The sequence below is a fragment of the Streptomyces sp. NBC_01446 genome, assembly GCF_026340095.1.
Taxonomy (GTDB): Bacteria; Actinomycetota; Actinomycetes; order Streptomycetales; family Streptomycetaceae; genus Streptomyces; species Streptomyces aureus.
Genome location: NZ_JAPEPO010000001.1, coordinates 1 through 57671, shown reverse-complemented (window position 1 = coordinate 57671; position 57671 = coordinate 1). Strand labels below are relative to the sequence as shown.

Here is a 57671-nt window from a genome sequence, read left to right as displayed (position 1 = left end):
GCCCCCCGGCGCGTCCGCGTACCAGGAGATGACGATGCACTTCCTCGATGACTCCCTGCTGCCCGAGAACCAGCAGAAGCTGGTGATCCAGGTCGCTCCCTACGGCCCCGAGTGGCTCCCCGGCGACGCCGACGACCTCCCCCTCACCATGGACGAGCACGTCCAGGCCGCCGTGGACTGCTACAACGCCGGTGCCACCGTCCTCCACATCCACGTGCGTGAACTGGACGGGCACGGCTCCAAGCGCATGTCCAAGTTCAACGAGCTCATCGGCCGGCTGCGCGAGGCCGTACCGGACATGGTCCTGCAGATCGGCGGATCCATCTCGTTCGCCCCCGAGGACGAGGGCTCCGAGGCGAAGTGGCTCAGCTACGACACCCGCCACCTGCTGGCCGAACTCGACCCGCGGCCCGACCAGGTGACGATCGCCATCAACACCAGTCAGATGAACATCGTCGAGATCATGTCCGACGACGACCTCGCCGGGACCTCCATCGCCAAGCCCGACTACTACGCGGCGTACCGGGACATGGTCGTCGAGGCGGGCCCCGACTTCTACCTCGAACACCTCAAGCGCCTGCACGCGAACGGAATCCAGCCGCACTTCCAGCTCGCCACCCTGGCCCAGCTGGAGACCGTCGAGCGTCTCATCCGCAGCGGCGTCCACACCGGCCCCCTGGTCCTCAACTACGTGGCCATCGGCGGCGGGTTCTCCGGGCGCCACCCGGCCGACCTCATCGAGTTCGTCCGCCGCGTCCCCGACGGCGCCGTCCTCACCATCGAGTCCTCGATGCGCGCCGTCGCCCCCATGAACGCCATCGGCATCGCCCTCGGCGTCCACGTCCGCGTGGGCAACGAGGACAACCTGTGGGCCCGCAAGGGCGAGCGCATGAGCTCCGTGCAGCAGGTCGAGCAGATGGTCAGCATCGCCGACACCCTCGGCCGCGACATCGCGAACGGCGCGGAGGCCAAGGAGATCTACCACATCGGCGAGTACTACTCCGACACCGACCAGACCCTGGCCGCGCTCGGCATGGTGCCCAACCGGCGTCCCGGACAGCGCGGCTTCATGCTCGGCGGCACCGCCGGCTGACGTCGGCCCATCGTCGACGAACAAGCACAGCCGGCCGGACAAGCACAGCCCGCCCCCGAGCACAGCACGCCGAACAACCCGAACGAAGAGAGCATCGCCGTGGCATACGCCATCCGCTTCCACGAGACCGGCGGCCCCGAGGTCCTGCGCCGCGAACAGGTCACCGTCGGCGCCCCCGGCCCCGGCGAGGTCCGAGTCCGGCACGAGGCCGTCGGCCTCAACTTCGCCGACACCTATTTCCGCACCGGCCTGTACCCGGCACCGCTGCCCGCGGGAATCGGCGTCGAGGCCGCCGGTGTCGTCGAGGCCGTCGGCCAGGGCGTCACCCACGTCGCCGAGGGTGACCGTGTCACGTACACCGGCAGCCCGCTCGGCGCGTACAGCTCCGAGCGGGTCATGCCCGCCGGCTCCCTGATCCGGCTCCCCGACGGCATCGACTTCGAGACCGCGGCCGCCATGACCATGCGCGGCCTCACCGCCTCGTACCTGCTGCGCCGCATCCACCCGCTGAAGCCCGGCGACACGATCCTGCTGCACGCCGCCGCGGGCGGCGTCGGACTGATCGTCTCCCAGTGGGCGAAGCTGCTCGGCCTCACCGTCATCGGCACCGTCTCCACCGAGGAGAAGGCCGCACTCGCCCGAGCCCACGGCTGCGACCACACCATCCTGTACCGGCAGGAGAACGTCGCGGAGCGCGTGCGGCAGCTGACCGACGGCGCCGGTGTCCCGCTCGTCCTCGACAGCGTCGGCAAGGACACGGTCGCCGGGTCCATGGCCTCGCTGCGCCGCCGTGGCCTGCTGGTCTGCTTCGGCACCTCGTCCGGAGTGCCGCCGCTGGACGCGATGCAACTCGTCCAGCACGGCTCACTGTTCGTGACCCGTCCGGCGCTGGCCGACTACATCGCCGACCCCGCCGAGCGGGACGACCTCGCCGGGGAACTGTTCGGCCACGTCGCCGCCGGCCGCATCGGGATCCGCGTCGACCAGCGCTTCGCCCTCGAGGACGCCGTGACCGCGCACCGCACGCTGGAAGCGGGCAGTACGACGGGCTCGTCCATCCTCATCCCCTGACCCACCCGCCCCCCGTACCCCAGGAGAGCACCCATGCCCCGGACCGCTGCCCGCACCCGGATCCAGGTCGAACCGCTGACCTGCACCATCGGCGCCGAACTGCACGGCGTCCAGCTCAGCGACGCCGTCCATGACGACGCGCTCTTCGCCAAGATCAAGGAACTCCTGCTCCGACACAAGGTGCTGTTCCTGCGCGACCAGGACATGAGCCGCGCCGAGCACGTCGGGTTCGCCTCCCGCCTCGGCCCGCTGGAGGACCACCCGGTCCTCGGCAGCGACCCCGACCACCCCGGCCTCGTCCGCATCTACAAGGACCTGGACAGCAAGCCCGAGCACTACGAGAACGCCCTGCACTGCGACGCGACCTGGCGCGACCGCCCGCCCATGGGCGCCCTGCTCCGCTGCGTCGAGACGCCCGAGGTCGGCGGCGACACGATCTGGGTCAACATGGCCGAGGCGTACCGCAGGCTCCCCGAGCACATCCGCACCCAGATCGACGGGCTGCGCGCCCGGCACAGCATCGAGGCGAGCTTCGGCGCGGTCATGCCGACGGAACAGCGCCACCAGCTCAAGGCCCGCTACCCAGACGCCGAGCACCCGGTCGTGCGCACCCACCCCGAGACCGGCGAGAAGATCCTCTTCGTCAACTCCTTCACCACCCACTTCGTCAACTACCACACCCCCGAGAACGTGCGGTTCGGCCAGGACCACGCGCCCGGCGCGAGCCACCTGCTCAACTACCTCACGAGCCAGGCGGCCGTCCCCGAGTACCAGGTCCGCTGGCGCTGGACCCCGAACAGCGTCGCCCTCTGGGACAACCGCTCCACCCAGCACTACGCGGTCCAGGACTACTGGCCCGCCATCCGCAAGATGGAGCGCGCCGGGATCGCCGGTGACAGGCCCTGCTGAGCCGATGACGCGTCGCTACGCGTGGTTGGTGTTCGCCCTCAGCTTCGGGCTCCTGCTGTCCGACTACATGTCGCGGCAGGTCCTGAACGCGGTGTTCCCGCTGCTGAAGGCCGAATGGCTGCTCTCCGACACCAAGTTGGGAGCGCTGAGCGGCATTGTCGCCCTCATGGTCGGCGTGCTGACCTTTCCGCTGTCGTTGCTCGCGGACCGCTGGGGCCGGGTCAGGAGCCTGGTCCTCGCAGCGGTGGTGTGGAGCCTGGCCACCCTGGGCTGTGCCGTCTCCGCGAGCTACGGCCAGATGTTCCTGGGCCGTTTCATGGTGGGCGTCGGCGAGGCGGCATACGGGAGCGTCGGCATCGCGGTGGTGCTGAGCGTGTTCCCGGTGGGCCTGCGGGCCACGCTGTCGGGCGCCTTCATCGCGGGCGGCGCCTTCGGCTCCGTACTCGGTGTGTCGATCGGCGGTGTGGTGGCCCAACACCTCGGCTGGCGCTGGACGTTCGGCATCATGGGCCTGTTCGGGCTGGTCCTGGCCGCGGTCTACGGCGTCGTCGTGACGGAGCGAAGACTGGCGCCGGCCGGCTACGGCACCGGCCCCGCACCGGGTACGGGAGGCCCGGTACGAGCGCTGCTGCCCCGGCTGTTCTCGTCGGTGTCCGTGCTGTGCGCCTACGTCGGCAGCGGCCTGCAGATGTTCATCGCGATGGCACTGCTGGCCTGGATGCCCAGTTTCCTCGACCGCTACTACGGCCTGCCGCCCGGCAAGGCCGGACTCGCCGCCGGAGGATTCGCGCTGATCACCGGGATCGGTATGATCGGCGGCGGCATCGTCAGCGACCGGCTCGGCCGCAGCGACCCCCACCTCAAGTGGACCGTCGCCATCGTGTGCAGCTTCGGCTCGCTGGTCCTGCTCACCGGCGGGTTCCAACTCCCGCCCGGCGTACCGCAACTCCTCCTAGTGGGCGCCGGGACACTGCTTTCCAACGCCACGGCGGGACCCGCCACCGCCATGGTGGCGAGCCTGACACCGGCCGCCGTCGCGGCGACGGCCATGGCGACGCTCACCCTCGCCAACAGTCTGCTGGGCCTGGCGCCCGGCCCCGCGGTCACCGGCATGCTGGCCGACCGCATGGGCCTGGACGGCGCACTCCGCCTGGTCCCGCTCGTCGCCGTCGTGGCGGGCCTGGCCTTCGCCCTCGGCAGACACCACTACGACAAGGGCCTCATCTCGGCATCGGCCCCGGCCCCGGCCCTCGAAAAGACGGAGATCTCCAGATGAACCCCGTTCCCGCGCCCACGGTCGTGCTCGTGCCCGGCCTGCGCGACCACGTCCCCGACCACTGGCAGACGACCCTCGCAGCCCGCCTCCCCGGTTCCGTGACCGTGCCGCCCCTGACGGACCTCAGGCTGAGCCGCGACGCGCAGGTCACCGCTCTCAACGACGTGGTGTCCGGCATCGAGGGACCGGTCGTGCTCGTCGCGCACAGCGCCGGCGTGCACACCACCGTCCACTGGGCGGCCCGGCACACCCGCCCGGTGTGCGGCGCCCTCCTCGCGACGCCGCCCGACTTCGAGACCCCGCTGCCGGACGGCCGCCCCGCACCGCAGACGCTGCGTGACAACGGGTGGCTGCCGACGCCGAGCGCCACGCTGCCGTTCCCCAGCGTGGTCGCGGCGAGCACGAACGACCCCTTGGCCCGCTTCGACCGGGTCACCGCACTGGCCGACGCGTGGGGCAGCCGTCTGGTCGACGTCGGCCCCGTCGGACATCTCAACCCCGCCTCCGGCTACGGCGAGTGGCCCCGCGCGCTGGAAATCCTCCAGGCCTTCGGCTGCCGTACGACGCCGGACCCGAAGGTGTCGGCATGAGCACGCGGAACTCCGGCATCAGCGAGTTCCTGGCCTGGTTGGCGCAGGAGCGCGCACTGTCGTTCACCGACTACGCCGAGCTGTGGCGGTGGAGCACCGACGACCTGCCCGGCTTCTGGTCGGCGGTGTGGGAGTTCTACGGCCTGGACACGGTCAGCGACTACGACGAGGTGCTCGCCGACGCGAGGATGCCCGGCGCGACCTGGTTCACCGGAGCACGCCTCAACTTCGCGCAGCAGTGCCTCGCCCACGCCACCGACGAACGCCCCGCGCTCATCGCCGTGTCCGAGACCGGCGACCCCGTGGAGATCTCCTGGGACAGGCTCACCTGGGAAGTGGCCGGCACGGCCGCGGCCCTGCGAGAGATGGGCGTCGGCCCCGGTGACTGCGTCGCCGGGTACCTGCCGAACATCCCGCAGGCCGTGGTCGCCCTCCTGGCCACCGCCGCCGTCGGCGCGACCTGGACGGTCTGCGCACCTGAATTCGGCACGCCCAGCGTCCTCGCCAGGCTGCGCCAGGCCCGGCCGACGGTCCTGGTGGCCGCGGACGGCTACCGCCACGGCGGCAAGGAGCACGACCGGCGCCCGCACATCGCCGAGATCCTGGACGGTCTGCCCACGGTCCGCCACCTCGTCGCCGTCGACCGCCTGCACGCGTCCGCCGCCGGACCGGCATGGTCACAGCGGACGGACGTGACGCAGCACGACTGGTCCGACATGGCCGACCGCGAAGACCGACTCGACTACGCCGACGTCCCCTTCGAGCATCCGCTGTGGATCCTCTGGTCATCGGGCACCACCGGCGTCCCGAAGGGAATCGTTCACGGCCACGGCGGCATCGTCGTAGAGCTGCTCAAGGCGCTCGGCCTCGGCGTGGACCTGCGCGCCGACGACCGCTACCTCTTCCACACCTCCACCAGCTGGATGGTGTGGAACTTCATGGTCGCCGGTCTCCTGCACGGCAGCACGCTCGTCCTCTACGACGGCAGCCCCACCCACCCCGACGTCAACGGCCTCTGGCGGATCGCCGAACGCACCCGCGCCACGACGGTCGGCGTCGGCGCCGCCTACCTGATCGCCGCGGAGAAGGCCGGGGCCCACCCGGCCGCCACCACGGACCTCGGCGCGCTGCGGACTATCCTGCAGACCGGCTCGGCGATGCCCGACAGCACCTGGCGCTGGGTCCACGACCGGCTCGCCCCGAAGGCCCGGCTCCAGTCGATCTGCGGCGGCACCGACATCTGCTCGGTGCTCGCCGGCGACTCCCCGCTGCTGCCGGTGCGCACGGGCCGGATCTCCGGACCCTCCCTGGGTGTCGCCCTCGCCTCCTGGGACGCCACGGGGCAGCCGCTCGTGGGGGAGCAGGGCGAACTCGTGGTCACGGCACCTCTGCCGTCGATGCCGCTCCGATTCGTCGACGACCCCGACGACGAGCGGTACAGGAGCAGCTACTTTGACGTCTATCCGGGCGTGTGGCGGCACGGCGACTGGGTCACCATGGACTCCGATCTGTCCGTCGCCGTGGCCGGACGCTCCGACTCCACGCTCAACCGCATGGGCGTGCGCATGGGGTCCGCCGACCTCTACGCCGTCGTCGAACGGCTCCCCCGGATCGCGGACAGCCTCGTCATCGGTGCCGAACTGCCGGACGGCCGCTACTACATGCCGCTGTTCGTCGTGCCCGCCGACGGGGAGCGGTTCGACGACGCCCTGCGTGCCGAGATCGTGGGCGCGATCAGGCACAGCCTGTCGCCCCGGCACGTCCCCGACGCCGTCGTCCCCATCGAGGCCGTGCCCCGCACCCTCACGGGCAAGAAGCTGGAGGTCCCCGTCAAACGCATCCTCCAGGGCGCCCGCGTCACCGAGGTCAGCGCGGAGGGTGCCGTGACCCGGCCCGACATGCTGGCCTGGTTCGCGGAATTCGCGGCCGGGCTGGGACAGCACCGAGAAGCGGGGTGAGGCGCCTGATGGGCAGAACCCGGTCAGGCGCCTTTCCTCATAAGGAGAACTCCCGTACCACCGTGTTGCGGAACACCGCCGCACCACCACTGCTGAACAGCGCGAGTCCGGTGTCCACGAGATACGGGAACGCCTCCATCGAGTGCGTGTACCGGCCGTCGTCGAAGAACACCTCGACCGTCGTCCGGTCCACGAAGACCCGCATACGGACGGACTTCCGCGCCGCGTCGAACGGCGTCCTGCTCTCCTGATACCTGCCGGAGGCGTCGGGGTTCGCCGCGCCCCGCCGGTTCACGAAGGCGTAGTCGCCCCAGACACCGGCGTCGATGTGCCGCGCACCGTCGGTCGAGCGCCTCAACTGCACGCCCACACCGTTCAGTTGATCCCATGTCACCTCGGTCGACAGCTCGTATGCCGTGCCCTGGTGGTCGAGGACGAGCTGCCCGTCGACCGTCAGGTCACCGAGGTCGACGGTGCGTGAGGCATGGGCGGTGAGGGAGTCTACGGGGCGGGACGCGAGATAGTACGGGCCCGATCCGTCCCGGCGCAGGGTGACCTCGCGGACCAGTGAGTCCGTGCCGTTGAAGCCGTCACTGTCGATCGTGGGCGTGGTGTTGGGGTAGTCCCAGTTGTTCAGCCAGCCGATCGCATACCGCGCCGACTCGTCCACGGTCCCGTCGGTTGCGCGCTTTTCGAAGGTGACGGCGCCGTACCAGTCGAAGCCGTGGTCGAGCCACTGCGGTGCCTCGGCGTCGGGGGTGAACGTGGTGCCGTCGAAGGAACCGGCCCAGTACGCGTACGTGTTGGGCAGGCCCGAGGCCTTGCCGTTGGCGCTCACGCCGAGGACCCACTTGACCGTCCCGTCCTCGGCCTCGATGCGGAACAGGTCCGGGCACTCAAGGACACCGATACCCTCCTTGACGAAGCCGCCGGCGTACGTCCACGTCTTGAGGTCGTCCGAGTGATAGATGCCGACCTTGGTGTTCTCGGCGAGGGCCATCACCCAACGGCCGCGCTCTTCGTCGCGGATCACCTTCGGGTCACGGAAGTCCCGCACCCCCGGATTGGGGACGACCGGGTCCGTGCCGTGCGGCCGGAAGGTGCGGCCGCCGTCCGTGGAGTACCAGAGGTACTGGGCCTGGGTGTCGGCGCCCTCGACCGGCTCCTGCGTGGCGAGGACGACGACCGCTCCGGCGCCGAAGCCCGCCGTGTTGCCCGAGTCGACCACCGCGCTGCCGGACCAGACGTCGCCGTTGGGCGTGGTGTCCTTCGGCACGGCGATGCCGCGGTCGCGGAAGGAGGCCAGGTCGGTGCTGGTCGCCAGGCGCCAGGCGGTTCCGGTGGTGGTGCCACCGGCGAGGTAGTCGGCGTTGTAGAGGTAGTAGTAGTGGTACTCGCCGTCGATCCAGACGGGCCGCTGTGGGTCGTTCTTCCACTGGCCGGGAACGGTGAAGTGGTACTCCGCGCGATAGCTCGCGCCGGTCTTCTTGCGGGGCCGGGGCAGCGGCTTCGCGGTGGCGGCCGGTGCGGGGGCCACGGACAGGAGGGGCAGTGCCGCTCCCAGTACCCCGGCCCGGATGAGTGCTCTCCTGGTCGTCCCGCGCATGTCTGGCATCGCTGATGCATCCCTCTCGTGCCGGCGGCTCAATGCCTTGAGGACTGTAGACCTAACTCGTTAAAGGTCAAGGGGGGACGGGGATTGGGTGGTGAAAACCTAACTCGTTACAGGCGGCCTTGCGAGAAGCCTTGACAGGGCCCCGCCGGATTTCCATCATCTGCTGCAACCCTTGAACTATCACGAGTTAGGCATCGGATGACCGACTCGAAGTTCCCCCGCCGCGCCCTGCTGCGCGGCGCCTCCTACGGAGCGGGAGCCGCCGCCCTGGCCGGCGTCGCCGCGTCCTGGGACCGGCTCACCGCCGCCGACGTGCACGGCCGGGACGACCACGCCCTGGTCGTCGCCACCCTCGGTTCCGCCGTCGACCCCGCCGCCCAACGCGCTCTCAGCGATGGCTTCCGCGCCCTCCATCCCGGCCTCGACGTCCGCCTGGTGCCGGTCCAGGCCACCGACTGGTCGGACTTCTTCGCCAAGATCCTCACGCAGATCGCCGCGGGCACCGCCCCCGACGTCGTCTACGTCGCGACCGAGGGCGTCCAGCTGTTCGCGCAGCGCCTGGGCGTGGCGCTCGATGACCGCGTCCGGCGCGACAAGGAGGAACTGCGCGAGTACTTCGCGGATGTCCATCCCTCACTGGTCGAGTCGATGATGTTCGAGGGGAGCCTGTACCAGCTCCCCGTCGAGTTCAACGCGGCCGACATCTATCTCAACCGCGCCGTACTGAAACGCTCACGCGTCGAGGTGCCGCCGCCCGACTGGGACCGCGACGACTTCACGGCCCTGCTGCGCACCATGAAGCGCGGCGGCGGCAGCGGCTTCACGCCGTACTTCTGGACGAACCGCCTGTGGGGCGGTGTGGTGCCCTGGCTCTTCGCCAACGGCACCAACGTCCTCGCCGAGTCGAAGGCCCCTGGCGGCGACTGGCTGTGGGACACCTTCTACCCGCCCCGGGACCGCCGCGGCAGGGGTGGCGGCTACCGCTGGGCCCGCCCGCAGGCCACCGCCGACCGGGTCGAGGAGGTCTACGAGTACCTCTCGTCGCTGATCCAGGACCGGCTCTGCTCGCGCCCCGAGGGCGGCAGCGGCACCAACCTGGTCGGCGTGTTCTCCACCGGGCGCGTCGGCGTCACCCCGGCCGGCGGCTTCTGGGCGGGCGGCCTCCACACCGCCGGGATGCGGCGGGACGCGTACGACGTGCAGTACTTCCCGCGCTGGCGCACCCAGCGCCACCAGTTCGGCGCCGCCGGCTACGCCCTGCTGAAGACGTCCAAGAAGCAGGACGAGGCCTGGGAGTTCATCAAGTACTCGGTCCGCAAGGACGTCCTGACGCAGCTGTTCCACGCGAACCAGACGACGCCGGCACGGCGTTCGATGGTGCACGCCGCGCGGTACGAGGAGACCGGCCCCAAGAACTGGCCCGTCTTCTACGACACCCTCGACCAATTCCCCGCCACCGGCCCGATCCCGGCCCCGCCCCAGGCTGCCGAGGTCGAGCAACTCCTCCTCAAGCACACCGGAACCGCCCTCGCGGACGCCCGCGGTGTCCGGCCCGCCCTGCGCCACCTGCAGAGCGACCTGGAGAAGGCCATGGAGCGTGCCACATGACCACCCCCGTGCTCGATCGGCGGCCCACGCCGACCTCCTCCGCGACCGCCCCGCGCCGCTCCCTCAAGGACCGCGGTACCCGCCTGCTGGCCGCTCTGTTCCTGGCGCCCACGCTCGTCGGGGTCCTGGTCTTCACCGTCGTACCGATCGTCGGGTCGGTCGTCCTCAGCTTCTTCCACTGGGACGTCATCGGCACGCCCCGCTTCGCGGGCACCGACAACTACACCCAGGTCTTCACGGACGACACGGTCCTCGTGTCCTTCACCAACACCCTGATCTTCATGGTGTTCGCGGTCGCGCTCCAGCTCCTGCTCGCCCTGGCTCTCGCGCTCACGCTGACCAACAGGATGCCGTCGTGGCTGCGCTCCACGTTCCGCTCGGCGTTCTTCTTCCCGCTGATCCTGTCCGCCGCGTCCATCTCGGTGGTCATGAAGTACCTGTTCAACCAGGACTTCGGAGTGGTGAACTGGCTGCTCGGGCACGTCGGGATCGCTCCGGTCCCCTGGCTGACCTCCGAGCACTCGGCGATGGCCGCGGTGATCCTGGTCTACGTCTGGCAGCAGTTCGGTTTCTCGTTCCTGCTGTTCGTCGGCGGCCTGAACACCATCCCCAAGGAGATCCACGAGGCCTCGTCCCTCGACGGGGCGTCCGGCCTGCGCAAGCACTTGTCGATCACGCTGCCCCTGCTCTCGCCGACCCTCCTGGTCGCCTCCGTCGTCGGGATCATCAACGCTCTGCAGGTGTTCGAGCAGCCCTACGTCCTCACCGACGGGGGACCGGGCGACGCCACCCGCACCGTCGTGATGGTCATCTACCAGAGCGCGTTCGAGCAGCTGCGGTTCGGCGAGGCCTCCGCGATCGGCGTCCTGCTCTTCGTCCTGATCATGGCCGTGACGGCACTCCAGTTCCGGCTCAGCCGGCGCTTCGTCCACTACCAGTAGCCGGGTGACCCCATGAACCGTATGAAGTACGTCCTCGCGTCCTGGACGCGCGTCGCGGGGCTCACGGCGGTGGCCCTGCTGACCCTCGGCCCGGTGATCTGGACGGTGTCCACCTCGTTCAGGGCGCCGGCGGAGTCGTTCGACCTGCCGCCGCGGATCATTCCGGGCCACGCCACCACCGAGGCCTACCACCAGGTCTTCGCGCAGATCGACGTGTGGCTGCTCGCCCTCAACTCGACCCTGGTGACCGCGCTCATCGCGGTCGGCCAGATGATCACCGCGGGGCTCGCCGGATACGCCTTCGCGCGCCTCGAATTCCGTTTCAAGAAGCCGCTGTTCGGCCTGGTCCTGGCGACCATGATGGTCCCTGTGCAGGTCACGATCGTGCCGGTGTTCCTGCTCCTGAAGCCGATGGGCCTGACCGACACCCTGCTCGGCCTGATCATCCCCGCCTGGCCGACCGCCTTCGGCACGTTCCTGATGCGGCAGTACTTCCTCGGCATGCCCAAGGACCTCGGCGAGGCGGCCCTGATCGACGGCGCCGGGCCGTGGCGGATCTTCCGCTCGGTGTACGCGCCGCTGGCCACGCCCGGCCTCGCGATCATCGGCGTCCTCGCCTTCAACTACCACTGGAACGAGTTCTTCCGGCCGCTGATCCTCGAGACCTCGACCCAGAACTTCACGCTGCCGCTCGGCCTGGTCTCCCTTCAGGGCAACCTCGGCACCGGCTCGATCTCCGTCGTCCTCGCCGGAGTCGTGCTCTCCATGATCCCCGCCATGGCGGTCTTCGTCATCGGCCAGCGCCCTCTGCGCGAGGGCATCACGTCCGCAGGAGTGAACCGATGAACGACGACCACCCGCACGGCGCATACGAAGGACACGGCGCATACGAAGTGCACGACGTCCACGCCCCGCGCGCCCGTGTCCGCCCACCCGTCAACTGGGCCAACGACCCCAACGGACCGTTCCGTTGGCGCGGCCGCCACCACCTCTTCTACCAGCACAACCCCGCCGCCCCCGTGCACACGAACATGCACTGGGGCCACGCCTCCAGCGCCGATCTGGCGCACTGGGAACACCATCCCATCGCGCTCACGCCGACCCCCGGCGGCCCGGACGAGGCGGGCTGCTGGTCCGGCTGCGTGGTCGACGACGCCGGCACACCCACCGCCGTCTACACCGGAATCGACCGTCATCACACCGGACTCGGCACCATCTGCCTCGCCCAGGCCGATCCGGACGACCCGCTTCTCCTGCGCTGGCGCCCCCTCCCGGCGCCGGTGGTCACGTGCCCGCCGCCGGGCCTGGACGTGGTGATGTTCCGCGACCCGTTCGTGTTCCGGCACGGCGGGCGGCGCTGGGCGCTCGTCGGCGCGGGGCACGCGGACGGGACACCGTCGGTACTCCTCTACGACTGCGACGACCTCAATGCGTGGCGCTTCGCGGGCGTCCTGCTCGACGGACGGGACCCGTCGACGGCCCGCCTGCTCGGCATGGAAGCGACCGGCTGGGAGTGCCCCCAGCTGTTCCGGACGGACACCGGCGACTGGGTCCTGGTCCTGTCGCTTTGGGGCGGCGACCCACACACCACGGCGTCGTTGACGGGGCATCTGGAAGTGCTGGCCGACGGCGAGTTGAGGTTTCAGGTGAAGTCCGGGGACCGCCCGGACCATGGCCGCGACTTCTATGCCCCGGCCGTTGCGCACGACCCGGACGACGGGCGCACCCTCCTGTGGGGCTGGTCCTGGGAGGCCCGCCCGCAGGCCGAGGTGGATCGAGCGGGCTGGTCCGGTGTCCTGACCGCACCCCGCGAGATGAGCACACATGCGGACGGATCACTGCGGGTCCGCCCCGCTCCCGAGCTCGAACTCCTACGCACCGCAGGGCCGTTCGTGGCCGGCGCGTCGTGCTCGGCGACACCGCTGCCGGTCTCGTACGACGTGGAGGTGGCCGCGCGCACGCCGGTGTCCGTGACCCTGTGCCGGGCCGCGTCGGGCCGGGAACTGACCGTCACCCTCGACCCGGCGGCCGGCACGGCGACCCTCGACCGGTCGGGCTGGCCGCGTCGCGACGCCGCCGGGCGGGAGACCGACTCGGCGCCCCTCGTCCTGCGGGTGTCGCCGACGGAGGAACTGGCCGCGCGGATTCTCGTGGACGGTTCGCTGCTCGAACTCTTCGCCGCCGAACGGGCCGTGGCGACCGAGCGTGTCTACCTGCGCCCGGACGACACCCCGGTCCTGACGGTGTCCGGAACACCTGCCCGGATCAGAGGCTGGGAGGTGGGCCCACAGAATCACGCCCGACCACAGGGCAGTTGAGCCGGATCACCTCGGCGGGCGGCGCAACCCCGTCCGCCAAGGCGTCGAGCAGCAGCTGCGCCGCTCGCTCGCCCATGGCCCGGTGCGGCAGCGCGACGGTGGTGAGCCGCGGTCTGAGGAACTGCGCCATGTGCTCCTGGTCGTCGTATCCGACCACCGAGAGGTCGCCGGGCACCTCGATCCCGAGCCGGGTCGCGGCGTGCAGCACGCCCGCCGCGACCCGGTCGTTGTAGCAGACGATCCCGGTCGGCCGCTCTGCCGCGGGCACACCGTCGAGGACACTCAGCGCACCCCGGTATCCGGCGGAGATCTCGCCCCCGCTCCGCACGATCCAGTCCTGTCGCGCCCGCATCTCCGCACCGCGCAGGGCGTCGCGGAAGCCGCGCAGTCGTTCCGCGGACGCGATGTCGTCGAGCCCGCCGACCAGGGCGATCCGGCGGTGCCCGGCCTCCAGGAGCAGCCGCGCCGCGGCCCGTCCGCCGGCTCGCTCGGCGGGAATGACGGACGCCCAATCACCTTCGGAAGGAAGGCAGTTGGCGAGCACGGCGACGGTGCGGTCGAGGCCCTTGGGCAGCGCGGCCCGGCGCAGGGTCATCGCGGCGTAGATGATGCCGTCGACGCGCCGGTCGAGCAGCTCGGTGACCGCGGCGCTCTCCTTGTCCGGGTCGCCGGTCGAGTCGACGGTCACGACGAGGTGCTCACGGTCCCAGGCGGTCTCCATGGCGCCGCGCAGCAGCGCTCCGGCGAAGGGGGAGGAGGCGATGTGGTCGGTGACGAGACCGATGACGGCGCTGCGCCGCCGACGCAGACCGCGCGCCATCGGGTTCGGCCGGTAGCCGAGCTGCCGTGCCGCCTCCCGGATCCGCTCCTGGGTGGCCGCCGACAGGTTCCCCTCGGCGCGCCCGTTGAACACGAACGACACCGCGGTGTGCGACACTCCCGCGAGCCGGGCGACATCCTTCGACGTGGGCCGCCGCTCGAGCCCGCCCGCATCCTTGTCCTGGCCCGTATCCATGCCCCTGACCGTTCCCCACTCCGCACACCCCGGCTCGACGTTCGCCACCCTAGCCGTGCCCCGGCTCATAGGAGTCCTCGACGTCTCTGCGGGTGGCGGGCACAACGTGGGTTTGTGTGATGCGTGGCGCGATGTGCTCAACGGAAAGGCGACCGCCGGACGGACAGGATCGCGACGTCGTCGTGCTGACCTCGCTCTCCGGCGAACGCGCTCGCGTCGTCGAAGAGGGCGTGCGGCAGGTCGGTGGCGGAGAGGGACATCCGCTCGGTGAGGCGTTCGGTGACGGGATAGAACGTGCCGTCGGCGCCGCGGGTTTCGGTGAGCCCGTCGGTGGTCAGCAGCAGCGTCGCCCCGGCCGGGAAGGTGAACCAGTCGACGGTCGCTGGTTCGGCGGCGAGTTCGGCGAGACCGAGGGGAACGCCGGAGTCGAGGACCGGCGTGCTGATGGTGGCGTTGTGCAGCACGTGGGGCGCGATGTGTCCGCAGTTGATGACTTGCACCTCGTCGTGCGCGTCGACGTTGAGGATGAGCGCGGTGACGAACCGCTCGTCGTCGCCGGTCTGCGCGGCGTAGGAGTTGTGCCGTACGACAGAGGTATCGAGTGCGTCGACGAGCCCGGTGAGGGTCGGCTCCCGGTGGGCCGCCTCACGGAACGCGCCGATGACCGCGAACGCGGCACCGACCGCGGGCAGGCCCTTGCCCTGGACATCGCCGATCAGAACGCGGGTGCCCCACGGAGACTCGACGACGTCGTAGATGTCGCCTCCGACGAGCCGGTCCTCCTGTACGGGCTCGTACGCGCCGTCGACCAGGACGTCGTCGGTGAGCAGAGGCAGCGGGCGCAGGATGTGGCGCTGCATCGCCGCAGCGGTGGAGCGCAGCCGCAGCATCGCGTCCTCGCGGCGGATACGACGGTGGCAGGCGTAGACGGAGGCCGCGCCCAGGGCGAGGGTGAGCAGCATCATGAGGCTCCTGTCGAGCCACGACCGCCCGTCACCGTGCCGGAGCAGCACGACGACGATGACCACCAGCACGATCCACGCGGCCACGAACTTCGTCTGCCGCACGGTGCACAGCGCGGACGCGGCCGCCGGCAGGAACACAAGGAGCCCGAGAAGCCACACCGGGGACTCGGACAGGGTGCCCAGGATCAGCACCAAGAGGGTTACCGACGCAACGCCGATCACCACCTCGGCATTGCGCGGTGGTTCGATGCCCTCGAACGCGAAACGCTTCGGATGCTTTTGCGGCACGGAACCTCCCGGGCAGGTGGTGTACTCCCCGTACGTTAGGCAGGCCAGGACGTGGGCGAGCCGCGCCCCGCCGGGCGATGCCCCCGTGCGGTGACCGGTGGGGATCCGGAGTCCGGGGTGCGGGTGAGCGGGCCAGGTGAGGCACACTCCTGGCCCAGGCGACTCGGATGCGTCCACAACAGGCGCCGGACAATGGTGACTTCCTGACAGTGGGATAATGTTCGATCGCGAAGAATCTGCTCGGTCCACCCGAGCCGCGCCACGGTCCGACACGGCGGCCGCCCGAGGGGGAGCTGGATGCTGCAGGCATTGGGATTGGGCCCGGCCGAAGAGGCCGTCTACACCGCACTGCTGGCTCACCCGACTGCCTCCGCGCGGGACCTCGCCCGGCAGACCGGACTCGAGAAGGCCGAGACCGCCCGCATCCTGCTCGACATGACGACACGTGGTCTGGTGACGGTCGCCACCGAGGCCAGGAGCGGGGCGCCTGACTCCGCTGACTGCGGGGACGCCCGCTACCGGCTCACACCACCCTCGGTGGCTCTGGCCCCGATTCTCGTCGAGCAGCGCAACGCACTGCACCGGGCCGAGACCGCGTTCTCGATGCTGACCGAGCAGTACCGCAGTACCGCCGCGCACCCTGCGGGCAGTGTCGTGGAGGTGGTCGTCGGCGTGGAGCAGGTGGCACACCGGTTCCACCAACTGCAGCGGGGCGCCCAGCGGGAGTTGCTCGTCTTCCTCGTCGGCGCGCCCATCGCGGTGCCGCGCGAGGACACCGACATGTCGGAGAGTTCCGCGCTGGACCGCGGTGTCGACTTCCGGGTCGTGGCTGACAGGAACTATCTCGACGGTCACGAGGTTGCGGGGGACATGAGGGCGGCCTTGAAGGCGGGTCTCGGACTTCGTCTGGCCGACTCGTTGCCACTGAAGATGGTCGTGTCGGACCGGGAGCGTGCCATGGTGCCACTCGACATGACGGACGCCGGCGGTGAGCCGAGCGCCATCGTGGTGCACCGCAGCGGTCTGCTGACGGCCCTGGTCCATCTCTTCGAGAAGGAATGGGCCGAGGCCCGGCCTCTGTACGCCACCACCTCGGGTGTGCGCGCGCAGCAGACAACCGATCAGCAGCCGACCGAGGGGGAACTGGAGGTCCTCGCCCTCCTGCTGGCAGGTGTCTCCGACCGGCGGGCAGCCTCCCAACTCGGCCTCTCCATACGCACAGTGGAGCGACGGACACGCCGTCTGATGGACCTTGCGGGAGCGGACTCGCGCCTGCAACTGGGGTGGCACGCGGCACGCGCGGGCTGGCTCTGACGTCCCGCCCGGGCCTGACGGTCAGCTTCCTCGACGTCCTCGACGAGACCTCGATCAGGCCGAGGCTGCAGGGTGCGGCCCGAGTTTCCACCGAGCTGAGTGACCCGTAGATGTGACCGCATGTCGGAAAACCGACATGCGGGAAACCCGTCACGCGCGGCATCCCTCGACGATCTGGATGTCTGCCAGGCTGCAGCGGCAGCACGGCATGTTCACGGTTTCGAGTGGGGAGATCCATGCGCTCCATAACGCGTATAGCCATGGGCGCGGCTACCGCCGCCGCCCTGGCCGTCACGGCGGTCACGCCTTCAGGGGCGGCTGATACGCCGCCTGACGGTGCCTCGGGGAAGAGACCCGTCATCGGCAGCGGGGCCAGGGCGACGGGCGGCAAGCAGACGACAGTCACGCTGGTCACCGGCGACAAGGTGGTGGTGTCCACCGACAGGTCGGGTCGCAGCTCCGCGGCCGTGCTGCCCCGCGAGGACGGCACGCAGCCGATGGTGCAGACCTACCAGAGGGGCAAGGACCTCTACGTCTACCCCGAGGGTGCCTCCGAGGCGATAGCCGAGGGCAAGGTCGACGAGCAACTGTTCAACGTCACCGGGCTCATCCGCCAGGGATACGACGACGCACACACCGATGCGCTGCCGCTCATCGCCACCTACCGCAACACTGTGGACGTCGCGAAGAGCGCGCCGGCGGCCCCTCGTGGTTCCGAGCGGGGCCTGAGCCTCCCGGCTGTGGACGGCGTCGCGCTCAAAGCGGGCAAGGACACCGCCGCCACGTTCTGGCGGGACATCACCGACACCCGCTCACGTGCCGCCTCCCCGCTGAAGAAGCTGTGGCTGGACGGCAAGGCCGAGGCCACGCTGGACCGTTCCACCGCGCAGGTGCACGCGCCGGAGGCCTGGGCAGCCGGCTACGACGGCAAGGGCACAAAGGTCGCCGTGCTGGACTCGGGCGTGGACGCCGAACACCCGGACCTGGCGAGCCGGGTCGCCGCGTCCAAGAACTTCACGGACTCCAAGAACACCGACGACAAGGTGGGCCACGGCACCCACACCGCCTCCACGGTCGGCGGGTCCGGAGCGGCCAGTGACGGCCGCAAGAAGGGCGTCGCCCCCGGTACCTCCCTGCTCGTCGGCAAGGTCCTCAACGACCAGGGCTACGGCCTGGACTCCTGGATCATCGCGGGCATGCAGTGGGCCGTCGACCAGAGGGCCGACGTCGTCTCGATGAGCCTCGGCAACCCCACGATCGGCGACTGCTCCGACCCGATGGCCGAGGCCACGAAGGAACTGTCGAAGAACACCCACACGCTGTTCGTCATCGCCGCCGGAAACGCGGGGGCGGGCACCGAGACCGTCTCCTCGCCCGGCTGCGTGCCTGACGTTCTGACCGTCGGCGCGGTCGACCGTGATGACACCACCGCGCAGTTCTCCAGCCGTGGTCCCGTGGCCGTCACGCACACGCTCAAGCCCGAGATCGCCGCCCCCGGCGTGGACATCTCGGCGGCGAGTGCGGGCGGCCGCGGCGTCTACGCCTACCGCACGATGTCCGGCACCTCCATGGCCACTCCGCATGTCGCGGGCGCCGCGGCCGTCGTCCGCCAGGCCCACCCGGACTGGACCGCGCAGCAGGTCAAGGCCGCCCTGGTCTCCTCCGCCCGCACCGGCGGCAAGGTCGCCGGCGCCGACCAGACCGGCGGTGGAGTCCTCGACGTGTTCGGCGCGGTGAACCAGAAGGTGCTCTCCGCGCCCGCGGTCCAGGCCGGCAGCTACAACTGGCCGCAGGGCGCCTCGGACCGCACCACCGTGCAGGTGCCCTTCACCAACACCGGCAAGAGCGACCTCACCCTGAGCCTGAGGGTCAGCGGTGTGCACGGCAACGACGGCAGCGATGTCCGCTCCGGCGTCGTCAAGCCGGCGGAGAACAAGCTGAAGGTCCCCGCGGGCGCCACCGCTCAGGTGCCGCTGCGGATCGACCCCACGGCCCGGCTGACGGACGCCCAGTACGGTGCGGTCACCGGCCGGATCCTGGCCACCGGCGGCGATGTGCACGTCTCCGTGCCCGTCACGCTCTACGTCCAGCCGGAGACGGTCACCCTCCGGGTCAAGGTCATCGACCGCAACGGCAAGCCCGCCGCCGGCCCCTCCTCACTGGACCTGGTCAGCCTCGACACCGACAAGGGCGAACGCCGCGGCAACAACGGCGCGACCGACCAGACGTACCGCGTGCGCCCGGGTGACTATGCCCTCAGCAGCTTCGTGGGGAGCTACGACGCGGACAACGCGCCCGAGTCGGTCAGCTACCTCGCGAACCCGCAGCTGCGGATCACCCATGACACCACCGTCGTCCTCGACGCCCGCAGGGCCCACCGGCTGAGCCTGCACACCGACCGTCCCTCGAAGGTGGACAACACCACGTTCAGCTACACCCGCACGTGGGACGACACCTGGCAGATATCCGGATCGATCACGGCCGGCAGCGGCGTCCAGAAGTTCTACGCAGACATCGACGGACGTACCGAGAACGGCACCTTCGAGTTCCGGCCCACCTGGCGTGCGACCGGCTCCGAGGACGGCTCGCCCTACGTCTACAACCTGTCGTTCCCGGCCCATGGTCCGCTGCGCTCCGACCAGGTCTACCAGCCCAAGGACGCCGAGCTGGCCCAGGTCACCGAAACGTGGCACGCCATGGGCAAGGAGGCCGACTACATCGATGCGATGTTCGTCCGCCCCGCCGGCAGCAGCGGCGCCTACATCCCCGTCAGCCCGTTCGGCACCGTCCACGTGCCCGGCACCCGCACCGCCTACTACACGACGGGCGACGCCGCCTGGAGCCATGGCGCGATGACCAGCTTCCCGTTCGCCGCGTTCATGGGCGACCAGGACCGCGTCTACCGGGCCGGACAGCGGAGCGCCGAAGAGTGGTACGGCGGCCCCCTGCGGCCGGCCGCCCCACGCGGCGCCGACGGCAAGCCGGCGCTGGCCGCCGAACGGCAGGGCGACCAGATCGGCATCCAGACCGCGCTCTGGCTCGACGGATCCGGCGACCACTGGTCCCCCGGCGCGTCGTTCGGCGACCTCGGCAAGCTGGAACTGAAGCGCAACGGTCAGCAGATCGCCACCAGCCCCTATCCGTACGACGTGTTCAGCGTGCCGGACGAGGACTCCGCGTACGAGCTCACCCAGTACCTGGAGAAGATCCCGACCTCGGACCGGAACTGGCTGCGCTCCACCGCTGTCGCCACCACGTGGAGCTTCCGCTCCCACCGGGAGCCGGACGTCTACTCGCGCGGCCTGCCGATCCTCTTCCCGGTGTACGACGTGCCGGTGGACGGCATGAACACCCTGCCGGCGCAGAGCGGCATCAAGGTCGGCCTCTCGGCCCAGGGCCACGCCGGGTACACCCCGGGCGCGATCACCGCGGCCTCGCTGTCCTACTCCTACGACGGCGGCACCACCTGGACCCAGGCGCCGACCCAGAAGAAGGACGGCAAGTGGACGGCCGTCCTCGACCACACCGGCGCGGCCGGCAAGCAGGTCACGATGAAGGCCACCCTCACCGACGCCAACGGCAACGCGGTCACCCAGACCGTCACCCGCGCCTACGACGTTCGCTGACCCCGCGGTCTCCCGCCGGGCACCCGTACAGCTCGTGTGAGCCGTACGGGTAGCGGCGGCGCGCCGAGAAGGGCCCCTGACAGGCGTCTGCCTGTCAGGGGCCCTTCTCGGCGCGTGCGTAAGGACAGATCTCAGTAGCCGCGCCAGACGTTGTCGAACGCCGAGTCCTCGATGGCCCTGCGCTGCCGTACGGCCTGCAGCTCCTGAACGGCGTTCCCGACGGCGGCCAGAACCGCCGCGACCGCGTCCCCGGCGAGCTCGGGGGCGTCATCGGCCGGCTCGTCCCGGATTCCGGCGGCGGCCGCCAGGGCGACGAGCACGGGTTCGCCCGTCGCCCAGCGCTCCTCGGCCCGGCGCCGGTCCGCCGAGTCGACCGGCTCCGTCCGCCCGCTCTTCAGCGGATTCCGAAGGCCTCGCGGCCGGTTCGTCAGCCCCTCCCGCTCCAGCTCGTCGACGTACGCCGAGGACAGCCCGCGGCCCCGGCGCCACAGCCAGTCCTCGACCGACTCGTACGGCTCCTGTCGCACGAGAGCCGCGGCGGCCTCATCCAGCAGGCGGTCCCCGGTGGGCGCCTGGGCGCTGGGCAGGATGCCGTCGCCGTCCACGATCAGTGCCTTGGCCTCGATGAGGTCGAACACCTCGGCCCCCGCGAGCGCCAGCGACAGTTCGCCCTGCTCCACGGGGTGGTCGGGTGTCTCGGCCAGGGCAACGATCGCGAGGTCCCGTGCGGTGGTCATGAGCGGCTCCACATCAGTCGGCCGAGTGCGGGGTGAGAGCGTCGGCGGCTCCCCGGTCGATTGTCGCCGTGCTTCGGGCGCTGCGTGCCCTCATACGACCATGTCGCCCGGGAATCCGATCCGCAGCATGGAGGGGGCCAGAAGATCGTCATCTGTGCGGGGGAGGGATCCGTCCCGATCGGTCCCCCCTCGCATCGGTGTCGTTCCGGGCCTACGCCGGGGGCTTGCTCAGTGGCTCCTGAAGGCGTCCAGGATGCGCTCGGCGGCCAGCGTGGCGGTGAGTTCTCCGTCGCGGACCTGCTGTTCGAGCTCCGGCGTCAGGGAGCGGACCGCCGGGTCGGTGTGGAGGCGGCCGAGGAGCTCGTCATGGACCATGGCCCATGTCCAGTCGAGCTGCTGATCGCGCCGGCGGGCGGCGAGGCGCCCGGTGGAGTCGAGCAGGGCGCGGTGCTGTTCGAGCCGTTCCCAGACGGTGTCGAGGCCGGTCGACTCGCGCGCGCTGCAACTGAGCACAGGCGGTGTCCAGAAGGCGTCCTTTCCGTGCATCAGGCGCAGCGCGCCCGCCAACTCCCTTGCCGCTGCCTGGGCGTCGCGCTGATGCGGGCCGTCGGCCTTGTTGACGCTGATCACGTCGGCCAGCTCGAGGACGCCCTTCTTGATGCCCTGAAGCTGATCGCCGGTACGGGCGAGGCTGAGCAGCAGGAAGGAGTCGACCATGTTCGCGACCGCGGTCTCGGACTGGCCCACGCCGACGGTCTCCACGAGCACCACGTCGTAGCCCGCCGCTTCCATCACGATGATCGACTCGCGCGTCGCCTTGGCGACACCGCCGAGTGTGCCGGCCGTGGGGGAGGGGCGTACGAAGGCCGCCGGGTCGACGGCCAGGCGCTCCATGCGGGTCTTGTCGCCGAGGATGGAGCCGCCGGTCCGGCTGGAGGACGGGTCGACGGCGAGCACGGCGACCCGGTGCCCGAGACCGGTGAGCATCGTGCCGAAGGCGTCGATGAACGTCGACTTGCCGACGCCCGGCACACCGGTGATCCCTATCCTGCGGGCCCGTCCGCTGTGCGGCAGCAGCTCGGTCAGCAACTCCTGGGCCAGCGCCCGGTGTTGGGGCCGGGTGGACTCGACGAGCGTGATGGCGCGGGCGACGAGCGCCCGCTTCCCGTCGAGAACGCCCTTGACGTAGGTGTCGAGGTCGATGGCCATGGACTCACCGGCTCACAGGTCGTCGTGCCCGAGCCCGGCCGCCAGCCGCGTCACCAGGTCGTGGGCGGCATCCGGGATCACCGTGCCGGGCGGGAACACCGCGGCCGCTCCCATCTCCAGGAGCGTCGGCACGTCCTGCGGCGGGATGACACCGCCCACCACGATCATGATGTCGCCGCGCCCCTCCTCGGCGAGCGCCTCGCGCAGCGCCGGTACGAGGGTGAGGTGACCGGCGGCCAGCGACGACACCCCGACGATGTGCACGTCCGCCTCGACGGCCTGCCGCGCCACCTCGGCCGGGGTCTGGAACAGCGGGCCGACGTCCACGTCGAAGCCGAGGTCGGCGAAGGCGGTCGCGATCACCTTCTGGCCGCGGTCGTGGCCGTCCTGGCCCATCTTGGCGACGAGGATGCGCGGCCGGCGCCCCTCGGCCTCGGCGAACCCGTCGACGCGAGCCCGGGTGCGGTCCACCGACGGCGACTCGCCTGCTTCGTTCCGGTACACACCCGAGATCGTACGGATCTGCCCGGCGTGGCGCCCGTACACCTTCTCCAGGGCGTCGGAGATCTCCCCGACGGTCGCTTTCGCGCGGGCCGCGTTCACGGCGAGTTCAAGGAGGTTGCCCTCGCCGGCCGCCGCCCGGGTGAGGGCGTCGAGCGAGTCCTGGCAGGCCCGCTCGTCCCGTTCCGCGCGCAGCCGCCGCAGCTTCTCGATCTGCTGGGTGCGGACGGAGGAGTTGTCGACCTTGAGGACGTCGATCTGCTCGTCGCTGTCGACGCGGTACTTGTTGACGCCGATGACCGGCTGGCGCCCGGAGTCGATGCGGGCCTGGGTGCGGGCCGCCGCCTCCTCGATGCGCAGCTTGGGGATGCCCGCGTCGATCGCCTTGGCCATGCCGCCCGCGGCCTCGACCTCCTGGATGTGCTGCCAGGCGCGGCGGGCCAGGTCGTGGGTCAGCTTCTCGACGTACGCGCTGCCGCCCCACGGGTCGATGGCCCGGGTCGTGCCGGACTCCTGCTGGATCAGGAGCTGCGTGTTGCGGGCGATGCGAGCGGAGAAGTCGGTGGGCAGCGCCAGCGCCTCGTCGAGGGCGTTGGTGTGCAGCGACTGGGTGTGGCCCTGGGTCGCGGCCATCGCCTCGACACAGGTACGCGTGACGTTGTTGAACACGTCCTGCGCGGTCAGCGACCAGCCCGACGTCTGCGAATGGGTGCGCAGGGAAAGGGACTTGGCGTTCTTCGGGTCGAACTGCTTGACCAGCTTCGCCCACAGCAGCCGCGCGGCCCGCAGCTTGGCGATCTCCATGAAGAAGTTCATGCCGATCGCCCAGAAGAACGAGAGCCGGGGCGCGAACGCGTCCACGTCCAGGCCCGCCTCCCGTCCGGCGCGGAGGTACTCCACGCCGTCGGCGAGGGTGTACGCCAGCTCCAAGTCGGCTGTCGCGCCCGCCTCTTGGATGTGGTAGCCGGAGATCGAGATCGAGTTGTAGCGCGGCATCCGCTGCGAGGTGTACGCGAAGATGTCGGAGATGATCCGCATCGACGGCTTCGGCGGATAGATGTAGGTGTTGCGGACCATGAACTCCTTGAGGATGTCGTTCTGAATGGTCCCGGCCAGCTTCTCGGGCGGTACGCCCTGCTCCTCGGCGGCCACGATGTACAGCGCGAGTACCGGGAGCACGGCGCCGTTCATCGTCATCGACACGGTCATCCTGTCCAGCGGGATGCCGTCGAAGAGCTGCCGCATGTCGAGGATCGAGTCGATCGCGACACCCGCCATGCCGACGTCACCGGTGACTCGCGGGTGGTCGCTGTCGTAGCCGCGGTGCGTGGGCAGGTCGAAGGCGACCGACAGGCCCTTCTGGCCGGCGGCGAGGTTGCGCCGGTAGAAGGCGTTCGACTCCTCGGCCGTGGAGAAGCCCGCGTACTGGCGGATCGTCCAGGGCTGGTTCACGTACATCGTCGGGTACGGGCCGCGCAGGTACGGGGCGACGCCCGGGAAGGTGTCGAGGAAGTCGAGACCCTCCAGATCCTGCCCGGTGTAGAGCGGCTTGACCGTGATGCCTTCGGGGGTCTCCCACAGCAGGTCGTCGCCGTCGGTGGCCCGCTTGACCGCGGTGCGCCAGTCGTCCGCGCCGGCGCCGACGGCCGGTGTCCCGAGCTCTACCGCCGAGAAGTCGGGGACGGAAGGGATGGACATCAGGACACTCCCATGCGGTCGAGCGTGGCGGAGAGCACGGCCACGGCGTCACAGCCGGCGAAGACGTAGGTGTCGACCCCGGCATACGGTCCGGGCCGGCCCGCCAGGAACACGTGCCGCGCGCCCGCGGTCCGCAGAGTCCCGGCGGTGGCCTCGGCCTGCTCCTCGTACACCGTGTCGCTGGAGCACAGGCACACCTCCTGGGCCCCGCTCTCCTCGAACGTGCCGTCGGTGACGGCCTCGATGCCGCCCGCCTGGAGCAGGTTGGCTGCGAAGGTGAGGCGTGCGGTGTGCGCGGCGGCCGGGCCCAGCGCGGCCAGAAACACCCGCGGGCGGCGGCCGGTCGCCGCGAGGTGGCGGTCCGAGCGGGCCCGCAGGGCCTCGAACGATTCGTCCCGCCGCACGCGGGGCAGGCCACCGCAGGGCGGAGCCTCCACGGGCACGCGCTCGACCGGCTTCTCGCCGAGGTGCGGGAACTCGCTCACGCCGGTGATGGGTTCACGCCGCTCGGCGAGCCGCACGCTGCGTGCCGACCACGTCTCGGCGAGCCGGTCGCGGACAAGACCGGAGCGCAGGGCAGCGGCCTGACCGCCCTCACGCTCGATGGTCCGGAAGAACTCCCAGGCGGCGTGGGCGAGTTCGTCGGTCAGCCGCTCCACGTACCACGAGCCGCCCGCAGGGTCGATCACCCGGGACAGGTGCGATTCCTCGATGAGGATCGTGGAGGTGTTGCGCGCGATACGGCGGGCGAACCCGTCGGGCACACCGATCGCGCTGTCGAAGGGCAGTACCGTCACCGCGTCCGCACCGCCCACGCCGGCGGCGAGCGTCGCGACCGTGGTCCGCAGCATATTCACCCACGGGTCACGGCGCGTCATCATCACCGGCGACGTCACGGCGTGCTGCAGCTGGGCGCCCGCCTGCGACGCCCCGCACACCTCGGCGACCCGGGCCCACAGCCGGCGCGCGGCGCGCAGCTTGGCGACGGTCAGGAACTGATCGGCGGTCGCGGCGAACCGGAACTCCAGCTGCGCCAGGGCCTGTTGACTGGTGAGGCCCGATTCGGAGAGCTCGCGCAGGTACGCGACGCCGGTCGCCAGCGCACAGCCGAGTTCCTGTGCGGCCGAGCCGCCCGCCTCGTGGTACGGCAGGGCGTCCACGGTCAGCGCGCGCAGCCCCGAGTACTGCCTGGCACACAGCGCGGCCAGGTCGGTGACCGGCGCGCCGTCGTAACGCTGCCCAGTGCGGGCCTCGTGGCCCAGCGGGTCCGCGCCGAGGTTGCCGCGCGCCGCGTCCGGGGCGATACCCGACTCCTCGTAGAGGCGCAGCAATTGACGTGCGGCAGCGTCGACTTCGCCGCCGGCGTCCAGGACGATCGGAGCCAGATCCAGATAGACACCGTCGAGGGTGCCGGGCAGCGCTGACACGGGAATGCCGGAGGAGCCCACGGTGAGCCACAGAGAGGTGACGCCGTTCTCCAGGTCGGCCAGTACGGCTGCCGGGCCGGCGGCAGTGTGCCGCTGGCGCACGTCCCAGCCGCCGACGCTGTTCCCCTCGGCGCGTCCGCCGCGCACGAACGGCGCGAAGCCGGGCAGGCCGGTGGCAGGAGCGTCATCGCGCGCGGTGTACAGAGGGCGGGCGCGGAGCCCGTCCTCCAGCGCGGTGGACAGGGCGTCTTCCGCTGCGGAGCCAGAGACTTCCTTTCCCGACTTGCGCAGGACACCCGAGACCAGGTGCTGCCACTGCTCATATGTCGCGTCAGGAAACTCGGCCGCCAGGGAGAGCCCGTCGTCAGGCAGGACCGTCATGCTCGGATGCTAGGTCAGACCGACAGAAGAGCGGCACACCGTGGGGGTGTGACCTTGTTCTCCTTGCCCAGGGGGCGTGGTTCGTCTATTGGCCCGTCTATTGGCCGGGAACCGGCTGCTGTCCGTGCCTGACCGCATGGCATCGGCATACATGCGCGCTCTCGGCAGCCGCAGCCAAACGGAGCTGTTCACGCGTGAGTTGTTCCGCTCCCAGTCGTCACCGACTGACGTACGGTGCCCTTCACGCTGACGCGAGGCACCGCTGCCGACCCGCCGGAGCGCGGCAGGTCGGCAACGGTGCCACCATCTATGTCGTTCAGCCCCGCTGTTCGGCCGGGTGCTGTTCGACCGCAAGATGTCCGGTCGCCTGCCGCTCGGCGACCCGGCCGCGGACGGCGAACCAGCCGATCACGAGGCCGATGGCGATCAGCGGGACACAGGCCACCGACCAGGCGGCGTCGCCGCCGTCGACGCACATGAGCACCACGACGACGGCGAGGAAGGCGAGCGTGAGCCAGGAGGTGAAGGGCGCGCCGGGCAGCCGGAAGGCGGGGCGCTCCAGTTCGCCGCGCAGCGCCTTGCGGCGCAGCACCATCTGGCAGACGATGATCATCGCCCAGGTGCCGATCATGGTGATCGCGGAGAAGTTCAGCACGATGGAGAACGCCCGCTCCGGCACGACGTAGTTGAGGACGATGCCGAGGATGTAGCAGCACGCGGTCAGCAGGACGCCGCTGAAGGGCACGCCCCGCTTGTTCATCTTCGTGGTGAAGGCGGGCGCCGAACCGGCCAGGCCCATCGAGCGCAGCACGCGGCCGGTCGAGTAGAGACCGGAGTTGCAACTGGAGAGAGCCGCCGTGAGGATCACGAAGTTCATGATGCCGCTGATACCGGGAACGCCCAGCTTGCCCATCAGTGTCACGAAGGGCGACTCGCCGGCCTTGTACGCGGTCCACGGCAGCAGGAGGACGAGCAGCAGCACGCTGCCGACGTAGAAGAGCACGATGCGCCACGACACGGAGTTGATGGCGCGCGGGATCACCTTGCGCGGGTTCGCGGTCTCGCCGGCGGCGATGCCGACCATCTCGATCGCGGCGTAGGCGAAGACCACGCCCTGGATGAGCACGACGGCGGCGAGCAGGCCGTTGGGCAGCATGCCGCCGTTGTCGGCGATCAGCTGCGGGCCCGTGCGGTGGCCGTCGACGGGGTGCCGGCTGGCCAGCAGCCAGCAGCCGATGGCGAGGAACGCCAGGATCGCGGCGACCTTGATGATCGAGAACCAGAACTCGAACTCGCCGAACCAGCGCACCGAGATGAGGTTCGCGACAAGCACCACGAGCGGCGCGAACAGGGCCAGCGTCCACTGGGGAATGTCCCGGAACGCCGCCCAGTAGTGCAGATACATCGCCACCGCGGTGATCTCCGCGATGCCGCTGCACACCCAGTGCAGGAAGTAGACCCAGCCCGCCGTGTACGCGGCCTTCTCGCCGAGGAACTCGCGCGAGTACGAGACGAACGAACCGGACGTCGGCCGGTGCATCACCAACTCGCCCATGGCGCGCGAGATGAAGAAGGCGAACAGGCCGGTGAGCGCGAAGATGACGACCAGCGCCGGGCCGGCCGCGTGCAGCCGCTCGCCGGCGCCGAGGAAGAGGCCGGTGCCGATGGCGCCGCCGATCGCGATCATCTGGACCTGACGGTTGCGCAGGCCGGCCGTGTAACCCCCCTCGCGGATGGCGCCGGCCGCGCCGGTCGCGCTGCCCCCGGTCGCAGCGGCAGGGGCCTGCGCCGGCGGCTCGGCTTGTGCTGTGTGCTCCATCCCTTTTCTTGCGTGGGTATCCCCGGCTTCAGCCGGGGCGGGAAACGCATCTCAGGGCGGCTCTGACCGGTCATGAGTGCACGGGTGTTCCGTCTGCGGTGGGGTCAATGTCAGTGGCCTGGGCTAGGTTGCTGACAAGAGCTGAAGGGGGTGGGTCGGGTGATTCGTGCGTACAAGTTCCTCATGCGGCCCACGGTGCGGCAGACTCAGGCGCTGGGCGAGATGCTGCGTGATCACTGCTCGCTGTACAACGGAGCGTTGCAGGAACGCCGTGACGCCTACCGGCACGTCAGCAAGACGACGGTCCGGTACGGGCAGCAGTCCGTGCAGCTCAAGGACATCCGGTCCTTCGACCCGGAGTGTCAGGGCCGTTGGTCGTTCAGCTCACAGCAGGCCACGCTCCGGCGGTTGGACAAGGCGTTCGCGGCGTTCTTCCGTCGGGTCAAGTCGGGTGAGAAGCCGGGCTATCCGCGTTTTCGTGGGGTGAACTGGTTCGACACGGTGGAGTTCCCGAAGGACGGGGACGGCTGCCGGTGGGACTCCACGCCGCATGATCCGGTGACGCGCGTCCGCCTGCAAGGGGTCGGGCACGTCAAGGTGCACCAGCACCGGGCGGTGGCCGGCAGGATCAAGACGGTCAGCGTGAAGCGTGAGGGCCGTCAGTGGTTCGTCGTGCTGACTGCCGAACAGGTCCAGCCCGAACAGCTGCCGGCAACCGGTGCGGTGGTGGGCATCGACCTGGGCATAGCCAACTTCCTCGCCGATTCCAGCGGCGGATTCGTTCCCAACCCGCGCCACGGGGCGAAGAGCGCCGCGAAGCTCGAGGCCGCACAGCAGGCGCTGTCGAGGTTTCCGCGTGTGCGCCGTGACAAGCGGGCAGCCAATCACCGGCGAGCGGTCGAGAAGGTCGCGAAGCTGCACGCAAGGTCCGCCGCCAGCGCCTCGACCACGCCCACAAAACCGCCCTTGACCTCGTACGCCGACACGATTTCATCGCGCACGAAGACCTCAGGATCTGCAACATGGTCCGGCGTGCCACGCCGAAGCCCGACCTCGGTACCCCGGGCGGTTTCCTGCCCAACGGGGCCGGCGGGAAGGCCGGACTCAACCGCTCGATCTCCGATGCCGGATGGGGGGTGTTCCTGACGATCCTGGCTGCCAAGGCTGAAAGCGCCGGACGGGAAGTGATCGCCGTGGACCCCCGCAACACCTCCCGCCAATGCCCCGAATGCGGGCACACCGCCAAGGAGAACCGGCCCACCCAGGAAGAGTTCCACTGCGTCTCGTGCGGCCACACCGCGCACGCGGACACCGTGGGCGCCACCAACGTTCTACGGGCCGGGCTGGTCCGTCGCGACGTCGCACCGGCGTAGCGAGAAACCCCCTCATTTATGAGGGGGAGGAGTCACGTTTCTCCGACGTGCATAGCGATACACCGCACCCACGCGCACGCGAAAGCGAACGCTGGCAAGCGGCGCGGCATACCTGTTGGACAGGGCCCGTCCCCCCGTACGGCGGCACGGCAGAGCGGGACAGCGGCGGACCAGGCGTGACGCTGTGCGGATCACGTGAGGAACGCAGTGTCCCGGTGGGGCGCCGCGGGATGGCCACGCGGCGACACGCCACCTTAAACCGTTTCCTGGGGCAACTTTTCCCAGGTGGGGAGCGCCCCTACGAAGAGGGTCGGCCGGTCAGCCCCAGCAGCGAAGCTGCCTGCGCGGCACCCGACTCCGCGACCACCTCGGCCACCGTCTGGGCGGGCCTGACCTGAGCGAACGTCACCACGCCCGCATCCGATACCACATATCCGTACACAGCGGGACGCGGAAGGCTGTTGTAGTGGAAATGGGTCGAGAAGTAGTAAGCCCCGGTGTCATACAGCGCGACCAGGTCACCGGGCGCCAGCTCGGGCAGCTCCCGCTCCCGCGCCACCAGGTCCCCGGCGAAGCAGCACGGCCCGGCGACGTCCTGCACCAGCGGCTCGGTCGTCCTGGGCCGGCCGTCGGCGTCGTACGCGCCCACGCGCAGCGGCCACGCCTCGGGTACGAACACGGTGCGCGTGGCCACCTGCGCCCCGGCGTGCGTGACGGCGATCCGCCGGCCGCCGGAGGTCTTGGTGTACTCGACGTACGCCATGATCAGCCCCTGCTTGGCCAGCAGCGAGCGGCCGAACTCGGTCACCAGCGTGTAGCGCCCGTCGAACAGGCCGGGCACGGTCTCCCGCAGCAGCCGCGCGTACTGCGCGAAGGCCGGGGTCACCTCGTCCGAGGCGAAGTTCACGGGCAGGCCGCCGCCGATGTCGAGGGTGTCGATCTGCTGCCGGCCGACGTGCGCGTTGATCTTCTCCGCCAGCTCGTACGCGGCCCGCACCCCTTCGGCCATCAGTTCCAGGGCGACACCCTGGGAGCCGGTGTGGGTGTGCAGCCGGGTCATCCACGGGCGCAGCCGGTAGGAGTCGAGCACCCACTGCTCCGCGCCCTCGTCGCGCAGCGCCACGCCGAACTTGGACGTGGCCGTCGCCGTGCTCATCGCCCCAATCGAACCGCTGCCGACCTGCGGGTTGACCCGCAGTCCCACGGGCGCACAGCCGACGCCGAGATCGGCGACGACGGCGTCGACACGGTCCAGCTCCTGCCGGTTGTCGGCGTTGACCGCGATGCCGTGGGCGAGAGCGTCGCGCAGCTCGTCCATCGACTTGGCCGGGGAGTCGAAGACGATCCGCTCGGCGGGGACGCCCGCGGCGCGGGCCAGTTCCAGCTCACCGGCGCTCGCCACCTCCGCGCCCACACCCTCCTCGTTCAGCAGCGCGAGGACCGGCACCAGCGAGGCGGCCTTCACCGCGAACGTGTGCTGTACCGAGACCCCGTCGAAGGTGAACGCCTCGCGCAGCTCGCGGGCCGCGCCACGGATCCCTGCCACGTCGAGCAGGCCGAGCAGCGGCGCCTGCGCGCCGACCAGGCCCTGCTCGGCGGCGGCGCGCACGGCCGCCTCCCTGCGGACGACGGATTCCGGGGCCATGGTCATGGAGTGTTCCTGCCTTCTCACTGCGCACTGCCGGTTACGTGCCCGGCGGATCGTTCCCCGGGCGGGCCGCCGACTGTGGCGGCCGCGGGCGGTGTCCACGCCACCGGCTCGTCGCCCGTGCGCTCCGCCCCGGTTCACTGTGCAGCCCCGAGTCCCGCGCTGTCTGCGTGCTCCGGCACGAAGTCCGGGCCGCCGCCGTCGTGGCCGCGCACAAGCGCCGGGCCCCTCCCACGTCTCCATGGTGCGCCCGCACGATGCGGATGGGGAGGTCGTGGTGCGCCCGCACCACACCCGTTCACGGCAGCGGGATCAGCCCGGCCCGCCGCAGCCCCAGCTCCACCAGCAGCCGCACGTCGGGATCGGTGAGGTCGATGCCGCACAGCTCACCGGCCCGGCGCAGCCGGTACCGCAGCGTATTGGTGTGGACCCCCACGTAGCGGGCGGTGGCCGCCGCGTCACCGAAGAACACCAGGTGCGCGGCGACGGTGCGCGGCAGGTCCGTGCCGTGCCGCTCGTCGTGCTCGAGCAGCGCCGCCACCGCGTCGGCGGCCGACGGCACGTGCTCGGCGACCGCATCGGTCACCCGGAGCGCGTCCATGGCGAACCGGACGTCCTCGGCGCCCGCCGTCTCGGGACCGCCGCGCTCGCGCAGCACCCGCAGCACCTGGGCGGCCCCCGCACGGGAGGCGGCGGCGTCGCCGAGCCCCCCGACGGCGGGCCCCACCGCGACCAGCGGCCGCACCCCGGCGCCGCGCAGTACGGCCACCAGGTCGCGTGCCAGCCGGTCCACGCCGTCCCCCGCACCGGTCCCGGCCACCAGGACGTCGAGCCGGTCGCCGTCGCGGTGCGCGAAGGCCGGGGTGTGATGCGCGGCGACGCGAAGAGAGGCCAGATGGAAGGCCCGGTCCAGTACGTCCGGTGCGGCAGCCGCCGCGGCGGCTGCCGTGAGTACGGTGCACGCCTGTCCGGCCTCGACCCCGAGCACGGCCGCCGCCGCGGACACGTCCGGCGGGCGCTCCTCGAACAGGGCCCGCACCGCGTACCGGCGGCGGCTGGCGGCGGACCGGGACCGCAGCCGGTGGTGCAGCAGATGCGGTACGGCGATGACGGCCGCCTGCCGCAGCGCGTCCCGGGCCCCGGACGGCAGCGGTTCACCGTCGGCGGCCGCCCACAGCGACCCGAGGATCTCGTCGCCGGCCCGCACGGCGACGGCGAGGCGTTCGGGGAACCGCGCGTCCGCGGGCCGGTGCACCACGTCGCCGCTCGCCCACAGCGTGGTGAGGAACCCGCTCTCGGCGAGTTCGGTCACCCGCCAGCTCGGTACCCGGCGGCCCAGGATCGTCAGCCTGCGCAGCGGGTCGGCGGTGTCGGCGGTCGGCGAGTACGCCAGGACGTTCGACTCGGGGTCCTCGACGGTGATCGCGCCGCCCACCAGCGCGGCCAGCGCCAGGGCGAGCCCCGGCAGATCACCGAGCGCCACATCGGCCGACGCCTCGGTGGGCGCCGTACCGGTACGGGCGATGGCCGCCCGCAGCAGCCCGATCAGCTCGCCCCACTCGATCCAGGGGGCCCGGGCGAGCAGGGCGGTCGACACCTCGTCGGCCGCCTCGGCGAGCGAGGGCGCGATCCCCTGGGCGCCACGCCGCAGCACCACGGCCGCCGCCCCGGCGCGGTCCGCCGCGCGCAGCACGCCCGCCGCACCCGCCGCGGACGTGTCGACGCCGGGCGCGATGAGAATCCGACCCCGTGCCTGCAAGGTCTCACCCTCGTCGAACACCCCGGCCCCGCTCACCGGCACGTCCGTGCCGCACGGCGCCCGCAGCACCTCGACCACGTCCGGCCCGACCACACCGACGGCCTGCCCCAGCGTGGGCGAACCACCGCCGTGCGCGGCGGCGGCATCGGGCGAGCGGGGAGGGCCGGGCGGGGAAAGCTGCATGACCCAAGTGTCACCGACGCCGCCCGGCCGACAGCCCGCGGCGAGCGCTCGCCCGGCTCCGGAGCCGATCGCGGCGCTGGCTTCCACCACTGTTCCGGCCGGGTGAGGCCGAGGGGAGTCCCCGGGATCACCGGGTACTCGGGCACTGAGTTGTGTCGACCGTCCTCAGCGCGTTGCGGGGACATCCGCAGGGCGGCAGCCATGATCGAACGGGAGAACACAGGAGCAGCGTCGGATCGAGTGCGTGGAGAGATGGTCGTGGACACGGACGGAAAGCACAGCGCGGAGCAGCTGCACTGTCTGGTCACCGGAGCGTCCGGATACATCGGGGGGCGCCTGGTACCGGCACTGCTGGAGGCCGGTCACCGGGTTCGCTGTCTGGCCCGCTCGCCGGACAAGCTGCGTGACCACCCCTGGGCGGCCGCCGCCGAGACGGTACGCGGAGACGTCACGGACGCCGAGTCGGTCGATGCGGCCATGCGCGGCGTCGATGTCGCGTACTACCTGGTGCACTCCCTTGGATCCGGGTCCGGTTTCGAGGACACCGATCGCCGCGCGGCCAGGATCTTCGCCGAGCGGGCGCACGCAGCCGGCGTACGGCGCATCGTCTATCTCGGAGGGCTCACACCGCGGGACGTACCCGAGAAGGCCCTCTCCCCGCACCTGCGCTCCAGGGCTGAGGTCGGTCGCATCTTCCTCGACGCCGCGGTGCCCGCCACCGTCCTCAGGGCCGCTGTCGTCATCGGCTCGGGATCGGCGTCGTTCGAGATGCTGCGCTATCTGACAGAGCGGCTGCCGGTGATGGTCACCCCGAGCTGGGTGCACACCCGCACGCAGCCCATCGGGGTCCGCGACGTGCTGCGCTATCTCGTCGGCTCGGCCACCATGCCCACCGACGTCGACCGGGCCTTCGACATCGGCGGGCCGGACGTCCTCACGTACCGGGAGATGATGCGCCGCTACTCCGAGGTCGCCGGGCTGCGGCGGCGGATCATCGTGCCGGTGCCCGTGCTCACCCCGCGGCTGTCCAGCCACTGGGTCGGCCTTGTGACCCCGGTACCGGCATCCATCGCCCGGCCCCTCACCGAGTCGCTTCGCCACGAAGTCGTCTGCCACGAGCACGACATCGCCCGCTACGTGCCCGACCCTCCGGGCTGGCCTCTGCCCTTCGACGAGGCCTTGGCCCTGGCGCTGCGGAGGGTACGGGAAGCGCAGGTCGCCACCCGGTGGTCGTCCGCCGCCCTTCCCGGGGCGCCCAGCGACCCGCTGCCCACCGACCCCGACTGGGCCGGCGGCAGTCTCTACCAGGACGAGAGGCAACTGCCGGTCGACGCTTCCCGGGAGGCCCTGTGGAAGGTGATCGAGGGGATCGGCGGCGACAACGGCTGGTACTCCTTCCCGCTGGCCTGGGCGGTCCGCGGCTGGCTGGACCGGTTCGTCGGCGGAGTCGGCCTGCGCCGCGGACGACGTGACGCGGCGCGTCTGCGGGTCGGCGACTCGCTGGACTTCTGGCGCGTCGAGGAGATCGAGCCCGTACAACTGCTGAGGCTGCGCGCCGAGATGAGGCTGCCGGGTCTGGCGTGGCTGGAGATGTACGTCGAGACGGGCGCCGAGGGCCGTACCCGCTACCGGCAGCGCGCTCTGTTCCACCCCCGCGGCCTGCTGGGCCATGCCTACTGGTGGTCCGTCTCCCCCTTCCACGCCATCGTCTTCGGCGGCATGGCCCGCAACATCACCCAAGCCGCCGCCAAGGGCATGAGCGAGCGCGGGAGCGAGTCCCGCACCGACCGCGTCGGGCACTCACGCCGCGGGCGAGGACTGCGGCGATAGCGCACACAACCCCGTGTCACCGCCCGGCAGTGAGCCCAGGCGGTCAGCTGACAGTCGGTCGGCGACCGGCCCAGGGGAGTGCGAGTTCGAGGGTGCGAGACACCTGGAGCAGGAGGTCCTCCCGCCACGGCGCGGCGACGATCTGGATGCCGACGGGCAGGCCGGTGGCCTCGTCGTGGTGGACGGGGAGGGAGATCGCAGGCTGGCCCGTCACGTTGAACACCGACGTGAACACCCCCATCGGGTAGCTGTTCAGCAGCGCCCTCAGCGGAGCGTCCTCGGTGCCGGTCCGCCAGGCACCGACGAGCGGCGGAAGGCAGGCCATCGTCGGCGTCACGAGGAGGTCGAAGCCGGCGAGGAAGCCTTCGACGATGCGCCGCGACAACTGCTGCGTCTTCCGCACCCCTTCCGCGTACGTCCACGAGTCGATCGCTCGTGCCGCCTCACGCAGGGCGCGATTGTGCGGCTCGACCCGGTCCGGTTCCGCGAGCGCGATCCCGGCACCGCCGACGTTCCACAGGGTCGTGAACGCGGTGACCAACTCGTCGGTCGGCGGCAGCGGAAGAGGCGTGTCGACGATGTGCTGGCCGGCCGATTCGAGCATCCGAAGAGCCACGTCGACGGCTGCGACACACGCCGGGTGCACGCGTATCCCGTCGATCGGGGAGTCGGTGAGCACACCGATCCGCAGCCCGGTCGGCACATCCGTCTTCATCGCGGCGGCGAAGGACGTGCGCGGCGTCGGCGGCGACCACCACGCGCCCGGATCGTGACGCGCCAGCACGTCGAGGGCCACCGCGGTGTCCGCCACCGAGCGGGTGAGCACGCCGCCGGTGCCGAGACCCTCCACCTCCACGACGGCGTTGGTGACCAGGCCGCGGGTGGGTTTGAGGCCGACGAGGCCGTTGCACGATGCGGGGATCCGTATCGACCCGCCGCCGTCCTCGGCGTGGGCGATGGGCGCCATCCCGGCGGCGACGGCGGCGCCCGCTCCGCTCGACGCCCCGCCGGGCGTGCGGTCCCGGTCCCACGGGTTGCGCGAGATGGCCAGGGCGTCACACCACTTTGCACGGCAAACTGCGCGTCCGGAGGCGGGAGTTGGACCGTGCCGCCTTGAAGGGCGATGAGCAGCTCCTCGACCTGGGCTGCGGTCGCGGCGCGGTGCTGATCGAGGCGGCCGGGCGGCTGCCGACGGGACGCGCCGTGGGCGTGGACCTGTGGTCCGGAAAGGACCAGAGCGGGAACCGCCCCGAAGTCACGCTCGCGAACGCCGCCGCGGCAGGGGTCTCCGACCGGGTGGACGTACAGACAGCCGACATGACCGAGCTGCCGTTCGCGGACGGCTCCTTCGACGTGGTGACGAGCGCGCTGGCGATCCACAACATCCCGTCGCGCGAACGGCGCTGCCGCGTGGTGGACGAGGCCATGCGGGTGCTGCGCCCTGGCGGACGCTTGATTGTCGCCGACTTCTGGCCCATGGCCAGGCAGTACGCCGACCACATCGGGCAGGGCACACTGCGCGGACTCGGCCCCGAGTACTGGTACGGCGGCCCATGGCTCGGCGTCACCCTGCTGCATGCCGTCAAGGAGGGCTGAGCAGGTTGCGCGGCGAGAGAGGCGCCTGACCGGCAAGTGCCCGGCGCAGGCGCCTCGTTGTGGGCCTCTGGAAGAACCCGAGCTTCTGCGCGGAGCAGCTCACGAGCAGGTTCTTCGTCTCCTTGCGGTACAGGGCCTCTTTGGCGCCTGACCTGCGGTAACGGGCGATATCGCTTGATGGGAAGTCTAGTTGGTCCACGCCTGGTCCGGATCTTGGCTGGATTGCCTGTCCGCCGAGACCAGATGGGCTGACGGCTCCATGGGGAGCAGGCCGGCCCGGCAGGCCCGGCCGAGGACATCGCCCGGGATGACGAGAATGTCGCGGGAGGCGCAGGCGGTCATCTCCTCTAAGGTCCAGCTCATAGGGGACAGTGGCAGCGACTGGACCGTTCACCAGGGATCGTCGGCCGATACGCTCCTGCGATGCGTCTGATACCCGACGACCCGTTCCCCGAGATCGGCCACCCTTTCACGACCGACGTGAGTGCGGACGGCCGCTGGATCGCCGTCAGTTGTTACGCGAGCGGACGCGGCGACGGTGGCCGGATCGCGGTCTACCGGACGAGCGATCTCGCTTTGTGGGACCAGATTGTGCTGGAGCAGGGCATCGAGGGGCTCGCCTTCCATCCGGCCTTGCCCGTGCTCGCCGTGGGGACGGAGGAGGGCGACGAGTTCGAACTGCGGGGCGGGTTGCACCTGTACGAGCCGGAGACGCGGCGCCGGACTGACGTGGCCGTCGCCGGGGCAGGTGTCAGCGCCCTGCGCTGGCGGGATGCGTGCCGCTTGGAGGTGACGTTCGCTCGGCCGGTTGTCGACTACGAAGACCTGGGCCGGGTGACGTACACGCGATCTGTCGTAGAGCGCCCCGATTGGCAGGACGTTACCGCCGACGTGCTCGCCGCGCTGGTCTCCTGGCCGCAGGTGCCGGTGGAGGTCGACTGGAGCGGCATCAAAGGACCGGACATCGACCAACCTCAGCGGTACCTTGCCGGCATCGCCGCCGAGAGGGGCCGCGACTGGGCCCGGCGGCCGGGGGTGGCCGTCGTGGAGGTGCTGCGGGACGGCCGGATTCTTGCTGCGGCGCAGAGCGGGGTCCTACTGGAGTGCTGGTCGCCGGACGGTACCCCGCAGTGGTCGGTGCCGGTGCCTGACAGCCAGCGGCAACGCAACGGCTGTCGGGTGTACGTCACCCCGGACGAGGAGAGCGCGTGGATCACCGTCCTGGTGGGCGACAGCAGCGACCGGCGCACACTGCTGTGCCGGTTCGCCCTCACCGACGGTGCCCAACTCGCCGAGAGCCGCCTCGACTTTCCGGTTGCCATCGCTGCGCGCACGGATGGTGCCTGGGTGGCCAGGGACTCACGGGAGCTGTTCCCCGGGCCGCGCTGGCCGCCGTACGACAGCGTCGTGCTCACGCCGTCCGGGCGACAGCTGGCCACCCTGGCATTGGGGGAGAGCGACAGTTCCTACGACTTCACCGTGCGACGTTCGCCCCATCTGCTTTTCCTCTACGGCGTCGGCGGCGGGGAGGAAAGGACGGAACTGTTGGAGAAGTGGGTCGTGCGGGCCGACCTCAACGGGGTCGAGAAGTTGTTCCCGCTCGCCTGGCACGAGGCACTCGGCCCTCACCTGCGCGGCGGTCCCGCCGCATACGTCGACGACGACGCCGGACAGGGGCTTGTCCACACGTGCACGGCGCGCGACGGCACCTACCTCGTACGTCGCGCTTACCCGGACGGTGCTGTGGCCTGGGTCCACCGTTTCGACGCGCGGGTGACCGGGGTCGACGTGCACGGCGGTCTCGTCTACGCCGTGACAGGAGCCGGGGCCTGCGAGCTGCTCACGCTACGAGCAGAGGAAGGCACGGTGGTACGGCGGAGGACGCTCACCCTCAGCGGGCACCTCTACACACCGACTTGCCTGAGCGCAGGTCCGGACGGGGACCTGGTGATCGGCACGGTGGAGGGGCGGCTGATCAGGACGCGTGCAGACGGGGGAGCTCTCCCTGCACCCGAAGTTCCGGTCGCGTGGGACGCCAGAACCTGTCCGTGAACTCTTGATCAGGAAGCCTTGGGGGTGGGCGGGCTGTTTCCCGGCTGCCCACGGTCCGGGAACCCGTCCTGTCCAGGGCAGAAGGCTCCGTGTGCGCTCACGCAGATGGCGGAGTTCTCCGCGGAGCGAGCTGCTCAAGCAGCGCAGAGCGGCAGGAGTCGTGGAGGTACGGCATCCGAGCCGGGAGGACCGCGAGGAGCGGTGGGACGTCGAGCGTCGGCAGGACGACCTCGGCGACGACGGGAAAGAGCCGTTCGTCGACGGCTGCGTGAGCGCGCCGGAGGGCATCACGCCGTAGTGACTGGGCCGAGCCCTAGATGATCGATTCCAAGGGGTCAGTGGTTATAGGGGGTCAGTGAGCGCAGGGCGGGCTGTCCTGTGTGGTCGTTGTGTCAGGTCGCGGCGGTTATCGCGAGGATTGGTCGCATAATGCGGGCGACGATACTGCCGGGCGTGCGCCTTCAGTGGGTGAAGAGAGCCGAAGGTGCAGTCCTTTGCCTCAGGGAGGCCCCTGCCTGGGTGCGAGGCTTAACTCACCACATTCATAAGAACTGATCGAGTGCGTATGAGCCCGGATCCACCGGCTTGATTTTGGAGTGATCGTTTCGGGTGGTTCGGGGGCGGTCCGAGGCCGAGCTGCGGATTCGGGCATGGGGTGCCCGCTGGTCTGCCCAGCTTTTCCACATGCTCGGAGGTCTCAGGCCCTTGCGGGCGGGGTGGTCAAGGCTTGTCGACGGCGGGTGGTGGCGCGTGTGCGAGGTCGAAGAGCTGGGTGAAGTCGTCCCGCCAGGGCCAGCGTTGGGGCAGGTGGAGAGTAAGGCGGCGGGCCGAACGTGCCAGCCGAGCAGGCACGTTGATCAGGTGGTCGCGGATTGTGCCGGTGGTCGCCTTGGCGTGGAAGGCGGATGCCAGGGTGCCGGCGGCGCGGGTCAGGTTGTGCGCGAGGGCGGCCAGGGCGAGCCAGGCTGCGTTCGCCTGGAAGTGCCCGGAGGGGGCGTGCGCGAACGGGCCGTTCTTCACATCCGCGATCACCTGTTCCACGACTGCGTGACGCCTGTGATCACGCTCGGCAGCGGCCAGGGAGAGCGGAGAGTTGGTGAACGCGCCGTGATAGCGCCAGGTGTCGAAAAGCGTGCCCTGCCCCTCGGGGATCGCCCCGGGGTTGAGGCGCTTGACGCGGCGCACGATCAGGCGGGCGGTGACCTGCTGATTCTTCGGCTTGGAGGTGAAGGCGGTGTAGGTGGCCTCGGCTATCTCCGCGTCCGAGATCCAGCACTGCCCCTCGTCGTCCCACACCGCCTTCGGGTACTTGACCGCTTTCCATGCGGCTTCGTCGATGCCCGCAATCGCGGCCTTGATCGAGGCGTTCATCCGCACCGTGACGGAGAAGCGGGCATCCAGGGCCCGGCAGGCGCCGATGACGTCGGCGCCGTAGAACGCGGAGTCGGCCCGCACGAGGAGCAGTCCGGTAGCGCCGCTGGCGCGGGCCGTGCGGATGGTCTCGGCGACGAAGGCGGCGGCCCCGCGTGCGGAGTTGGTCGGGCCCTTGCGCAGACGGGTGGCGGCGATCACGGGGGCGGACAGGGGTGTGGAGACGATCCCGAGCAGCGCGTTGAGGCCCTTGACCTTGCTGTATCCGTAACCCGCCCCCTGCTTGGCGTAGCCGTAGGTGCGGCGGATCGTGTCATCGATGTCCACATGGGCGACCGATTCGGCGCCGGACAGCAGCCCGGTGTGCGCGGCCAGTTCGGGCAGGAACCTCCGTGCCACCGCGTGCAGTTGCTTCACGTGCCCGTGAGTGAAGGAACGCAGGAACGAGCCCAGCGTGGACGGCGCCCGCACCCCGGCGAACAGGCGCGGCAGAGCGCCGTGCCGCAACCGGTCCATGTCATCGATGCTGTCCGCGCCCGCGACCATGCCGCCCACCAGCGACATCAGCTTCGCCGCGGGGAAGGCACCCGTGCCGTCCTTCGAGACCGGCAACCGGACGTGTTCGCTGGCCAGCGCGGGCAGTCCGCACCGCTCGGCCAGGCGCACCACCGGCTCCAGTCCGCCGTACCCGACCAGATTCGGATCATCGAACCGTGCGGAGACCTTCGCGGCGGCATGGGAAGATTGCATCTCGGAAGTGCCTTGTCGATCGTGCCTGATGTGGTCCTAGAGAAACCCCATCATCGCAGGTCACAAGGCACTTTCTCGTTTCCCCGAGAGTCATCCACAGACATCAAGCCGGTGGATCCGGGATGAGCCGTTCGCTCGGTCACTGCGCTACGACCGTGTCGGCCTGCCGCTGCCGTTCTCGGTGAGAGCCGTGCGCGCGGCCTGCAGCAGCTCTTCGGAGATCGGGTTGCCCCGGGTGGCGCGGGCGAGGACGAGGGCGCCGACCATGGTACAGAGCTGGACTACGCCGTCGTCATCGCCGGTGGCCAGCCTAGCGGCGCGGTTCCGTACCCCCTTGATGTAGACCTGCTGGGAGCGGGCGGCCTGGTCGGGGTCGCGCCCCAGGTCGGTGGCGAATCCGGAGACGGGGCAGCCGTCCTCGGCGTGATCGCGGTGCCAGATCGAGAGGTACTGCTCGATCAGCGTCCGGCGGGCGGCCTCGTGCTCCTCCGCGTGCTCCTCAGGCGCCATCGGCGAGTGCGCTGCCGGATCCTCGAAGGCGTGGGCGATGGCCTTGTCTACCAGGTCGTCCTTGGAGGCGAACTGCTTGTAGAACGCGCCATGGGAGAGCCCGACCGCTTTCATCAGGTCGGCGATGCTGACCGCGATGCCTCTCTCGCGGAACATCCGGGAGGCGGTGGCCACGACCTCCTGCCGCTTCTCCTGTGCCTGCGCCTTGGACACGCGGCCCACGGAATCACTCTCCTCGAATAGCTGTCACTTGCAATCTATTCTATCCCGGGTTTAGTTTGATGGCGACATCTATTTTGCCGGCGAGGCCACCCGCAGGTCAGGCAGGGCCTTGCGCCGCCTCCCGCAGTCCGAGGCCGACGGCCCCCGCCCGGCAATCGCAGAACCATCGACAGCACTGGAGACGCCCCGTGGCATCACCACCCACTCCCGCCGAGTCCTCGACACCCGCGCCGGCCACGCCATCCGTGCCGCCTTGGCAGCGACGAAGGGTTTCCGAGGTGGTCCACCGCCGGCGCTGGGCCATCCTGGCCGTGCTCTCATGCAGCCTCCTGGTGGTGATGCTGGACAACTCGATCCTCAACGTGGCGATGAAGACCATCGCCCAGCCCGCTCCCACTGGACTGGGCTCCACCCAGAGCCAACTGGAGTGGGCGGTCAACTCCTACACGCTGGTCTTCGCCGGACTGCTCTTCACTGCGGGCCTGCTCGGTGACCGGCTCGGCCGCAAGAAGGTACTGCTCTTCGGCATGCTGGTGTTCGGTGCGGGATCCGCGCTGTCCACGCTGTCGGACTCCTCCGGGCAGCTCATCGCCTTCCGTGCCGTGATGGGCTTCGGCGGTGCCTTCATCCTGCCCGCCACCCTCGCGATCATCATGAATGTCTTCGAGCGCGAGGAGCAGCCCAAGGCCATCGGCATCTGGACCGGCGTGGTCGGTTTCGCCCTGGCCGCCGGCCCGATCGCCGGTGGTGCCCTGCTGCAGCACTTCTGGTGGGGTTCGGTCTTCCTGGTCAATGTGCCGATCGTGATCGTCGCGCTGGTCGCGATGGTGGCGATCGTCCCCGATTCCAAGGACCCCAGGCCCGGCAGGCTCGATCCGGTCGGCGTGCTGCTGTCGATCGCCGGTCTGGCGCTGCTGGTCTACGGCATCATCAAGGGCGGCCAACTGGGCGACTTCACCAGGCCCGAGGCATGGGCGACGATCCTCGCCGGCCTGGCGGTCCTCGCCGGTTTCGTGGTTTACGAGGCCCGCAGCGACCATCCGGCCCTCGACGTCACCTACTTTCGCATCCGGCGGTTCTCCGCGTCCGTCGCCGCCATCGGCCTGGTCTTCTTCGCGCTCATGGGCGTCACGTTCTTCAGCGTCTTCTACAACCAGAGCGTCCGGGGCTACAGCGTCCTGCAGTCCGGTCTGCTTGTGCTGCCGCTGGCCGCCTCCCAGATGTTCTTCGCCCCGCAGGCCCGGCTGGTCGTCGACCGCTTCGGCGCTCGATCCGTGTGCGCCGCCGGTCTCATCCTGACCGCCGTGGCCTTCGCCGGCTTCCTGCTGCTCGGCCAGGACACCCCCATCTGGGTGCTGGAGGTGCTGTTCTTCCTGATGGGCACGGGGATGGCCCATGTGATGCCACCCGCCACAGTCATGATCATGTCGTCGCTTCCGCGGGAGAAGGCCGGCTCCGGATCCGCAGTCAACAACACCTTCCGACAGGTCGGCGGGGCCATGGGCGTCGCCGTCCTGGGATCTCTGCTGTCCACCACCTACCGCAGCGGCATCAACAGCCACCTGAACCGCCTGCCCGCCTCCGACCGGCACGCCGCAGGTGAATCCCTCCAGGCCACCCTGGCCGTCGCCGAGAAGCTGGGACCGGCCGGCAGGGCCCTGGTGCAGCCCGCGCACGGCGCCTTCATCCATGCCATGCACATCACGGCGATAGGGTCCGCGGCCGTCGCCCTGACTGGCGCCGTCGTCGTGCTGGCCTTCCTGCCGGGAAAGGATGCCGCCGTGGCCGCCGGCGGTGACAGGTCCCAGCGCCAGTCCGTCGGAGGCCGACAGTGATCACGAGCCATCCCCCCGAGACACCGGGGGCGACCGTCTGTCCGGGGTGTTCCTGCAGTACCGCTGCCGACACCGGGAAGATCCGCGGCGACATCGATCTGGAGCTGTTCGGCGATCTGATCGCGGGGGCCGGTGCTCTCGCACGCGATGTTACGGGTGGGCTTCTCGCTGGAGCAGGGGTTGTACGGGCGGATGGTCGACACGGTGCCCGCAGGGGTGCGCCCCCGCGGGTGAGGCATGTGTCGGCTTCGGTGCCCCTCACCTCGCCAGGCCAACGCCTTGCTGACAACTCCGCTGACGCTCCGATCACAACACGACTCAGTTATTCCACTACCCCGAAGGAGATCGACTGATGGTTGCCGACAACCTTGTTCTCATCCCCGGTGCCAGCGGCGTGGGCCGTACGGTCTTCGAGCACTTGCAGGCTCGGGATGTGCCGGTGCGTTTCATGGTCCGGCGTGAGGACGAACGTGCGGCCGAGCTGCGGGCGCTCGGCGCGCAGGTCGTCATCGGCGACCTGACCCAGCCCGAGACGGTGGCGGCCGCACTGCAGGGCGTGGCGCGGATGTACTTCGCGATGCGCGTGTCGCCGGACCACCTGCTGGCGGCGACCGTGGTGGCCTCTGTTGCAAAGGAGTACGGGAAGCTGGAGGCACTGGTCGACCTGTCGCAGATGACGGTGTCGCAGATGACCGCCATCAGCACCGCGGAGTCGCACCAGCAGCGGCTTCACTGGCTGGCGGAGCAGGTACTGAACTGGTCCGGCCTGCCCGTGGTGCACATCCGGCCGACGGCGTTTCTGGACACTCCGCTGTTCACCACGATGGCGGCGCGGTCGCTTCAGGAGAACGGCACGATCGCGCTGCCGTTCGGCGCGGGACGCACCTCGCCGGTCTCCGTGGACGACGTCGCCCGGGTCGTCGCCACAGTGCTTCGCGACCCGGCTCCGCACATCGGGCAGGTCTACGAGCTGACCGGGCCGCGCTCGGTCGATATGACGGAGCTGGCCGAGGAGTTCTCGCGGGCGCTGGGCCGTCCGGTGTCCTACGTGGACGTACCCCCCGAGAGGTGGGAGGCCCAGCTCCCGAAGCTGGGGATGCCGCCGCACGTCGCACAGCACGTCGCCACCATGGCCCAGTTGCACCGGGACAACCGATACAACCGCACCGCCGACGGCGTCAAGCGCGTGACGGGCATCCCGGCTCAGTCGATCGAGGCGTTCGTGGCCGCCCGAAAGGACTTCTACCTGGGCTGAGCCGCCCCGGCCAAGACCGGCCCCGGGGTGACTGCCATCGCGGAGCCGGCCAGGCCCCGGCCTTGACCACCCGACCAGCTCTCACGCTGCTGCGCAACCGTCAGCGCCACCCGCACCCAGCTCGGCACCCATGTCTTCGTGCACGCCACCGACTGGCGCCTGCGCGCCCTTGACCCCCGCCAGCGGGCTCACATCACCGCCGAACGCCCGGCCAGGTCGCCGTCGACGCCCCAGACGTTCACCGCGCGGGACCGGCTCCTCAGCGTGCGCCTCGGGGCCGACGGCCGTACGTCGCTCACGGACCTCGCGCAGGAGCTGGGCGTCGGGATCACCACCGTACGAAAGCGTCTCGCCCTCCTCATCGCCAACGAGGACCTGGAGCTGCGCTGCGAAGTGGCTCAACCCCTATGCGGCTGGCCGATCTCCACCTCGATCTGGGCCCATGCCCGGATCGACGACCGCGACGCCCTGAACAGACTGTTGGCCGCCGTACCAGAGATCCGGGCGTGCATCGGCCTCGCCGGGGGTACGGCGAACCTGCTCATCAGCGTCTGGCTCCGCTCCCTCACCGAGGCCCGCGGCCTCGAATCCCGCCTCACCAGCGCACTGCCCCAGCTGAAGGTGCTGGACCAGGCCGTCTCGCTGCGCTTCGTCAAGCGCATGGGCCGCATCCTCGACCCGGCAGGCCGCAGCGTGAGCACCGTCCCCATGGACATCTGGTCCGATCCTTCCTGAAGCCATGCGTCACAGCGGACTACGGCCGCCACGCCGCAGCTCCCGGTGCCGGGCCAGGGTCTTGAGGGCGAGGTCCTTGAGCAGGTCGTCGTCGACTTCCACGGCATCCGCGGCGTTCTTCAGGAGCCGGGCGTGCAAGTCCTTCGCCACGTCGGCCAGTTGACGGTCGTCTGCCAGGTTGACCGCCTCGTCGGGGTCGGCGACGTGGTCGATCAGGACGAGGTCCTCCTCCTCGCTGTCGCGTGGTGGGCGGCCGTCGATCCGGACGGTGGCGTCGAGGCGGTAGCGGTCGGTGCGGATGCACGAGCGGCGGGGCCAGCCTCGGCCGTCGTCGTAGGTTCCGTGCTGTTGGTTGGGGAAGGCCCGGCTCCATGGTGCGCCGTAGCCGATGGTCGAGAAGATCCCGGTCGGTGCCGGGTCGTGGAAGAGGTCGCGTCCGTCGAACGACTCCGGTGCCTCGATGCCGCACAGCCCGAACAGGGTCCGGGCCAGGTCGAGCGACTGGGCCAGGTCGGTGCGGACCTGGCGCGCGAGGCGTCCGGGTGCGCTGATGATCAGCGGCACCCGGTGGGAGCCGCGGGCGAAGGTGTGTTTGCCGTACGCCCCGTTCTCGCCGAGGTGGGCGCCGTGGTCCGAGGTGAGGACGACGACGGTGCGGTCCGCAACTCCCTTGGCGCGCAAGGCGTCCATGAGGACGGCGAGTTGGGCGTCGACCCAGCTGACCAGGTTGTGGTACGCCGCGTGGGCCCGGCGGGCCACGGCCGGGTCGGCGTCCTGGCCGCCGCCGCTGACTTCGGCGAAGCGCCGCTCGAACCGGCTCACCGGCGCCCGTGAGCCGGGGAGCACGTCCGGGAAGTCCTCGGGCCTGTGCACCTGCCCGTACGCGTGCGGAACGATCACCGGAGTGTGCGGCTGGAGGAAGGAAGCCCGTACGAGGAAGGGTTCCTGGGCCTGTGCGATCCAGGCGGCGGCGTTCTCCGTGACTTGGGCGGGGCCGTACGGCTGTCCTTCGGGGAGCGTGCCGGCGACGACCGTCTTCCCGTTCGGGGTGACCGTCAGGGCGCAGTCCGCCGGGTCCCGGCCGCTGAGCGGGTCGCGCATGGCGCCGCCGGCGGGGTCGTGCAACTGCCACGGGGTCAGCCCGGCCGGGATGTGTTCCTTGCCAAAACTGGCCGTGCGGTAGCCGTGGCGGGCGAAGACCTCCGGGAAGGTGGTCAGGCCCGGTGGCAGCGGGAAGCCGTCGGCGTATGCCTCGTTGTGGTAGACGCCGGTGCGCTCGGGTGGCTGACCGGTGAGCAGGGCGGTACGGGAGGGCACGCAGACTGGGGAGTTGGTGTAGCACTCCTTGAACACGGCTCCGGATGCCGCGAGTTCGTCGATGGCGGGCGTGTGCGGGCGGAAGGGGCCTGTGGCGTAGCAGCCGAGCGCGTCTGCGCGCAGCTCGTCGCAGTACAACCACAGGACGTTGAGAGGCCCGGCGGGCGGGGCGGACTGCATGGAAGTGGAGTGCCTTTCGTGGAGTGCCGTCATGGAGGCGGCCGGGTCTCAGGCGTCCTTGGCGGGTACGGCGATGACGGCCGAGAGGCGGGTGTCGGCGACGCTGTGGCCGGCCAGTACCTGGTACTCGCCGGGGATCGTCGTCCAGCCACCGGTGTTCTCGTCCCAGAGGATGAACGCGCGCTCGGGAAGCGGGATTTCGGCCGTTGCGGCCTCGCCCGGATCCGCGGCGACGGAGGCGAATCCCGCGAGGCAGCGCTCCGGCCGTTCCACGGTGTCGGGCCGGGTGGGGGCGACGTAGAGCTGGACCACTTCCCGGCCGGTGCGGTCGCCGGTGTTGCGCAGCCGGATGCGGGCCGTGGTGGTGTCCGTGATCTCGATGTGCTCGTACGTCCAGTCGGTGTAGCCGAGTCCGTGGCCGAATGGGTAGGCGGGGGCGGTGGCGTGGCGTTGCCAGGCGCGGTAGCCGATGAAGACGCCCTCGTCGTAGCGCAGGACGCCGTCGGTGGGGGTGACCTGGGTGACGGGGGCGTCGGTGAGGCGGGCGGGCCAGGTGGTGGGCAGGCGGCCGCCCGGCTCGGCGTGGCCGAGGAGCACATCGGCCAGGGCCGCACCGCCCTCCTGCCCGGGGAACCAGCTCAGCAGTACCGCGGCGACGTCCTCGCGCCACGGCATCTCCACGGGGGCGCCGGAGTTGACGATCACGACGGTGCGCTGGTTGGCGGCGGCGACGCGGGCGACGAGTTCGTCCTGGCGCCCCGGCAGGCGCAGGGTGACGCGGTCGAAGCCCTCGCTCTCGACGTGTTCGGTGGTGGCGACCACGACGACCGCGACATCGGCGGCGGACGCGGCGGCGACCGCCTCCTCCATGAGCTGGTCGCCGTCGCGTTCCGGCGCCCGGTGGGCGAGGCCGAAGGCGACACCGCGCAGCGGGCCGATGGCGCCCTTGGGTGTGCGGTTGAGGAGCCTGACGGTGACCGGGCGGCCCCCTTCCAGGTCCGCGGAGCCGCGCGGCACACAACGGCCGATCAGGACCGCGTCCATCGGGTCCGCGGAATCCGGGTCGTCCACGCCTTCGTACACGACGCTGCCGTCCACGGTGAGCCGGAAGTCGCCGATGCCACGCGTGCCGAAGTGGTGCGTGCCGCTGTCGCGTGGCGTGAAGGTGCCGGTGACCTCGACCGAGTCCAGAGCCTCGAAGTCGACGCCGTCGGGCAGTGCGTCGGCCGTCCAGCGCAGGTTGCCGACCGGCAGCGGGCACTCGGCGAGAACCGATCCGTGCGCGTCCCGCAGGACGGCACGGAGCGTGAACTCTTCCGCCGCGATGGAGAGTTCGTTGTCCGGGTCGGCGCCCAGGGCATAGTCGAGTGCTACGTCGTCCGGGAGCGCGGCGCGCAGTCCGTCCAGCGGCGAGACCACATGGGCGGGGAAGACCGTGGCGGAGCCGCCGCCGAGGATGCGGGCGTCGCGGGCGGCCCGGCCGATGAGCACGATGCGGGGCGTGCTGGAAGTGTCCAGCGGCAGCGTCCGGTCGCGGTTCTCCAGCATCACGATCGACCGGGTGGCGATCTCTCGGGCCACGGCCTCCCCGTCCACGGGCGCGGGGCGGTCGTCCTGCCCCACGACGGGCGGGGCGCCCTTCAGCAGGCCGAGGCGTGCGGCGAGCAGTAGGACGTGCCGTACGGCGGTGTCCACCGTGGACTCCGCCACCCGGCCGTCGCGCACGGCGGCGGCGAGCGCGGGGCCGAAGACGGTGAAGGGGCCCGGCATGGCGATGTCGAGTCCGCCCTCGATGGCCCGCACGGTGTCCCGGGCGGCCAGCCAGTCGGAGACGACGACGCCGTCGAAGCCCCACTCCTTGCGCAGGACGCCGATCTGGAGCGGGCGGTGCTCCGTCATGGTGGATCCGTTGACGGAGTTGTAGGCGGACATCAGCGCCCAGGGCCGGGCCGTGGCGATGATCTCCTCGAACGGGGCGAGGTAGAGCTCGCGCAGGGCGCGGGCGCCGACCTGGTTGTCGACGGTGAAGCGTTCGGTCTCGGCGTCATTGGCGACGAAGTGCTTGACGGTGGCGGCGACGCCGCTCTCCTGGAGGCCCGTGACGTAGCCCGCGCCGATGCGGACCGTGAGCAGCGCGTCCTCCGCGTACGACTCGAAGTGGCGGCCGCCCAGCGGGGAGCGGTGCAGATTGACGGTGGGGGCGAGCAGGACGTGCACGCCCTTGCGGTGGGCCTCCTGCGCGAGGGCACGGCCGGCCGTGCGGGCCAGCTCCGGGCTCCAGGTGGCGGCAAGCGCGGTGGGGCTGGGCAGGGTGAGGGCCGGGTCGTCGGGGTCGAACTCGGGTCCTCGCACGCCGACGGGTCCGTCCGACATGACCACGGACTCCAGGCCGATCTCCGGGACGGCCGGCAGGGACCACAGGTCCTGGCCGGCCAGCAGGCGCGTCTTCGTGTCGAGGTCGAGGCGGCCCAGGGCGGCCTCGACATCGGCAGCGTAGTCGGGCTGATCGGGGTGGTTCATCGTTGGTTCCCTTGCGTGGGTGCGGGGATCATTTACGACCGGGCGGGTGCGGCCGGGGCGGGCAGGGCCACGTCGGGCCGGCGCGGGTCGGGATCGGCCGGGATGAAGTCGGAGGTCTCCACCAGCCAGCGCAGCACGGCGTCGTGCAGGCGCCGTTCCACGTCGGCGCGTTCGGGGCGGCCCGCGAGGTTGGTGCGCTCGTGCGGGTCCTCGGCGCGGTGGTACAGCTCGGGCTGCTCGTACAGGCGCCACACGTACGTCCACTCCCGGTCCCGGGCGGCGACGGCTTTGCCCACCAAGGTCGGGTCCTGGTGCTGGAGGTCGGACTTCAGGTCGTAAGGGAAGCCTGCGCGCTCCATCTGCGGTTCCTCGTCGACGGTGAACCCGCCCTCGGTGAAGGCGAGTTCACGGTGTGGCGCCGAGGGGTCGCTCAGCAGCGGCAGCAGGCTGCGGCCGAAGTGGCGGTGGGGTGCGGGCACGCCCGCGAGGTCGAGCACGGTGGGCAGGACGTCGACCATCTCCACCATCGCGGCGCACTCCTGGCCGCCTTCGCCGAGCCCGGCACCGCTGATGATCAGCGGGTCGCGGGTGATGCAGTCGTGCATCGCGGACGGCCACTTCTCGATCACCCCGTGATCGCCGAGGTACTCGCCGTGGTCGGCGAAGAAGAGGGTGACGGTGTCGTCCGCCGCGCCCGCCTGCTCAACTGCCCTGGAAATGCGGCCGATCTGGTCATCGAGGCGGGACACCATGCCGTAGTACGTGGCCACGACCTCGCGCCACTGTTCGGGGGTGACCTCGTCCAGGCCGTGGGCTTCGCGGACGGCGCGCAGGTAGCGCGGTTCACCGGAGGGATCGCCGGGCGGGGCCGGGTCGGGCACCGCGCCGCGGTCGAACCGGGAGAACCACGGCTCCTCCACCTGGAACGGGCAGTGCGGCGCCACCAGCGGCACGAACAGCACCCAGGGCCGGTCCCGCGGGGGCTCGCGCAGCCACTGTTCGGCGGTGCGCACCGCGGCCTCGTCGAAGTCGATCCCGCCGTCGTCGGGGACCCGGCCCCGGTAGAACAGCCGGGACCAGACGCCCTCGGGGTAGTCCCCGCCGTGGAGCCGGGTGGGCCAGGTCGAGAAGCCGTACTCGTCGACGCTGGACTCGGTGACGCCGGGCGCGAAGGTGTCGCCGCGCATTCCGGCCCACGTGACGTGGTAGCCGGCGTCCTTGAGGACGCGCAGGAGGTTCGGCTCGTGGTCCTTGAGCAGATGGGTGAGGGTGCGGTGGCCCGCGGTGTGCGGGTACCAGCCGGTGAGGATCGAGGCGCGGCTGGGCGAGCAGACCGGGTGCTGGACGTAGGCGTTGCTGAAGCGCGTGCCGCGCGCGGCGAGCGCGTCTAGATGCGGGGTGTCCGCGTGCACGTTGCCGAAGGCGCCGAGCGCGTCCGCACGCAGCTGGTCCGGCATGAGGATCAGGAAGTTGGGGCGGGCGGTGCGGGTGCTCATGAGGCGTTCTCCGGGTGCGGGGCCTGGACGATCTCGGTCACGGTGGTCATGCCTGCTTCGCTCCTCCGATGGTGGCGGCGGCGCGGCGGGCCAGCTCCGACCGGACGGCGGCGGCGTCGCGCACGTAGGGCCGGTAGAGCAGCGTCACCAGGGCGCCGTTGGCCAGCATGAGGACGACAGCCAGCCACAGGAATGCCGTCTGCAGGCCGAACGCGTCGCCGAGGTAGCCGACCAGGAGAGAACTGATGGCCCACCCGGCGGCCTCGACGGAGAGCATCAACGCGAAGGCCGCACTGCGCAGTTCGGGCAGCACTACCGACATCACCACCGGCCGGTTGATGCCGGGATTGACGCTCTGCACGCCGCCCACCAGGCCGAACACCACCATGTACACCCACATCGGACCCCAGTCGATCTGGGTGGCGGCGTAGGCGACCACGGCATAGGCGACGATCGCCGTCTGCATGGCCGCGATCCGGCCGGTGCGCGGGTGCCGCCGGTGGACCCGGTCGGCGACGAAGCCGCCGAGGAACGTGCCGAGCAGGTAGGTGACGGTGACGGCCGGTGTCACCAGGGAGGCGGTGGCGTTGGTGAAGCCGCGCTCGTCGACCAGGAAGGTGACTCCGAAGCTGATCAGGATGAACTGCCCGGTGGTCAGGCGTTGTACGCAGATCAGCAGCAGGGTGCGGTTGCGCAGCAGGCCGCGGAACTGGGCCCGGGTCAGCCGGGCCACGGCGGCCGGTCCGGAGCCGGCGCCGTCCCTGGCGCCGACGCCCGGGTCGCGGAGGAAGGCGAGGATCAGCACGCCGAAGACCACCTGGACGGTGCCGGAGGCGAAGAATCCGTACCGCCAGCCGTTCTCCACGTCCGAGAGCAGGCCGAGCAGCGGACCCGTGATACCGAGGCCCAGCGCCGCGATGCCGTACAGCACACCGGCCGCGCGGCCGCGGTCGGCGTCGTCGAAGAGGTCGGCCACCAGGCCGTTGACGAGCGGTCCGCCGCCCGCGATCCCGGCGGAGGCGATGGTGCCCAGTACGAGGAGCTGGACGAAGTTCTGGGCCAGGCCCATGGCCGCGGTCCACACGCCCCAGAATCCGCAGCACACGGCGAGGACGTTCTTGCGCGGCCATCGGCGGGCCAGCGCGACCCAGAGGGGCCCGGCGACGGCGTGGGCCAGCTTGCTCGCGGCGACCAGCTGGCCGAGCGCGGCGAGCGGAAGCCCGAGGGAGGCGCGCAGCGCGGGAAAGAGGACGGACTGGACACTGGACTCGCTGTTGTCCACATTCAGCAGCCCACCCAGGAGGGCGAGTTGACGCCATCGGCGAGGGGCGCCGGGCGGTGGCGCCTTCGTGGGCGGCGGGACGGATCGCACGGGTACGGGCGGCACTGGTGGTACGGCATCGGTGGGCATCTCGGCTCCTTTGCCGGTGCGGGGTGCGTGCGCGGGTGGGGAGGCTCAGCCGCCCTGCTGGGTGGGAGTGCGCTGGTCACGGGTCTGCAGCAGGTGGACCCAGCGTTCGAGGAGCTCCGCGGTGCGGGGCCGGTCGGGGGCATGCCAGGACACGGGGATGTTCAGCGTGGCGAGGCGCTGCTCCAGGTCGTCGGCGAGGTGGGCGCGGTCGGTGGCGCGCAGGTGCGCGGCGTAGCGGGCGGGGTCGTTGTAGTACGTGGGCCCGGTCTGCAGGGTGGTCTGCATGGGGTCGGGCAGGGCGCCGGGGCGGCCCGCGTACTCGTGCCACCACTCGGCGAGATGAGACCGCATCAGTGCCACGAGGTCGGGCTCGTCGTCCCTCAAGTCCCGTGTCAGGTATGGGTCCTTGGTGACGTCGAAGAGCTGCTCCCACTCGGTACGGAAGCTGCCGGGGTGGTAGGTGCGGATGTAGAGGTGGTCGCGGGTGCGGACGGCGCGCTGGTAGGTGTGGGCGCCGTGGCCGAGGACGAGGTACTCGCGCGAGTCGATGTGCTCGCCGCGGACCGCGGGTGCGAACGACTCTCCCTGCCATCCGGCCGGGACGTCCAAGCCGAGCAAATCGCACAGGGTCGGGGCGAGGTCGATGTTGTAGAGGAGGGCGTCGTTGCGGCGGGCCTCCTCGGGCAGCCGGTCGGTGAGCCCTGGCCAGTGCACGATCAGCGGGACGCGTTGGACGGGCTCACTGGCGTGCCCGTGCTCGGCGTACGAGCCCAGCTCGCCGAAGGACTCCCCGTGGTCGGCACTGACGATCACCGCGGTGTCGTCGGCGATGCCCAACTCCTCCAGTGCGGCCATGAGTTGACCGAAGTGGTGGTCCCAGTAGGAGATGGCGCCGTCGAAGCCGTTGATCAGGTGCTCGAAGTCGGCGCGGGAGCTGATCGCGTCCGGCATGTTGTGCGGGACGGGCGAGGTGCCCGCGCCGCGGATCGAGTAGTGCAGGTCGAGAGCGCTGCGCGGGCCGTACACCTCGGCGTGCGCGGCGATCGTCTCCTCGTCCGGCCAGGACTGCACGGGCCCCGAAGCGGCCATCTCCTCGGTCCACTCGGCGGGCTGCGTGTAGTTGGTGTGCGGGTCCCAATAGGTCAGGTGCAGATACCAGTTGTCGTCGTCGGCGTGCCGGCGCAGCCAGTCGATCGCGGCGCGGTTGACGTCGTGCGCCTCCTCGTCACCCATCCGGTCGGTGGCGCGGATCGACTCGCGGAAGTTGGCGTGGAAGAAGTACGCGCGGTGGCGTTCGGCGAAGACCGACACGGCGGCGGTGTAGTACCCGCCGAAGCCGAGGCGTTGGCCGAGCAGTGGCCGGTCGGGCTCGGGGCCGTGCCCGGCGTCGAGCCGGAACTGGGCGGCCGGGCCGAAGTGCCCGATCACCCCGTTCGTGATGCCGAACTGGCCGCTGGTCAGCGCGGTGCGGGACGGCAGGCACGGAGAGTCGGAGCAGTAGTAGCGGTCGAAGGTGACGGACTTGTCGGCGAGCTTCTGCAGGTTGGGGGTGGTGGGCCGGTGATATCCGTACGGGGTGGTGTGGTCGGCGCGGAGGGTGTCCACGTCGACGTAGATGATGCGCATATGTGCGGCTCCCGGTCGGGGATCGGGCAAGGGGCGACCGCCACGTGGCGGTGCGGCTCGCCACGTGCTGCGGAAGCGGTATGGGGGATGTCGAGGAGGGGCCAGGTGGGGCGGGGTCAGCGGCCGAGCCGCGCCTCCAGGCGGGCCTCGGTCAGCTGGAGCCAGGCGATGTAGGAGGCCGCGAACGCGTAGCCGTGCTCGTGGGCCATGGTGTGCACCTCGCGGGCCCAGTCCCCGTCGAGGCCGTCGATCTGCGGCTCGTACGGGTCTGGGACGTACAGCGTGGCGCTGAGCGCGTCGTGCTTGAGCCGGTATGCCAGCTCGGTGCGTACGACGTCCAGGGCGATCTCGGGGTCGAGCTGCCCGGCGAAGATGAAGCGCAGTTTGAACTCGGGGTCCATGGGGCGCGGCGACGGCTCGTACGGGGAACGCGCCCACGCGAGCAGCGCCTGTTCGCCCACCTCGGTGAGCCGGTAGACCTTGGCGTCCGGGCGGCCCTCGCGCGGGTCGACATCGAAGTCCACCCAGCCGCGCTCCACCAGGGTGCCGAGCCTGCGGTAGATCTGCGGCAGCTTGACGCCGTAGCCAATGTAGCGGCCCGGACCCTCCATCCAGCGACGCAGGTCATAGCCGGACAGGCGGCGAAGCGCCAGCGCACCGAGGATCACGTAGTCGAGCTGCATCCGAACCTCTTATGTTCGCAGGAACCTAGCTAGGCTCAGATTCACCCGTCGCCCGGATGGTGTCAAGAGTCTTCACGCGGGTGCAACACAGCGGAAACCCGCGTGTCCGCTGGAGCTGTCCGGACTGTTGGCGGTGCGGGCCGCGACGCGGTAGCGGTTGCAGTACGAGACGTGGCACATGTGCGAGCCGCCACGGATCACCTTGTCCGAACCGCCGCGCGGGCCTTGGGGGTTGACGAGCGGCCGGGCGGATCCGTGGTCCGTGGTCCACCAGTCGGCGCACCACTCCCACGCGTTGCCGGAGGTGTTGTACAGGCCGAAGTCATTGGGCTCGAAGGCGTCGACGGGGGCCGTGCCGCGATATCCGTCGACGGCGGTGTTCTTCGTGGGGAAGGTGCCGCGCCAGATGTTGCAGCGGTGGCTGCCGTCGGGGTCGAGCTGGTCACCCCAGGGGTAACGCCGTTGTTCGAGCCCTCCGCGGGCGGCGTACTCCCACTCGGCCTCGGTCGGCAGCCGCTTGCCCGCCCACGCGGCGTACGCGGCGGCGTCGTTCCAGGACACGTGCACGACTGGGTGGTCACCGCGCCCCTCCAGCGTGCTGCCGGGTCCCTCCGGCCGGTCCCAGGCGGCGCCCCGTACCCCGCACCACCAGGGGGTTCGCTCGGGCCGGGGAGCGCCGCGCCGCAGAGCCGCCGGCAGGAAGCCGGCGAACACGTACGACCAGCCGATGCGCTCGGCGTCGGTGCGGTACCCGGTGGCCTCGACGAACGTCGCGTACTGCTCGTTGGTCACCGCGCACACGTCGATGCGGAACGGGTCGAGCCGCACCGCCCGCACCGGCCCCTCGCCGTCCCCGGCGAAGCCCTCGGCGTCGTCCGCGCCCATCAGGAACTCGCCGCCCGGCAGCGACACCATCCTCCGCCCGTCGCGCACCCGGCCCGGTGCCGCGGTCAGGGGTACGGCCACGGAGGCGGCCGCCGGTCCTCCGCCGGTCGGCATGCAGCAGCGTGCGGGGGCGCGGGTATCGCTCATCTCGGCTCTGATCCTCCGGGTACCGGGGGTTGTCTCCGTCGACAACCCCGACCTATGTTCGTATGCACATAAGCACGGGGAATCGTGGCAGGGGAAGAGGCTCGATGAAAGCCATCATGGTCGTGTTCGACACGCTCAACCGGCGCTTCCTGCCGCCTTACGGGGCACAGGAAATCCATGCCCCGAACTTCACGCGCCTCGCCGAGCGCACGGCCACCTTCGACACCTGCTACGCGGGCTCCATGCCGTGCATGCCGGCCCGCCGCGAACTGCACACCGGCCGCCACAACTTCCTGCACCGCAGCTGGGGCCCGCTCGAACCCTTCGACGACTCGATGCCCCAGATCCTCGGTGAACACGACGTCCACACCCACCTGGTGACGGACCATCAGCACTACTGGGAGGACGGCGGCGCCACCTATCACGGCCGCTACCGCACCTTCGAGTTCTTCCGCGGCCAGGAGGGCGACCCCTGGAAGGGGCACGTGGCCGACCCCGACATTCCCGACGCCGTCCGCGTGCGCCGCGGGGAGGGCTGGCGACAGGACTGGATCAACCGCCAGTACCTCGCGGACGAGGCCGACCACCCGCAGACCCGCACCTTCGACGCGGGCCTGGAGTTCCTGTACACCAACCACGCCGAGGACGACTGGTTCCTGCAGATCGAGACGTTCGACCCGCACGAGCCGTTCTTCAGCTACGCCCGCCACAAGCAGCACTACGCGCACGCCTACGACGGCCCTCACTTCGACTGGCCCGACTACAAACAGGTCAGCGAGAGTGACGAACAGGTCGACCACGCCCGCCGCGAGTACGCGGCCCTGCTGTCCATGTGCGACGCCTCCCTGGGCCGAGTCCTCGACACCATGGACGAACTCGCTCTGTGGGACGACACGTTGCTGATAGTCTGCACCGACCACGGCCTGCTGCTCGGAGAGCACGGCTGGTGGGGCAAGAACGTCCAGCCCTGGTACGACGAGACCATCCACACCCCTCTGTTCATCTGGGACCCGCGCAGCCGCGTCCAGGGCGAGCGCCGCACCTCTCTCGTCCAGACCATCGACCTGGCACCGACGCTCCTGGACCACTTCGGCCTCGCCCCCACCCCCAACATGCAGGGCCACCCGCTGCAGCGGACCGTCACCGACGACACCCCCGTACGCGAAGCGGGCCTGTTCGGCGCCTTCGGCGGCCACGTCAGCGTCACCGACGGCCGCCACGTCTACATGCGGGCGAGCGCGGAGCGGACCAACCAGCCCCTGCACGAGCACACCCTCATGCCCACCCACATGCGCGGCCGCTTCGCCCCCGCCGAGCTCAAGGGCGCCGAACTGGTACCACCGTTCTCTTTCACCAAAGAGGTGCCGCTGCTGAAGGTGCCGGGCCACGCCATGTCCAACCCGTACGCCTTCGGAACCCTGCTCTACGACCTGGAAACCGACCCCGAGCAGCAACACTCGCTCGTCGACGACGCGTTGGAGCTGCGCATGGCGACGCTGCTGACCGACCTGCTGAGGACCTCGGACGCTCCGCGGGAGCAGTACGTGCGGCTCGGACTGCCGGAGTCGGGCCCGGTCACCGAAGCGCATCTGCTCGCCCGGACGCAGCGCCCCCAGGTGGAGGCGTCCACCGAACCCCCGCCCCGCCCGGAGGACTTCCCCCCAGGCCCGCTCAGCGTCCACGTACCGCTGCGTGACCTGCTCGCGCACACCGAGGGCGAACGCATCCTGCGGGCGCACTTCGCGGCACTCCTGGATGGGCCGTTCGCCCGCATGGCCGCGGAGTTGTCCCTGCTCCAGATCGCCACGTTCGCGGTCGGCCTCGTCCCCCGCGACCTGCTCCGGGCCATCGCCACTGAACTCGCCGCCGCGTCGTCGCCAGAATTGGGGACCTTCTCGACCTTGACGGCGAACGCGGTCCAGTCGTAG

The 57671-nt window shown here is 70.6% G+C and carries 40 protein-coding genes and 2 pseudogenes; 21 read left to right on the top strand and 21 right to left on the bottom strand.

All coding sequences use genetic code 11. The annotated features are described in order from the left end of the window. Positions 1–34 precede the first annotated feature (34 nt). From OG456_RS00210 to OG456_RS00185, 6 genes are all read left to right on the top strand, one after another. On the top strand, positions 35–1093 hold the full coding sequence (locus OG456_RS00210; protein WP_266555921.1) for a 3-keto-5-aminohexanoate cleavage protein: 1059 nt from the start codon (positions 35–37) through the stop codon (positions 1091–1093). A 99-nt stretch (positions 1094–1192) separates the two neighbouring features. After that, positions 1193–2164 carry a quinone oxidoreductase gene (locus OG456_RS00205; protein WP_266555919.1) on the top strand — a complete coding sequence of 324 codons (972 nt, stop codon included), beginning with the start codon at positions 1193–1195 and terminating at the stop codon, positions 2162–2164. Positions 2165–2197: 33 nt separating this feature from the next. Beyond that, positions 2198–3073: a TauD/TfdA family dioxygenase gene (locus tag OG456_RS00200; RefSeq protein WP_266555917.1), complete on the top strand. Its 876-nt coding sequence runs from the start codon at positions 2198–2200 to the stop codon at positions 3071–3073. Positions 3074–3077: 4 nt separating this feature from the next. Then, positions 3078–4349 carry an MFS transporter gene (locus tag OG456_RS00195; RefSeq protein WP_266555916.1) on the top strand — a complete coding sequence of 424 codons (1272 nt, stop codon included), beginning with the start codon at positions 3078–3080 and terminating at the stop codon, positions 4347–4349. Beyond that, positions 4346–4939, top strand: coding sequence for an alpha/beta hydrolase (locus tag OG456_RS00190; protein ID WP_266555914.1), 594 nt, complete (start codon positions 4346–4348; stop codon positions 4937–4939). The genes OG456_RS00195 and OG456_RS00190 overlap by 4 nt, the downstream gene beginning before the upstream one ends. Next, positions 4936–6897 carry an acetoacetate--CoA ligase gene (locus OG456_RS00185; RefSeq protein WP_266555912.1) on the top strand — a complete coding sequence of 654 codons (1962 nt, stop codon included), beginning with the start codon at positions 4936–4938 and terminating at the stop codon, positions 6895–6897. Before OG456_RS00190 ends, OG456_RS00185 begins: the two co-directional genes overlap by 4 nt. A 37-nt stretch (positions 6898–6934) precedes the next feature. On the opposite strand, the gene OG456_RS00180 is transcribed toward OG456_RS00185, so the two are convergent. Next, on the bottom strand, positions 6935–8503 hold the full coding sequence (locus tag OG456_RS00180) for a glycoside hydrolase family 32 protein (RefSeq protein ID WP_266568944.1): 1569 nt from the start codon (positions 8501–8503) through the stop codon (positions 6935–6937). Between the two features lie 207 nt (positions 8504–8710). Between OG456_RS00180 and OG456_RS00175 the strand changes: the two genes are divergently transcribed. From OG456_RS00175 to OG456_RS00160, 4 genes are read left to right on the top strand one after another with little or no spacing between them, the layout of a single operon-like run. Continuing rightward, complete coding sequence (locus tag OG456_RS00175; protein WP_266555910.1) at positions 8711–10120, top strand: extracellular solute-binding protein; 1410 nt, start codon at positions 8711–8713, stop codon at positions 10118–10120. After that, entirely contained in the window at positions 10117–11061 is a 945-nt protein-coding gene (locus OG456_RS00170) for a carbohydrate ABC transporter permease (protein WP_266555908.1), read from the top strand. Before OG456_RS00175 ends, OG456_RS00170 begins: the two co-directional genes overlap by 4 nt. 12 nt (positions 11062–11073) lie before the next feature. Beyond that, positions 11074–11907 (top strand): carbohydrate ABC transporter permease, encoded by an 834-nt coding sequence (locus OG456_RS00165; protein ID WP_266555906.1) that lies wholly within the window; start codon positions 11074–11076, stop codon positions 11905–11907. Further along, positions 11904–13379 carry a glycoside hydrolase family 32 protein gene (locus tag OG456_RS00160; protein ID WP_266555904.1) on the top strand — a complete coding sequence of 492 codons (1476 nt, stop codon included), beginning with the start codon at positions 11904–11906 and terminating at the stop codon, positions 13377–13379. Before OG456_RS00165 ends, OG456_RS00160 begins: the two co-directional genes overlap by 4 nt. Here the strand turns inward: OG456_RS00160 and OG456_RS00155 are convergent. Then, positions 13327–14394, bottom strand: coding sequence for a LacI family DNA-binding transcriptional regulator (locus OG456_RS00155; RefSeq protein ID WP_266555902.1), 1068 nt, complete (start codon positions 14392–14394; stop codon positions 13327–13329). The genes OG456_RS00160 and OG456_RS00155 overlap by 53 nt on opposite strands. Before the next feature lie 137 nt (positions 14395–14531). Beyond that, the gene (locus tag OG456_RS00150) at positions 14532–15647 is read right to left on the bottom strand and encodes a PP2C family protein-serine/threonine phosphatase (RefSeq protein ID WP_266555900.1); all 1116 of its coding nucleotides are present in this window, start codon (positions 15645–15647) and stop codon (positions 14532–14534) included. Positions 15648–15944: 297 nt separating this feature from the next. Between OG456_RS00150 and OG456_RS00145 the strand changes: the two genes are divergently transcribed. Both OG456_RS00145 and OG456_RS00140 read left to right on the top strand, forming a co-directional pair. After that, positions 15945–16961, top strand: coding sequence for a helix-turn-helix domain-containing protein (locus tag OG456_RS00145; RefSeq protein ID WP_266555898.1), 1017 nt, complete (start codon positions 15945–15947; stop codon positions 16959–16961). A gap of 236 nt (positions 16962–17197) precedes the next feature. Beyond that, positions 17198–20587: a S8 family serine peptidase gene (locus OG456_RS00140; protein ID WP_266555896.1), complete on the top strand. Its 3390-nt coding sequence runs from the start codon at positions 17198–17200 to the stop codon at positions 20585–20587. Between the two features lie 131 nt (positions 20588–20718). Here the strand turns inward: OG456_RS00140 and OG456_RS00135 are convergent, their stop codons facing one another. From OG456_RS00135 to OG456_RS00115, 5 genes are all read right to left on the bottom strand, one after another. Continuing rightward, positions 20719–21324: a GPP34 family phosphoprotein gene (locus OG456_RS00135; protein ID WP_266555894.1), complete on the bottom strand. Its 606-nt coding sequence runs from the start codon at positions 21322–21324 to the stop codon at positions 20719–20721. A gap of 228 nt (positions 21325–21552) precedes the next feature. Further along, positions 21553–22533 carry a methylmalonyl Co-A mutase-associated GTPase MeaB gene (gene meaB, locus OG456_RS00130; protein ID WP_266555892.1) on the bottom strand — a complete coding sequence of 327 codons (981 nt, stop codon included), beginning with the start codon at positions 22531–22533 and terminating at the stop codon, positions 21553–21555. Positions 22534–22545: 12 nt separating this feature from the next. Beyond that, the gene (gene scpA, locus OG456_RS00125; RefSeq protein ID WP_266555890.1) at positions 22546–24732 is read right to left on the bottom strand and encodes a methylmalonyl-CoA mutase; all 2187 of its coding nucleotides are present in this window, start codon (positions 24730–24732) and stop codon (positions 22546–22548) included. After that, a complete protein-coding gene (locus OG456_RS00120) occupies positions 24732–26540 on the bottom strand; it encodes a methylmalonyl-CoA mutase family protein (protein ID WP_266555888.1) in 1809 nt (602 codons plus the stop codon). Before OG456_RS00120 ends, scpA begins: the two co-directional genes overlap by 1 nt. Before the next feature lie 316 nt (positions 26541–26856). Further along, positions 26857–28359: an amino acid permease gene (locus OG456_RS00115; RefSeq protein WP_266555886.1), complete on the bottom strand. Its 1503-nt coding sequence runs from the start codon at positions 28357–28359 to the stop codon at positions 26857–26859. Between the two features lie 159 nt (positions 28360–28518). Here OG456_RS00115 and OG456_RS00110 point away from each other — a divergent pair. Beyond that, a pseudogene (locus tag OG456_RS00110) lies at positions 28519–29732 on the top strand (RNA-guided endonuclease InsQ/TnpB family protein). A gap of 298 nt (positions 29733–30030) precedes the next feature. Here OG456_RS00110 and OG456_RS00105 read toward each other — a convergent pair. Beyond that, complete coding sequence (locus tag OG456_RS00105) at positions 30031–31377, bottom strand: diaminopimelate decarboxylase (RefSeq protein WP_266568942.1); 1347 nt, start codon at positions 31375–31377, stop codon at positions 30031–30033. Between the two features lie 301 nt (positions 31378–31678). Further along, positions 31679–33322: a CdaR family transcriptional regulator gene (locus OG456_RS00100; protein WP_266555884.1), complete on the bottom strand. Its 1644-nt coding sequence runs from the start codon at positions 33320–33322 to the stop codon at positions 31679–31681. Positions 33323–33574: 252 nt separating this feature from the next. On the opposite strand from OG456_RS00100, the gene OG456_RS00095 reads away from it, so the two are divergent. After that, the gene (locus OG456_RS00095; RefSeq protein WP_266555882.1) at positions 33575–35152 is read left to right on the top strand and encodes an SDR family oxidoreductase; all 1578 of its coding nucleotides are present in this window, start codon (positions 33575–33577) and stop codon (positions 35150–35152) included. Positions 35153–35195: 43 nt separating this feature from the next. Here the strand turns inward: OG456_RS00095 and OG456_RS00090 are convergent. Then, positions 35196–36182, bottom strand: a pseudogene (locus OG456_RS00090) (amidase); the annotation flags it as partial. On the opposite strand from OG456_RS00090, the gene OG456_RS00085 reads away from it, so the two are divergent. Beyond that, on the top strand, positions 36065–36748 hold the full coding sequence (locus tag OG456_RS00085) for a class I SAM-dependent methyltransferase (RefSeq protein WP_266555880.1): 684 nt from the start codon (positions 36065–36067) through the stop codon (positions 36746–36748). The pseudogene OG456_RS00090 and the gene OG456_RS00085 sit on opposite strands and share 118 nt — an antisense overlap. A 186-nt stretch (positions 36749–36934) precedes the next feature. On the opposite strand, the gene OG456_RS00080 is transcribed toward OG456_RS00085, so the two are convergent. Next, complete coding sequence (locus tag OG456_RS00080; RefSeq protein ID WP_266555878.1) at positions 36935–37111, bottom strand: hypothetical protein; 177 nt, start codon at positions 37109–37111, stop codon at positions 36935–36937. Between the two features lie 60 nt (positions 37112–37171). Between OG456_RS00080 and OG456_RS00075 the strand changes: the two genes are divergently transcribed. Together OG456_RS00075 and OG456_RS00070 are read left to right on the top strand one after the other, a co-directional pair. Continuing rightward, the gene (locus OG456_RS00075; protein ID WP_266555876.1) at positions 37172–38800 is read left to right on the top strand and encodes a hypothetical protein; all 1629 of its coding nucleotides are present in this window, start codon (positions 37172–37174) and stop codon (positions 38798–38800) included. A 91-nt stretch (positions 38801–38891) separates the two neighbouring features. Next, positions 38892–39098, top strand: coding sequence for a hypothetical protein (locus tag OG456_RS00070; protein ID WP_266555874.1), 207 nt, complete (start codon positions 38892–38894; stop codon positions 39096–39098). 422 nt (positions 39099–39520) lie between these two features. On the opposite strand, the gene OG456_RS00065 is transcribed toward OG456_RS00070, so the two are convergent. Both OG456_RS00065 and OG456_RS00060 read right to left on the bottom strand, forming a co-directional pair. Continuing rightward, on the bottom strand, positions 39521–40921 hold the full coding sequence (locus OG456_RS00065) for an IS1380 family transposase (protein ID WP_266555873.1): 1401 nt from the start codon (positions 40919–40921) through the stop codon (positions 39521–39523). A gap of 147 nt (positions 40922–41068) precedes the next feature. After that, on the bottom strand, positions 41069–41653 hold the full coding sequence (locus OG456_RS00060; protein WP_266555872.1) for a TetR/AcrR family transcriptional regulator: 585 nt from the start codon (positions 41651–41653) through the stop codon (positions 41069–41071). A 278-nt stretch (positions 41654–41931) separates the two neighbouring features. On the opposite strand from OG456_RS00060, the gene OG456_RS00055 reads away from it, so the two are divergent. From OG456_RS00055 to OG456_RS00045, 3 genes are all read left to right on the top strand, one after another. Then, the gene (locus OG456_RS00055) at positions 41932–43488 is read left to right on the top strand and encodes an MFS transporter (RefSeq protein ID WP_266555870.1); all 1557 of its coding nucleotides are present in this window, start codon (positions 41932–41934) and stop codon (positions 43486–43488) included. 352 nt (positions 43489–43840) lie between these two features. Next, positions 43841–44743 (top strand): NmrA family NAD(P)-binding protein, encoded by a 903-nt coding sequence (locus OG456_RS00050; RefSeq protein ID WP_266555868.1) that lies wholly within the window; start codon positions 43841–43843, stop codon positions 44741–44743. A 138-nt stretch (positions 44744–44881) separates the two neighbouring features. Further along, positions 44882–45478, top strand: coding sequence for an Lrp/AsnC family transcriptional regulator (locus tag OG456_RS00045; protein WP_266555866.1), 597 nt, complete (start codon positions 44882–44884; stop codon positions 45476–45478). Between the two features lie 9 nt (positions 45479–45487). Here the strand turns inward: OG456_RS00045 and OG456_RS00040 are convergent, their stop codons facing one another. The 7 genes from OG456_RS00040 to OG456_RS00010 all read right to left on the bottom strand — a co-directional run bounded on the left by OG456_RS00040 (position 45488) and on the right by OG456_RS00010 (position 55626). Next, positions 45488–46975: a sulfatase gene (locus OG456_RS00040; RefSeq protein ID WP_266555864.1), complete on the bottom strand. Its 1488-nt coding sequence runs from the start codon at positions 46973–46975 to the stop codon at positions 45488–45490. A 48-nt stretch (positions 46976–47023) separates the two neighbouring features. Continuing rightward, positions 47024–49495 carry a glycoside hydrolase family 3 protein gene (locus tag OG456_RS00035; protein ID WP_266555862.1) on the bottom strand — a complete coding sequence of 824 codons (2472 nt, stop codon included), beginning with the start codon at positions 49493–49495 and terminating at the stop codon, positions 47024–47026. A 32-nt stretch (positions 49496–49527) separates the two neighbouring features. After that, on the bottom strand, positions 49528–50991 hold the full coding sequence (locus OG456_RS00030; RefSeq protein WP_266555860.1) for a sulfatase-like hydrolase/transferase: 1464 nt from the start codon (positions 50989–50991) through the stop codon (positions 49528–49530). A gap of 46 nt (positions 50992–51037) precedes the next feature. Next, entirely contained in the window at positions 51038–52402 is a 1365-nt protein-coding gene (locus tag OG456_RS00025; RefSeq protein ID WP_116505662.1) for an MFS transporter, read from the bottom strand. Between the two features lie 45 nt (positions 52403–52447). Continuing rightward, complete coding sequence (locus OG456_RS00020; protein ID WP_266555857.1) at positions 52448–54028, bottom strand: sulfatase; 1581 nt, start codon at positions 54026–54028, stop codon at positions 52448–52450. Between the two features lie 116 nt (positions 54029–54144). Continuing rightward, the gene (locus OG456_RS00015; RefSeq protein ID WP_116505658.1) at positions 54145–54711 is read right to left on the bottom strand and encodes a PadR family transcriptional regulator; all 567 of its coding nucleotides are present in this window, start codon (positions 54709–54711) and stop codon (positions 54145–54147) included. A 72-nt stretch (positions 54712–54783) separates the two neighbouring features. Then, a complete protein-coding gene (locus OG456_RS00010) occupies positions 54784–55626 on the bottom strand; it encodes a formylglycine-generating enzyme family protein (protein WP_266568940.1) in 843 nt (280 codons plus the stop codon). A 221-nt stretch (positions 55627–55847) separates the two neighbouring features. Between OG456_RS00010 and OG456_RS00005 the strand changes: the two genes are divergently transcribed. Further along, on the top strand, positions 55848–57671 hold the full coding sequence (locus OG456_RS00005; RefSeq protein ID WP_266555853.1) for a sulfatase-like hydrolase/transferase: 1824 nt from the start codon (positions 55848–55850) through the stop codon (positions 57669–57671).

Coding starts and splice junctions, on each gene's coding strand:
- OG456_RS00095 (WP_266555882.1), top strand. CDS start 33,575: ATGGTCGTGGACACGGACGGAAAGCACAGCGCGGAGCAGCTGCACTGT.
- OG456_RS00210 (WP_266555921.1), top strand. CDS start 35: ATGCACTTCCTCGATGACTCCCTGCTGCCCGAGAACCAGCAGAAGCTG.
- OG456_RS00065 (WP_266555873.1), bottom strand. CDS start 40,921: ATGCAATCTTCCCATGCCGCCGCGAAGGTCTCCGCACGGTTCGATGAT.
- OG456_RS00010 (WP_266568940.1), bottom strand. CDS start 55,626: ATGGTGTCGCTGCCGGGCGGCGAGTTCCTGATGGGCGCGGACGACGCC.
- OG456_RS00015 (WP_116505658.1), bottom strand. CDS start 54,711: ATGCAGCTCGACTACGTGATCCTCGGTGCGCTGGCGCTTCGCCGCCTG.
- OG456_RS00030 (WP_266555860.1), bottom strand. CDS start 50,991: ATGAGCACCCGCACCGCCCGCCCCAACTTCCTGATCCTCATGCCGGAC.
- OG456_RS00115 (WP_266555886.1), bottom strand. CDS start 28,359: ATGGAGCACACAGCACAAGCCGAGCCGCCGGCGCAGGCCCCTGCCGCT.
- OG456_RS00195 (WP_266555916.1), top strand. CDS start 3,078: ATGACGCGTCGCTACGCGTGGTTGGTGTTCGCCCTCAGCTTCGGGCTC.
- scpA (WP_266555890.1), bottom strand. CDS start 24,732: ATGTCCATCCCTTCCGTCCCCGACTTCTCGGCGGTAGAGCTCGGGACA.
- OG456_RS00075 (WP_266555876.1), top strand. CDS start 37,172: ATGCGTCTGATACCCGACGACCCGTTCCCCGAGATCGGCCACCCTTTC.
- meaB (WP_266555892.1), bottom strand. CDS start 22,533: ATGGCCATCGACCTCGACACCTACGTCAAGGGCGTTCTCGACGGGAAG.
- OG456_RS00155 (WP_266555902.1), bottom strand. CDS start 14,394: ATGGATACGGGCCAGGACAAGGATGCGGGCGGGCTCGAGCGGCGGCCC.
- OG456_RS00050 (WP_266555868.1), top strand. CDS start 43,841: ATGGTTGCCGACAACCTTGTTCTCATCCCCGGTGCCAGCGGCGTGGGC.
- OG456_RS00035 (WP_266555862.1), bottom strand. CDS start 49,495: ATGAACCACCCCGATCAGCCCGACTACGCTGCCGATGTCGAGGCCGCC.
- OG456_RS00005 (WP_266555853.1), top strand. CDS start 55,848: ATGAAAGCCATCATGGTCGTGTTCGACACGCTCAACCGGCGCTTCCTG.
- OG456_RS00025 (WP_116505662.1), bottom strand. CDS start 52,402: ATGCCCACCGATGCCGTACCACCAGTGCCGCCCGTACCCGTGCGATCC.
- OG456_RS00170 (WP_266555908.1), top strand. CDS start 10,117: ATGACCACCCCCGTGCTCGATCGGCGGCCCACGCCGACCTCCTCCGCG.
- OG456_RS00160 (WP_266555904.1), top strand. CDS start 11,904: ATGAACGACGACCACCCGCACGGCGCATACGAAGGACACGGCGCATAC.
- OG456_RS00085 (WP_266555880.1), top strand. CDS start 36,065: ATGCGGGGATCCGTATCGACCCGCCGCCGTCCTCGGCGTGGGCGATGG.
- OG456_RS00040 (WP_266555864.1), bottom strand. CDS start 46,975: ATGCAGTCCGCCCCGCCCGCCGGGCCTCTCAACGTCCTGTGGTTGTAC.
- OG456_RS00200 (WP_266555917.1), top strand. CDS start 2,198: ATGCCCCGGACCGCTGCCCGCACCCGGATCCAGGTCGAACCGCTGACC.
- OG456_RS00105 (WP_266568942.1), bottom strand. CDS start 31,377: ATGGCCCCGGAATCCGTCGTCCGCAGGGAGGCGGCCGTGCGCGCCGCC.
- OG456_RS00165 (WP_266555906.1), top strand. CDS start 11,074: ATGAACCGTATGAAGTACGTCCTCGCGTCCTGGACGCGCGTCGCGGGG.
- OG456_RS00120 (WP_266555888.1), bottom strand. CDS start 26,540: ATGACGGTCCTGCCTGACGACGGGCTCTCCCTGGCGGCCGAGTTTCCT.
- OG456_RS00185 (WP_266555912.1), top strand. CDS start 4,936: ATGAGCACGCGGAACTCCGGCATCAGCGAGTTCCTGGCCTGGTTGGCG.
- OG456_RS00145 (WP_266555898.1), top strand. CDS start 15,945: ATGCTGCAGGCATTGGGATTGGGCCCGGCCGAAGAGGCCGTCTACACC.
- OG456_RS00100 (WP_266555884.1), bottom strand. CDS start 33,322: ATGCAGCTTTCCCCGCCCGGCCCTCCCCGCTCGCCCGATGCCGCCGCC.
- OG456_RS00135 (WP_266555894.1), bottom strand. CDS start 21,324: ATGACCACCGCACGGGACCTCGCGATCGTTGCCCTGGCCGAGACACCC.
- OG456_RS00140 (WP_266555896.1), top strand. CDS start 17,198: ATGCGCTCCATAACGCGTATAGCCATGGGCGCGGCTACCGCCGCCGCC.
- OG456_RS00020 (WP_266555857.1), bottom strand. CDS start 54,028: ATGCGCATCATCTACGTCGACGTGGACACCCTCCGCGCCGACCACACC.
- OG456_RS00080 (WP_266555878.1), bottom strand. CDS start 37,111: ATGAGCTGGACCTTAGAGGAGATGACCGCCTGCGCCTCCCGCGACATT.
- OG456_RS00180 (WP_266568944.1), bottom strand. CDS start 8,503: ATGCGCGGGACGACCAGGAGAGCACTCATCCGGGCCGGGGTACTGGGA.
- OG456_RS00190 (WP_266555914.1), top strand. CDS start 4,346: ATGAACCCCGTTCCCGCGCCCACGGTCGTGCTCGTGCCCGGCCTGCGC.
- OG456_RS00175 (WP_266555910.1), top strand. CDS start 8,711: ATGACCGACTCGAAGTTCCCCCGCCGCGCCCTGCTGCGCGGCGCCTCC.